60 protein-coding genes and 1 riboswitch (1 of these 61 cut by a window edge) are annotated in these 57671 nt (G+C 42.6%); of the genes, 43 read left to right on the forward strand and 17 right to left on the reverse strand.

Annotated elements, in window-relative coordinates; translation table 11 throughout:
• The first annotated feature begins 161 nt into the window (after positions 1-161).
• The 7 genes from ACWPWY_RS22685 (at position 162) to ACWPWY_RS22715 (ending at position 6930) form a co-directional block, all read left to right on the forward strand.
• Positions 162-1112: a metal ABC transporter solute-binding protein, Zn/Mn family gene (locus ACWPWY_RS22685; RefSeq protein WP_454193753.1), complete on the forward strand. Its 951-nt coding sequence runs from the start codon at positions 162-164 to the stop codon at positions 1110-1112.
• A gap of 29 nt (positions 1113-1141) precedes the next feature.
• Positions 1142-1948 (forward strand): metal ABC transporter ATP-binding protein, encoded by an 807-nt coding sequence (locus ACWPWY_RS22690; protein ID WP_454193754.1) that lies wholly within the window; start codon positions 1142-1144, stop codon positions 1946-1948.
• Between the two features lie 5 nt (positions 1949-1953).
• Positions 1954-2883, forward strand: a complete 930-nt coding sequence (locus ACWPWY_RS22695; protein WP_454193755.1) for a metal ABC transporter permease — start codon at positions 1954-1956, stop codon at positions 2881-2883.
• Positions 2884-2895: 12 nt separating this feature from the next.
• Positions 2896-3777 (forward strand): metal ABC transporter permease, encoded by an 882-nt coding sequence (locus ACWPWY_RS22700; RefSeq protein ID WP_454193756.1) that lies wholly within the window; start codon positions 2896-2898, stop codon positions 3775-3777.
• A gap of 221 nt (positions 3778-3998) precedes the next feature.
• Entirely contained in the window at positions 3999-4754 is a 756-nt protein-coding gene (locus tag ACWPWY_RS22705; protein WP_454193926.1) for an HAD family hydrolase, read from the forward strand.
• Positions 4755-4761: 7 nt separating this feature from the next.
• On the forward strand, positions 4762-5247 hold the full coding sequence (locus ACWPWY_RS22710; RefSeq protein WP_454193757.1) for a DUF456 domain-containing protein: 486 nt from the start codon (positions 4762-4764) through the stop codon (positions 5245-5247).
• Between the two features lie 51 nt (positions 5248-5298).
• Positions 5299-6930, forward strand: a complete 1632-nt coding sequence (locus tag ACWPWY_RS22715) for a putative polysaccharide biosynthesis protein (RefSeq protein ID WP_454193758.1) — start codon at positions 5299-5301, stop codon at positions 6928-6930.
• A gap of 51 nt (positions 6931-6981) precedes the next feature.
• Here ACWPWY_RS22715 and ACWPWY_RS22720 read toward each other — a convergent pair whose 3' ends face one another.
• Positions 6982-8292, reverse strand: a complete 1311-nt coding sequence (locus tag ACWPWY_RS22720) for a DUF2515 family protein (RefSeq protein WP_454193759.1) — start codon at positions 8290-8292, stop codon at positions 6982-6984.
• 139 nt (positions 8293-8431) lie between these two features.
• Here ACWPWY_RS22720 and ACWPWY_RS22725 point away from each other — a divergent pair, with 139 nt between their 5' ends.
• The 8 genes from ACWPWY_RS22725 (at position 8432) to ACWPWY_RS22760 (ending at position 16508) form a co-directional block, all read left to right on the forward strand.
• Entirely contained in the window at positions 8432-8776 is a 345-nt protein-coding gene (locus tag ACWPWY_RS22725) for a thioredoxin family protein (RefSeq protein WP_454193760.1), read from the forward strand.
• 256 nt (positions 8777-9032) lie between these two features.
• Complete coding sequence (locus tag ACWPWY_RS22730; protein WP_454193761.1) at positions 9033-9977, forward strand: COX15/CtaA family protein; 945 nt, start codon at positions 9033-9035, stop codon at positions 9975-9977.
• Between the two features lie 162 nt (positions 9978-10139).
• On the forward strand, positions 10140-11915 hold the full coding sequence (locus ACWPWY_RS22735) for a UbiD family decarboxylase (protein ID WP_454193762.1): 1776 nt from the start codon (positions 10140-10142) through the stop codon (positions 11913-11915).
• Between the two features lie 58 nt (positions 11916-11973).
• Positions 11974-12693 (forward strand): Cthe_2314 family HEPN domain-containing protein, encoded by a 720-nt coding sequence (locus ACWPWY_RS22740; RefSeq protein ID WP_454193763.1) that lies wholly within the window; start codon positions 11974-11976, stop codon positions 12691-12693.
• 111 nt (positions 12694-12804) lie between these two features.
• Positions 12805-12936: riboswitch (SAM riboswitch) on the forward strand.
• A 100-nt stretch (positions 12937-13036) separates the two neighbouring features.
• Positions 13037-14062 carry a methionine ABC transporter ATP-binding protein gene (locus ACWPWY_RS22745; protein WP_454193927.1) on the forward strand — a complete coding sequence of 342 codons (1026 nt, stop codon included), beginning with the start codon at positions 13037-13039 and terminating at the stop codon, positions 14060-14062.
• Entirely contained in the window at positions 14049-14717 is a 669-nt protein-coding gene (locus tag ACWPWY_RS22750; protein ID WP_454193928.1) for a methionine ABC transporter permease, read from the forward strand. The genes ACWPWY_RS22745 and ACWPWY_RS22750 overlap by 14 nt, the downstream gene beginning before the upstream one ends.
• Positions 14718-14766: 49 nt before the next feature.
• Entirely contained in the window at positions 14767-15606 is an 840-nt protein-coding gene (locus ACWPWY_RS22755) for a MetQ/NlpA family ABC transporter substrate-binding protein (RefSeq protein WP_454193764.1), read from the forward strand.
• 131 nt (positions 15607-15737) lie between these two features.
• On the forward strand, positions 15738-16508 hold the full coding sequence (locus ACWPWY_RS22760; RefSeq protein ID WP_454193929.1) for an SDR family oxidoreductase: 771 nt from the start codon (positions 15738-15740) through the stop codon (positions 16506-16508).
• Between the two features lie 47 nt (positions 16509-16555).
• Here ACWPWY_RS22760 and ACWPWY_RS22765 read toward each other — a convergent pair whose 3' ends face one another.
• A complete protein-coding gene (locus tag ACWPWY_RS22765; RefSeq protein WP_191801972.1) occupies positions 16556-16804 on the reverse strand; it encodes a NifU family protein in 249 nt (82 codons plus the stop codon).
• A gap of 81 nt (positions 16805-16885) precedes the next feature.
• Here ACWPWY_RS22765 and ACWPWY_RS22770 point away from each other — a divergent pair, with 81 nt between their 5' ends.
• Positions 16886-17137, forward strand: coding sequence for a YuzB family protein (locus ACWPWY_RS22770; RefSeq protein WP_454193765.1), 252 nt, complete (start codon positions 16886-16888; stop codon positions 17135-17137).
• 18 nt (positions 17138-17155) lie between these two features.
• Here ACWPWY_RS22770 and ACWPWY_RS22775 read toward each other — a convergent pair whose 3' ends face one another.
• On the reverse strand, positions 17156-18217 hold the full coding sequence (locus ACWPWY_RS22775) for an NAD(P)/FAD-dependent oxidoreductase (protein ID WP_454193766.1): 1062 nt from the start codon (positions 18215-18217) through the stop codon (positions 17156-17158).
• Between the two features lie 178 nt (positions 18218-18395).
• Entirely contained in the window at positions 18396-19502 is a 1107-nt protein-coding gene (gene mqnE / locus ACWPWY_RS22780; RefSeq protein WP_454193767.1) for an aminofutalosine synthase MqnE, read from the reverse strand.
• Positions 19503-19865: 363 nt separating this feature from the next.
• Here mqnE and ACWPWY_RS22785 point away from each other — a divergent pair, with 363 nt between their 5' ends.
• From ACWPWY_RS22785 to ACWPWY_RS22795, 3 genes are all read left to right on the forward strand, one after another.
• Positions 19866-20225, forward strand: coding sequence for a HesB/IscA family protein (locus tag ACWPWY_RS22785; protein WP_454193768.1), 360 nt, complete (start codon positions 19866-19868; stop codon positions 20223-20225).
• Between the two features lie 199 nt (positions 20226-20424).
• A complete protein-coding gene (locus ACWPWY_RS22790) occupies positions 20425-21210 on the forward strand; it encodes a hypothetical protein (RefSeq protein ID WP_454193769.1) in 786 nt (261 codons plus the stop codon).
• A 219-nt stretch (positions 21211-21429) separates the two neighbouring features.
• On the forward strand, positions 21430-21819 hold the full coding sequence (locus tag ACWPWY_RS22795) for a VOC family protein (protein WP_454193770.1): 390 nt from the start codon (positions 21430-21432) through the stop codon (positions 21817-21819).
• Positions 21820-21885: 66 nt separating this feature from the next.
• Here ACWPWY_RS22795 and ACWPWY_RS22800 read toward each other — a convergent pair whose 3' ends face one another.
• Complete coding sequence (locus tag ACWPWY_RS22800) at positions 21886-22113, reverse strand: hypothetical protein (protein ID WP_160034799.1); 228 nt, start codon at positions 22111-22113, stop codon at positions 21886-21888.
• A gap of 287 nt (positions 22114-22400) precedes the next feature.
• Here ACWPWY_RS22800 and ppk1 point away from each other — a divergent pair, with 287 nt between their 5' ends.
• The gene (gene ppk1, locus ACWPWY_RS22805; RefSeq protein ID WP_454193771.1) at positions 22401-24494 is read left to right on the forward strand and encodes a polyphosphate kinase 1; all 2094 of its coding nucleotides are present in this window, start codon (positions 22401-22403) and stop codon (positions 24492-24494) included.
• On the opposite strand, the gene ACWPWY_RS22810 is transcribed toward ppk1, so the two are convergent.
• Entirely contained in the window at positions 24469-25998 is a 1530-nt protein-coding gene (locus tag ACWPWY_RS22810) for a Ppx/GppA phosphatase family protein (RefSeq protein ID WP_454193772.1), read from the reverse strand. The two genes, ppk1 and ACWPWY_RS22810, sit on opposite strands and share 26 nt — an antisense overlap.
• Before the next feature lie 112 nt (positions 25999-26110).
• The gene (locus ACWPWY_RS22815) at positions 26111-26314 is read right to left on the reverse strand and encodes a hypothetical protein (RefSeq protein ID WP_454193773.1); all 204 of its coding nucleotides are present in this window, start codon (positions 26312-26314) and stop codon (positions 26111-26113) included.
• Between the two features lie 196 nt (positions 26315-26510).
• Between ACWPWY_RS22815 and ACWPWY_RS22820 the strand changes: the two genes are divergently transcribed.
• Complete coding sequence (locus tag ACWPWY_RS22820; protein WP_454193774.1) at positions 26511-27170, forward strand: YheC/YheD family protein; 660 nt, start codon at positions 26511-26513, stop codon at positions 27168-27170.
• A 315-nt stretch (positions 27171-27485) separates the two neighbouring features.
• Complete coding sequence (gene sda, locus ACWPWY_RS22825; RefSeq protein WP_191801994.1) at positions 27486-27629, forward strand: sporulation histidine kinase inhibitor Sda; 144 nt, start codon at positions 27486-27488, stop codon at positions 27627-27629.
• On the opposite strand, the gene ACWPWY_RS22830 is transcribed toward sda, so the two are convergent.
• Entirely contained in the window at positions 27626-27904 is a 279-nt protein-coding gene (locus tag ACWPWY_RS22830) for a hypothetical protein (RefSeq protein ID WP_454193775.1), read from the reverse strand. The genes sda and ACWPWY_RS22830 overlap by 4 nt on opposite strands.
• Positions 27905-27989: 85 nt before the next feature.
• A complete protein-coding gene (locus ACWPWY_RS22835) occupies positions 27990-28991 on the reverse strand; it encodes an NAD(P)/FAD-dependent oxidoreductase (RefSeq protein WP_454193776.1) in 1002 nt (333 codons plus the stop codon).
• A 497-nt stretch (positions 28992-29488) separates the two neighbouring features.
• Between ACWPWY_RS22835 and ACWPWY_RS22840 the strand changes: the two genes are divergently transcribed.
• Both ACWPWY_RS22840 and ACWPWY_RS22845 read left to right on the forward strand, forming a co-directional pair.
• On the forward strand, positions 29489-30679 hold the full coding sequence (locus tag ACWPWY_RS22840) for an NAD(P)/FAD-dependent oxidoreductase (protein ID WP_454193777.1): 1191 nt from the start codon (positions 29489-29491) through the stop codon (positions 30677-30679).
• A gap of 3 nt (positions 30680-30682) precedes the next feature.
• Positions 30683-30934 carry a hypothetical protein gene (locus ACWPWY_RS22845; protein ID WP_454193778.1) on the forward strand — a complete coding sequence of 84 codons (252 nt, stop codon included), beginning with the start codon at positions 30683-30685 and terminating at the stop codon, positions 30932-30934.
• Between the two features lie 194 nt (positions 30935-31128).
• Here ACWPWY_RS22845 and ACWPWY_RS22850 read toward each other — a convergent pair whose 3' ends face one another.
• From ACWPWY_RS22850 to hemQ, 3 genes are all read right to left on the reverse strand, one after another.
• Positions 31129-31842 (reverse strand): transposase, encoded by a 714-nt coding sequence (locus ACWPWY_RS22850; RefSeq protein WP_454193930.1) that lies wholly within the window; start codon positions 31840-31842, stop codon positions 31129-31131.
• Positions 31806-32447: a hypothetical protein gene (locus ACWPWY_RS22855; protein WP_454193779.1), complete on the reverse strand. Its 642-nt coding sequence runs from the start codon at positions 32445-32447 to the stop codon at positions 31806-31808. The genes ACWPWY_RS22850 and ACWPWY_RS22855 overlap by 37 nt, the downstream gene beginning before the upstream one ends.
• A 184-nt stretch (positions 32448-32631) precedes the next feature.
• Positions 32632-33378: a hydrogen peroxide-dependent heme synthase gene (gene hemQ / locus ACWPWY_RS22860; RefSeq protein ID WP_454193780.1), complete on the reverse strand. Its 747-nt coding sequence runs from the start codon at positions 33376-33378 to the stop codon at positions 32632-32634.
• Between the two features lie 241 nt (positions 33379-33619).
• Here hemQ and ACWPWY_RS22865 point away from each other — a divergent pair, with 241 nt between their 5' ends.
• The 3 genes from ACWPWY_RS22865 to dnaI all read left to right on the forward strand — a co-directional run bounded on the left by ACWPWY_RS22865 (position 33620) and on the right by dnaI (position 36751).
• Positions 33620-33913: a YuiB family protein gene (locus tag ACWPWY_RS22865; protein ID WP_454193781.1), complete on the forward strand. Its 294-nt coding sequence runs from the start codon at positions 33620-33622 to the stop codon at positions 33911-33913.
• A gap of 265 nt (positions 33914-34178) precedes the next feature.
• On the forward strand, positions 34179-35714 hold the full coding sequence (locus tag ACWPWY_RS22870; RefSeq protein ID WP_454193782.1) for a DnaD domain protein: 1536 nt from the start codon (positions 34179-34181) through the stop codon (positions 35712-35714).
• An 80-nt stretch (positions 35715-35794) separates the two neighbouring features.
• On the forward strand, positions 35795-36751 hold the full coding sequence (dnaI, locus tag ACWPWY_RS22875; protein ID WP_454193783.1) for a primosomal protein DnaI: 957 nt from the start codon (positions 35795-35797) through the stop codon (positions 36749-36751).
• A gap of 129 nt (positions 36752-36880) precedes the next feature.
• Here dnaI and ACWPWY_RS22880 read toward each other — a convergent pair whose 3' ends face one another.
• Positions 36881-37039, reverse strand: coding sequence for a YqzM family protein (locus ACWPWY_RS22880; protein ID WP_454193784.1), 159 nt, complete (start codon positions 37037-37039; stop codon positions 36881-36883).
• 233 nt (positions 37040-37272) lie between these two features.
• Here ACWPWY_RS22880 and trxA point away from each other — a divergent pair, with 233 nt between their 5' ends.
• Both trxA and uvrC read left to right on the forward strand, forming a co-directional pair.
• On the forward strand, positions 37273-37587 hold the full coding sequence (trxA, locus tag ACWPWY_RS22885) for a thioredoxin (RefSeq protein ID WP_191802012.1): 315 nt from the start codon (positions 37273-37275) through the stop codon (positions 37585-37587).
• Positions 37588-37777: 190 nt separating this feature from the next.
• A complete protein-coding gene (gene uvrC / locus ACWPWY_RS22890) occupies positions 37778-39691 on the forward strand; it encodes an excinuclease ABC subunit UvrC (protein ID WP_454193785.1) in 1914 nt (637 codons plus the stop codon).
• On the opposite strand, the gene ACWPWY_RS22895 is transcribed toward uvrC, so the two are convergent.
• Positions 39660-41369: a CPBP family intramembrane glutamic endopeptidase gene (locus ACWPWY_RS22895; protein WP_454193786.1), complete on the reverse strand. Its 1710-nt coding sequence runs from the start codon at positions 41367-41369 to the stop codon at positions 39660-39662. The genes uvrC and ACWPWY_RS22895 overlap by 32 nt on opposite strands.
• A gap of 386 nt (positions 41370-41755) precedes the next feature.
• On the opposite strand from ACWPWY_RS22895, the gene ACWPWY_RS22900 reads away from it, so the two are divergent.
• Together ACWPWY_RS22900 and ACWPWY_RS22905 are read left to right on the forward strand one after the other, a co-directional pair.
• Positions 41756-43087, forward strand: a complete 1332-nt coding sequence (locus ACWPWY_RS22900) for a TrkH family potassium uptake protein (RefSeq protein ID WP_454193931.1) — start codon at positions 41756-41758, stop codon at positions 43085-43087.
• A 19-nt stretch (positions 43088-43106) separates the two neighbouring features.
• Positions 43107-43772 carry a potassium channel family protein gene (locus ACWPWY_RS22905; RefSeq protein ID WP_454193787.1) on the forward strand — a complete coding sequence of 222 codons (666 nt, stop codon included), beginning with the start codon at positions 43107-43109 and terminating at the stop codon, positions 43770-43772.
• On the opposite strand, the gene ACWPWY_RS22910 is transcribed toward ACWPWY_RS22905, so the two are convergent.
• Positions 43762-44685: a LysR family transcriptional regulator gene (locus tag ACWPWY_RS22910; RefSeq protein WP_454193788.1), complete on the reverse strand. Its 924-nt coding sequence runs from the start codon at positions 44683-44685 to the stop codon at positions 43762-43764. The genes ACWPWY_RS22905 and ACWPWY_RS22910 overlap by 11 nt on opposite strands.
• A gap of 244 nt (positions 44686-44929) precedes the next feature.
• On the opposite strand from ACWPWY_RS22910, the gene ACWPWY_RS22915 reads away from it, so the two are divergent.
• The 8 genes from ACWPWY_RS22915 to ACWPWY_RS22950 all read left to right on the forward strand — a co-directional run bounded on the left by ACWPWY_RS22915 (position 44930) and on the right by ACWPWY_RS22950 (position 52510).
• Positions 44930-45592: a succinate dehydrogenase cytochrome b558 subunit gene (locus tag ACWPWY_RS22915; RefSeq protein ID WP_454193789.1), complete on the forward strand. Its 663-nt coding sequence runs from the start codon at positions 44930-44932 to the stop codon at positions 45590-45592.
• Positions 45593-45614: 22 nt separating this feature from the next.
• Complete coding sequence (gene sdhA / locus ACWPWY_RS22920) at positions 45615-47357, forward strand: succinate dehydrogenase flavoprotein subunit (protein ID WP_454193790.1); 1743 nt, start codon at positions 45615-45617, stop codon at positions 47355-47357.
• A 50-nt stretch (positions 47358-47407) separates the two neighbouring features.
• Positions 47408-48181 (forward strand): succinate dehydrogenase iron-sulfur subunit, encoded by a 774-nt coding sequence (sdhB, locus tag ACWPWY_RS22925; RefSeq protein ID WP_454193791.1) that lies wholly within the window; start codon positions 47408-47410, stop codon positions 48179-48181.
• 124 nt (positions 48182-48305) lie between these two features.
• Positions 48306-49130 (forward strand): aminoglycoside N(3)-acetyltransferase, encoded by an 825-nt coding sequence (locus tag ACWPWY_RS22930; RefSeq protein WP_454193792.1) that lies wholly within the window; start codon positions 48306-48308, stop codon positions 49128-49130.
• A gap of 32 nt (positions 49131-49162) precedes the next feature.
• Positions 49163-50113, forward strand: a complete 951-nt coding sequence (locus ACWPWY_RS22935) for a metallophosphoesterase (RefSeq protein WP_454193793.1) — start codon at positions 49163-49165, stop codon at positions 50111-50113.
• A 55-nt stretch (positions 50114-50168) separates the two neighbouring features.
• Positions 50169-50936, forward strand: coding sequence for a metallophosphoesterase family protein (locus ACWPWY_RS22940; protein WP_454193932.1), 768 nt, complete (start codon positions 50169-50171; stop codon positions 50934-50936).
• Between the two features lie 31 nt (positions 50937-50967).
• On the forward strand, positions 50968-51570 hold the full coding sequence (locus ACWPWY_RS22945; protein ID WP_454193794.1) for a GNAT family N-acetyltransferase: 603 nt from the start codon (positions 50968-50970) through the stop codon (positions 51568-51570).
• The gene (locus ACWPWY_RS22950; protein ID WP_454193795.1) at positions 51548-52510 is read left to right on the forward strand and encodes a DMT family transporter; all 963 of its coding nucleotides are present in this window, start codon (positions 51548-51550) and stop codon (positions 52508-52510) included. The genes ACWPWY_RS22945 and ACWPWY_RS22950 overlap by 23 nt, the downstream gene beginning before the upstream one ends.
• Before the next feature lie 161 nt (positions 52511-52671).
• On the opposite strand, the gene ACWPWY_RS22955 is transcribed toward ACWPWY_RS22950, so the two are convergent.
• Together ACWPWY_RS22955 and ACWPWY_RS22960 are read right to left on the reverse strand one after the other, a co-directional pair.
• On the reverse strand, positions 52672-53481 hold the full coding sequence (locus tag ACWPWY_RS22955; RefSeq protein ID WP_454193796.1) for a histidinol-phosphatase: 810 nt from the start codon (positions 53479-53481) through the stop codon (positions 52672-52674).
• An 18-nt stretch (positions 53482-53499) separates the two neighbouring features.
• Complete coding sequence (locus tag ACWPWY_RS22960; RefSeq protein WP_454193797.1) at positions 53500-54402, reverse strand: LysR family transcriptional regulator; 903 nt, start codon at positions 54400-54402, stop codon at positions 53500-53502.
• A gap of 179 nt (positions 54403-54581) precedes the next feature.
• On the opposite strand from ACWPWY_RS22960, the gene ACWPWY_RS22965 reads away from it, so the two are divergent.
• The 4 genes from ACWPWY_RS22965 to ACWPWY_RS22980 all read left to right on the forward strand — a co-directional run.
• Positions 54582-55919: an MFS transporter gene (locus ACWPWY_RS22965; RefSeq protein WP_454193798.1), complete on the forward strand. Its 1338-nt coding sequence runs from the start codon at positions 54582-54584 to the stop codon at positions 55917-55919.
• A 250-nt stretch (positions 55920-56169) separates the two neighbouring features.
• Positions 56170-56628 carry a chemotaxis protein CheX gene (locus ACWPWY_RS22970; protein ID WP_454193799.1) on the forward strand — a complete coding sequence of 153 codons (459 nt, stop codon included), beginning with the start codon at positions 56170-56172 and terminating at the stop codon, positions 56626-56628.
• Positions 56629-56732: 104 nt separating this feature from the next.
• Positions 56733-57509, forward strand: a complete 777-nt coding sequence (locus ACWPWY_RS22975) for an SDR family NAD(P)-dependent oxidoreductase (RefSeq protein WP_454193800.1) — start codon at positions 56733-56735, stop codon at positions 57507-57509.
• A 145-nt stretch (positions 57510-57654) separates the two neighbouring features.
• Positions 57655-57671: the 5' end (the start) of a DEAD/DEAH box helicase gene (locus tag ACWPWY_RS22980; RefSeq protein WP_454193801.1), read on the forward strand. It continues 1330 nt past the right edge of the window; the window shows 17 of its 1347 coding nt (coding positions 1-17); its start codon is at positions 57655-57657; the stop codon falls past the right edge of the window.

Here is a 57671-nt window from a genome sequence, read left to right on the forward strand (position 1 = left end):
GAAAATTTCTCTTGCTTTTTTATTTTGTCTCCAATAAAATTTGCCTTAGGGAAACTTAATTGGTTATATATAAATTAATTGTTATAGGTTAAACAACTTGTACATGGTAAAGACATGAGTTTTGGAAATCGCCTAATTAACTTAGAGAGGAAGAGTGGACTATGAAAAAGAGGAGTAAATGGAATCGAATCGTTATGGCTGTGGTGGTGAGTTCGATCATGGTTTTAACCGCTTGCGGTACATCAAGTGAAGCTGGAGAAAACGAGGGAACGGAAAAATTAAAGATTACAACCACAACGGGCATGATTGCAGATGCTGCTAAAGAAGTCGGCGGGGATCATGTAGAAGTAACCGGGCTTATGGGACCAGGAGTGGATCCCCATTTGTATAAAGCTTCTCAAGGAGATATTAGAAAATTGGAACAAGCGGATCTCATTTTATATAACGGTTTGCATCTTGAAGGGAAGATGTCTGATATTCTAATCAACCTAGGCAAATCTAAGACCGTGACTGAGGTAACCAAAGATATTCCAGAAAGCGAGCTGCTCATGGTTCCTTATGGGGATAAGGAAGAAGCAGATCCTCATGTATGGTTCGATGTGACAAAGTGGATACAGGTTACGGATACAATTCGGAATACCCTCATTGAGGCAGATCCTGAACATGCAAAAGACTACAATGATCAGGCTGATGCGTATATAGCGAAGCTGCAAGAATTGCACGAAGAAGTCAGCGAAAGCATTGCTTCCATTCCTAAAGCAGCTCGGGTACTCGTCACAGCACATGATGCTTTTGGATACTTTGGTCAGGCTTACGATATTGAAGTGCTTGGTTTACAAGGAATCAGTACATCTGCTGAATTTGGTGTAAACGATGTTAGTGAGCTGAGGGATTTTCTTGTAGACAACCAAATTAAAGCGGTTTTTGTAGAATCCAGTATTTCACCTAAAGCAATGGAAGCGATCGTAGCGGGGGCAAAAGAGAAAGGTCATACGGTTACGATTGGCGGGCAATTATACTCTGATGCGATGGGCCAAGAAGGAACCGAAGAGGGGACGTATATTGGTATGGTAAAAAGTAATACGAAGGTTATCGTTGAAGCTTTGAAATAGTATACACAAGGATAAGAGGAGTGGAGAAAATGGGCATAATTACGCAGGAAGACACCATAAACCTGTCAGAATCTAGTGAAGGACAATTTCCGTTTTCTGTTCAACATCTGGCCGTTGCCTATCATAAAAAACCGGTGCTCGAAGACATCACATTCTCCGTACCAGAAGGGAAATTAATAGGAATATTAGGACCCAATGGAGCCGGCAAATCAACACTGATTAAAGCAGCGCTGGGTCTAGTGCCCTCCCTCAGTGGGGATGTCAAGATATACGGAAAATCCTATAAAGAACAGCGCAAAAGAATTGGGTATGTACCGCAGCGAGAATCCGTGGATTGGGATTTTCCAACGAATGCCCTTGATGTAGTGATCATGGGTAGGTACGGAAGACTGGGTTGGTTTAAGAGACCTGGGAAAAAAGAAAAAGAAATCGCAATGGATTGTCTGAAAAAAGTAGGGATGGCCGATTTCTATAACCGTCAGATTAGTCAGCTGTCTGGTGGACAGCAGCAACGTGTATTCCTGGCAAGAGCCCTTGCTCAGGATGCGGATATCTACTTCATGGATGAACCATTTGCAGGTGTGGATGCGACTACAGAGAAGGCGATCATCGCCTTGCTGAGCGAACTGAAGGAACAAGGGAAGACAGTGCTTGTCGTTCATCATGACCTTGCCACAGTAGAGGAATATTTCGATCATGTCATATTGCTGAACGGAAAGTTAATAGCAGCGGGTCCAACACCTACCACTTTCACATCAGAGATGCTTCATAAAACATATGGCGGCCGTATTGCGATGATTGGTCAGTCAGCCGCTGCGGAGAAGTGGAAGGAGTAGTAGGTATGATGAACTGGATAATCTCCATTATGACAGATCCAAATGCAAGGTGGATCATGCTTGGTTCGATGCTGCTTGGGTTTAGCAGCGGAATGGTGGGATCATTTACTTATCTTCGTAAGCAAAGTCTGATTGGAGATACGTTAGCCCATGCCGCTCTCCCAGGGATCTGTATTGCTTTTATGTTAAGCGGGATAAAATCAACTTTCTTATTTATGCTGGGTGCTCTCGTTTCGGGAATTATTGCAACAGTGGGAATATCAGTTATAACAAAATATTCCCGTATAAAACAAGACACGGCACTCGGAGTCGTATTATCCGTATTTTTTGGTGTAGGAGTTATGTTGTTAACTCGCATTCAGCACGGGGATTATGGTAGTCAGAGCGGACTGGATAAATATATGTTTGGTCAAGCGGCTTCTATGGTTAGAAGCGATGTCTATACGATGCTTGGCGTTTCTATATTTCTGCTTGTTGTATGCTGTCTTTTATTTAAAGAATTCAAGTTAATTAGTTTTGATCCTGGATTTGCTAGGGGAATGGGGTATCCTTCTGGATTACTGGAGCAGCTACTACTGTTCCTCACGGTAATTGCAGTTGTAGCAGGTGTTCAGGTTGTTGGTGTAGTATTAGTTGCTGCACTTCTCGTTACCCCCGCTGCAGCGGCTAGATACTGGACACATCGGCTGGGTCTGATGGTTGCTTTGGCTGGATTATTCGGAGCCCTTAGTGGAGTGATCGGTACGTTGATTAGTGCGACCACACCAGATTTGCCTACAGGACCGGTAACCGTACTCGTTGCAACCGGATTATTTGTGATATCTGTTTTTTTTGCCCCGGACAGAGGACTGATTGCAAGAGCCATTCGTGGGCGGAGAGTGAAGACAGATTATAATCAGCAGTCAAGTAAGCAGCGGGCTGAAATTAGGAAGTAGAGGAGGATCATCATGTCAGGATTTTGGATTATACTCACCGCGATACTCGTTTCCTCCGCCTGTGCGCTTCTTGGGACCTTTCTTGTGCTTAGAAAGATGGCCATGGTCGGGGATGCCATTAGTCATGCTGTGCTGCCTGGGATTGCGATTGCCTTTCTAATCAGCGGGCGTGAGTCGCTGTGGATTTTGGTGGGGGCTACTGCTCTTGGACTCATTGCTGTTTTTCTCATTCAATCTTTACAGTCGAGCGGACTATCATCCGATGCATCGATTGGGATTGTCTTTACGTCTCTCTTTGCCGTAGGCGTTATCTTAATCAGCTTGAACGCACAAAATATTGATCTAGATCTCGATCATGTTCTTTTCGGAGAAATAGCCTATGTTCAGTGGGATCAGCTGACTGTAAGCGGTGTTGACGTAGGGCCAAGGGCGGTATGGATGCTTGGGATCACACTGGTTGTCATTTTGGTCTTACTAACTTTATTTTATAAGCAATTCAAACTTTGTTCGTTTGATCCAGCACTTGCCGCAGCAAGCGGTATTCCGGTGGCATTGTTTCATTATTTACTCATGGGGATGGTCTCCATGACTTCGGTTGCCTCTTTTGATAGCGTAGGCGCTATTCTCGTTGTCGGGATGCTCATTGTTCCTGCTGCAACAGCCTATCTATTGACCGACCGTCTTGGTGTCATGCTGATTCTTAGTGTTCTGATCGGAGCAGCAAGCTCCGTTGCTGGATATTATACAGCCTTCCTGCTTGATGCTTCGATTGCGGGATGCATGGTAGCTTCGGCAGGTGGATTTTTCGTACTTGCTTTTCTGTTCTCGCCGCTTCATGGTGTTCTCGTTCGGAGAATCATGCGAGGTAAGGGAAGCAGGGAAGTACAACTGTAATATGGAATAGATGTGAAATGCATAGGAATAAAATAAATGCATAGAAAAGAGCAGGTGAAAACCACCTGCTCTTTTCTATATATGTCTCACAAATGACTCTATAACATGTGAACCTCTTTTGTTGCATTTCCTTGTTTATGATAAAATGCGATATGTATTGTGATTCATAACAGACAATAAAGAGAAAGAATGGATGGATAAGAGAATAAAAGGAGGATACTATTTTGAATAATCAATATCGATATAAATTACTTGCTTTGGATATGGATGGCACGCTGCTTACGGATGAACATGAAATCTCTCATGAGACGTCTAGCTGGATTCATAAGGCGATGAAAGCGGGTATTCATGTATGTCTATCTACAGGACGTGCTGCTCATCATGCGCTCCCTTATGGCCAGGAACTCGGCCTTGATACACCGATGGTTACGGTGAACGGAAGCGAAGTATGGAAATCACCGAATGAACTGCAAGTAAGAACCCTGCTTGATCCGGAACTGGTATCTAAAATGCATGAGATTGCTATCAAGCACGATTGCTGGTTCTGGGCTTATTCCGTAGATAAGCTGTTTAACAGTGAGCGGTGGGTGGAATCCATCTACGATCATGAGTGGCTGAAATTCGGATATACAACCGACAATAATGAGGTCCGTCATCAGATTTTAATGGAGCTTCAGGATCTGGGCGGTCTTCAGGTTACGAATTCTTCAACAACGAACCTTGAAGTTAATCCGGCAGGTATTTCTAAAGCTAGCGGGATTGAGGAAGTATGTAAACTGCTCGGAATTACGATGGAAGAGGTGGTTGCGGTAGGCGACAGTCTGAATGATCTTGCTGTCATTCAAGCAGCAGGACTTGGAGTCGCTATGGGGAATGCACAGGAAACGGTAAAAGAAGCAGCAGATCTCGTAGTAGGCACGAATAATGAAGATGGAATTGTGGAAGTGATACGAGACTATATTTTGAAGGAGGCATAATCGCCTGATGACAATCCTTGGTTGGATTCTTGTTATTCTACTGTTTGCGATTGGACTTGCGGGAGCGATTTTTCCCATCTTACCTGGCGCTCTGGCCATTTATTTAGCCTTTTTCGTATATGGATGGTTCTTCGGATTCGAAGAATTTGGAGTCTGGTTCTGGATTATCCAAACACTGATCGTCGTGGTGCTTTTTGTGGCAGACTACGTAGTAAATGCCTGGGGTGTGAAGAAATACGGAGGTTCAAAGCTTTCGACCACACTCAGTACGATTGGTGTAATTATCGGACCTTTTGTGATCCCGGCTTTTGGACTTGTGATTGGACCATTCTTAGGCGCTTTTGTTGGTGAACTGATTGGTGGATCGACGGTTCAAAAATCAGCGAAAGTTGGATTTGGTTCTGTGTTAGGTTTATTTGCAAGTACCGTCATGAAGATCATTTTGCAAGTAGCAATGGTTATCATATTCTTTATATGGATTACAGTTAATTAAAATTAGGTTCCTAAACGTTTCGTTCGGGGGAAGGAAGAAGGGAATTACGTCTTGTCTAAAAAGGAATCATTCATCAAGGGTACCATTATCCTTGCTGTGGCAGCACTTGTTGCCCGGCTGCTTGGGCTTGTCCAGCGCGTTCCGCTTGAACACTTGCTCGGAGATGTGGGGGACGCCTCTTTTGGGGTTGCGAACAGCGTATATCTAATGCTGCTTACGGTGGCTACAGCTGGTATTCCAAGTACACTCAGCAAAATGGTTTCCGAGCGCTATGCGCTGGATAAACCTGAAGAAGCCAAACGAATTTATCAAGCTGCACTTATTTTTTCCGCATTTGCTGGGATTGTAATGACGATACTGCTATGGACATTAGCTCCACTCTACGCAACTTATGTTGCCCAAGTTCCAGAATCGGCTTTAGCCATTCGTGCACTGGCTCCGGCGTTATTGTTATTCCCGACTATTGCCATGATGCGCGGCTACTTCCAAGGTCGCAACAACATGACAGCAGGCGGAATCTCGCAGATTGTCGAACAATTTGCACGGGTCGGTACTGCAATCTTGCTTGCTTATATTTTATTAAGAGCGGGATATGGAGATAGTGAGGTTGCTGCAGGTGCAACTTTCGGAGGAGTACTCGGTAGTGTGGGTGCATTCGCAGTAATGCTGTATTTCACTAGGAAACAGATTCGGAAAGATCGAGAACTCGGTCTTCATGATCTGCAAACTGCGCAAATCCCATTATCTCGGATCTATCGTGATATTTTCACACTTTCTATTCCGATCGTACTATCCTCGTTAGCGGTACCAGCTGTTAACTTTATTGATTCATCCATTATTAAACCTTTGATCAGCGGTCAGGTCGGATCGGATATGTCGACGACGATGCTTGGTATTTTGACAAACCGAGCTCAGCCCGTTGCGGGGATTCCACCAATTCTGGCAATTGCACTTAGCACGTCTCTTATCCCGATTATCTCGGCAGCATTTGCAAGAAAAGATGAAGCGCATTTGCGTAATCAAGTGACGCTGGCTATGCGGATCGCTATCATGACAGGGATGCCAATGGTTATTGCTCTCTGTGTAGCTGCTTATTCGATTAATGGTCTCTTGTTTAGTAGTTTGGATGGCAGCGGAATTGTTGCTTTATTGACATTTGGGACGATCTTTCAAATTACAATGATGACTTCAAATTCCATTCTGCTGGGTATTGGCAAACCAAGAATTACCATGATAACCGTATTTATCGGGATTATGGTCAAGTTGGTGTCCAGTTTTATCCTTGCTCAATTTTTCGGAATTTACGGGATCATTATCTCAACGGGTCTTGCTTTCTTTATCATCACATTACTTAATATTCGTGTACTCAAAAAGACAGTTGCCTTCTCCATTCTCGGTAAGCGGTGGATTGGTTTTCTGATTACTGTGATGATATCCAGTGCGATTGGATATGGACTTCATCAGCTTGGACTGTCTATGGTAAACGTGATGCCAGCAAGAGTGGCGTTTCTACTGAACTGTATCATCGTGGGAATTGTTGTGGTAATCAGTTATTTCGTTCTGCTTATTGCACTGCGCGTACTTCGTCAGGACGAGCTTACCAATTATCCGCGGATGATTCAGAAGGTGCTTCGGCCTTTGATGAGATTACAGCGAGGTAGTAAGCAAGGTAGTAAAGAATAAAATAAAAAGAACGATCGCTTCTGTCTGTGAACTGAAGCTTCGTTCTTTTTTTTATGGGATCTTATGGTTATTTCTCATTTCGCTCAAATCATGAACAATGCCAAGTTTCCATAGCGCGAATCGGTGCCGGTAACTCACATCAAATATACGTGGTCTCCTTGGGAGGTTAAGGTGGCCTAGAGTATCTGTATGAGGAGTATGGGTAAGCCAGTCCTCTCGAGTTATTTTCTCATAGGGCATATCATACCAAGCTTTATATAGCGTAGGACTATATATTTTATTGTCTGCAGAGAGAACATTTTTATTACTTAACGCAGGGGTGAGCAGGGGTTCATCCCGTTTCTGACCATATAGGGAAGTGTAATATTTAGGCCAATATTCACTTCGGGAACCTTCGTGAGGGATTTCTTTAGAAAAGATGGTGGCTCTCTCTAGTACCTGCGAATATCCGAATAACAGGGCATACAATGCCTTACCAAATTCGATCCGTTCATGAAGTTTATTGAAGTGAGTAATCGTCAAACCAACCAATTCCTGATCCACACCAAGCGGAATAATAATATGATTAAGTCCAGCCAGTTCATGGGAACGAAAAGAGAGTGTAGCCGTAACATGTTGCTGATAATAGGGATTTCGAATAACCCGGTTCTCAATATAATTTTGCTCGTTAATAATGAGACCGACGGTCAAGATCTCACTGTTGCGTTCAAGCCAGAATTGTTCCCAAAAAGGATTCATAAAGGCAGAAACATGAAACTCGGATAGCAAATGAAAATAGCTTCGACCTTTTTCTCGGCTTTTCATATATAACATCAGCTGCGGATAGGCATCCTGAAAAATTAGTGCATTACACCGTTCTAGGAGAAGATAAACTTGTTGATTATCCTGACTTTTCAGTACATTCTTCAAAAGTTCGCTCTTTAGATCGGTCATATTGTAACCTCCGTTTCGAGATACAAAATGAGCAAGCAGAGCCCAGTGAAGCTCTGGGTAAGCCTCATAGCAAGCCAGATAAGCAGCAGTTCTTGTTATATTACTTTGATTATGCTGCTGAGTTTGCTCCATGATCTCGCGTACGAGTTCCAGCTCTTCCACACTATATGGATCGAGCTGACTGCTCCGCATAGAAGCAGGCTGGACTCCGCTGGCGCGTACACTAGCAAGTGTTTGTTCCAATTCATTCATAATCCAGGAAGCAGATGAAGTAGGCCAGGTGAGTGGACGAATCGGATGACGCAGCTGTTTCGATGACTGAATAGCGGCCTGTTTACCGCGAATCACTTCTGCTGCAGTCAGAGGCAAGGTCTTTAACATTTGCCAAATCGCGTCTAAAGAATGGACAGTAGATTGCTGACTTTTCATCTTTTTCTTGCCTCCTCTTTTGCTACAGACTTTGCCTGGTTATATAATAGTATGTACGAATGATTTGACTTCCACTCGTCAAGAATGATTCACTAAACCAGAAGATATATACGAGCTGTAACTAGAGAGGATGATAAAGATGAAAAAAATTACTTCTAAAGCGGAATTCGACGTTCTAACTCAATCTTCTAATTTGACGGTCGCTGTCTTTAAAGCAGACTGGTGCGTAGACTGCCGATTTATTGATCCCTTCATGCCTGAGGTAGAGCAGGAGTTTTCTCAGCTCCTTACCCTGATTGAAGTCGATGTAGAACAAACTGGCGAATTAAGCCAGGAACAGAACATTCTAGGAATCCCTAGTTTTGTGGCTTATGCAGATGGACGTGAGCTCATTCGTTTTGTGAATAAAAATCGCAAATCCCGCGAGGAAATTGTAGAATTCCTTCAACGTGCGGTTGAAGTGTATCAAACACTGCGCAGCTAATTATGATTACAAAAAACACCGTGCTCTTAGATAAAGAGAGTGCGGTGTTTTTTTTGTGATAGGTAGAAATAAATTTCTTGGGTTCTAGAGAGCAATGAAAAATGTTACGTTTGAACAGGCGTTAAGATATTGTCACAATCCCCTTATGTTTCGAATTCTTTTATCCGTTATAATAGTTAGAGTTGCTGAAAATGGCTATATAATCAGCATGCGGAGAGTTATTTCCGCCATATCATATAATTGCAGGTGAATAAGGTTGAAGCATATCAAACTTTTAAAATGGTTTAGTTTTGTGACTACGCTGTTCATGTTTTTTGCTACATTCGGCGGCGGTGTAGTTACACGTACGGATTCGGGCCTTGGTTGCGGGAATGAGTGGCCATTATGTCACGGGGAATTTGTGCCAGCCCATACACTCGCTTCGCTCATTGAATATTCACACCGAATTGTCAGTACGTCAGCAGGGCTGCTTTCAATTACTACATTTGTACTCTTTATGCTGTATGCTAAACAGCGCCGTGATCTACAAATTTTTTCACTTTTAACATTGTTCTTCGTTGTTATTCAAGGGATGATGGGAGCACTCGCAGTAGTATTCTCCCAAGTACCCGCTGTTATGGCATTACATCTTGGTTTTGCCATTATTTCGCTTGCAAGTTCCTTGATGACTACTCTTGGCGCAAGGCAAGAACAAAAATTTGGCGGACTCGCTAAGTTCGATAGCCTGCCGCGGGTAAGTAAACAATTTCGTAACTTGGTGTGGCTAACGATGATCTATTCATATATCGTTGTTTATACAGGAGCTTTTGTCAGCCATACCGAGTCAGCAGGCGGCTGCAGCGGATTCCCACTCTGTAATGGAGCCGTGATTCCTGAACTCTCAGGCGGTGTAGCTGTTGCATTCTTGCATCGTGTTGCCGCGTTTTTCCTTGTCGTCATTATTGCTGTCCTCAGTCATTATGCTTACCGGCATAATAAAGGGAACAGGGAGCTGCAAATTCTTGGGATTACAGCGATCACGCTTGTAATTATACAAGTGTTGTCCGGTGTAGGCCTCATGCTTACAATGGATCGTCCTGAGATTTACATGTTTGTTGTACTTGCTCATATGACCATTATTTCGGTATTGTTCGGGCTTCTTGCCTACATGAGTTATGTGGTATGGAAACTGGCTAAGCCGGCAGGTATCCATCGCTCATAAAAGACATCATAAATAACTGGATACAATAGATGTATCTTGGAAAAAAATAGCCGGACAGTGTACAATAAATGCTAGTGCCTGTCCATAAGGCTACATATGCAAATGACAAAGTCCACGAATTAGATTCGCAGGGCTTTGTTTTATAAAGGAGGATCTTCCACATTGATTTATTCAAATTTACGTGAGTTTGTAACCAAATTACAACAGGAAAAAGACCTTGTTATTATCGACGCGCCTGTTGATCCTTACTTAGAAATTGCAGAGATTCATCGACGTGTCATTGAGGAGCAGGGACCTGCTTTGTTATTTACAAACGTAAAAGGAACTCCTTTTCCGGTACTCACGAATATGTTTGGAACCAGCCGTAGAGTAGATATGGCATTTGGACCAAGACCTGAAGAACTCATGAAATCCATTGTTGGTGCAACGAAAACACTGATGCCTCCAACAGCTAAAGCGCTCTGGAATGAACGAGGCTTGATTAAAGAAGCCATAAAAGTGGGTTTAAAAACAGTGCAGCGAAGTGATGCACCCATTTTATCTGCTAATCAGACCGAATCCCCTCTGAAGATGCTTCCGAAGGTAACGAGCTGGCAGCTGGACGGAGGTCCATTTTTAACATTACCGCTTGTGTATACAGAACATCCTGATGATCATAAAGATCATAACCTCGGGATGTATCGTATTCAAATTTATGATGATCATACGACTGGCGTACACTGGCAGATTCAAAAAGGCGGCGGATTTCATTACCATGAAGCGGAAAAGCGCGGACAAGGTTTACCGGTGTCTGTCATCCTCGGAGGTCCACCAGCTCTTATTGCGTCTGCAATAGCTCCGATTCCGGAGAAACTTCCGGAACTGCTCATGGCTTCCCTGATCATGGGGGACAAGCTGAAAATGGTGGATGACCCTTTCGGAGGACACCGTATGCCGGCTGAAGCAGAATTTGTAATCAAAGGAATCGTGCCGCCTCACGAGCGTAGAATGGAAGGACCATTCGGTGATCATTTCGGTTATTATTCTTTGGCTCATGAGTTCCCAATCTTGAACGTGGAGCGGATGTGGCACCGTAAGGATGCGATTTACCCAATGACGATTGTGGGTAAACCTCGACAAGAAGATTATTACCTCGGAGAATTCGTACAGCGGTTATTATCTCCCGCCTATTCCATTGTCATGCCGACAGTGAAAGATTTATGGGCATATGCAGAAAGCGGAGTTCATGCGCTTGCTTCTGCTGTTGTACGGGAAAGCTATTCTCGCGAGGCATTAGTTTCCGGATTCAGCATACTTGGACAAGGACAATTGTCTTTGACTAAATTTTTGATTTTAACCGATCAGGCAATTGATTTATCTAACTTTACGGAATTGATTGAAACGGTACTGGAACGGTTTGATCCGCAGACGGATCTGTTTATTTTTGATCATACTTCACATGATACGCTCGATTATACCGGTCACAAGCTGAACCACGGAAGTAAGGCCATCTTAGTCGGTGTTGGAGAGAAAGTGCGTGATCTTCCTCGCACATATGAAGGTGGATTTGTGAATGAGATAACCGATATCAAACCTTATTGCGGCGGGGTACTGCTTGTGGAGGGAGCTTCTTATGAGGAAGAACCAGAACTTGCAGGCCGGCTCGTAGAACGTTTTGGGGCACTGGAACAGACTTGGCCGCTCGTGATTCTGGTCGATCATGCACAAGAAACAGCGAAGAACCAGATGTCCTTCCTATGGACTGTGTTTACTCGCTTTAATCCAGCAAGTGACATGTATGCAGATATTTCAGTGAAGCGGAATCACATCGGTTACTCCTTGCCAATCGTTATAGATGCACGGATGAAGCCAGGTTACCCTGAAGAAGTTATTCCGCGGGAAGATATTGTGGAACTCGTCGATTCGCGCTGGAAATCATATTTTGCAAAGGTCCAATAAGAAGTAGGGATTCTGTGTGCCTTGATGGGGGAAAATGAGGTGCAGGGAGGATGTTTATATGCTGCGTACTTTATTAGGTGAACCACCCCGGGTGAACTCGGGATACTTGAAAGAAGCCATGGATGCGATGGTGCGTATGTTGCAGTTGCTTATCAGTGAAATAAAAGAGAGTACCGATCCAACACATGATTATCGTGAATTGGAGATATGGACCCGTGGACTGATTACATCATTAGATGAACTAGAACAAAGTTCTTTTGCTGCTTCTTTTTATGCGGCGAAGATCCATGCAGCCTCAACGGATGATATGGGACCGGATGAAAAATCTGATTATGCCAGATACGTATACTTTTACAAGGACGGCTTCATTCGTATGTTTGCAACCTTAGACAAACTGGGTAATGTTTTAGATGACTGGTATCATTTAGAAACATCCAAAATTAAAGCGCACTTTTCCTATTTTACGGTTCTAAAACAGCTCGAAGGACAGCCAAAGCATAAAACCCTTCTCATCCGATTAAGCAGCCTGAAAGATAAGTATCATCAGCCCATGAATCGTCTTCGTAAAAGGCGCAACACCGAGATTCATCATATGAATGTGGAGATGCAAGATGATTTGTGGCAAAGGCATCAAGCACTGCATGGAAAAGTAAAACTAGAAGATCTAAAAGCATTTACTTCCGATTTGGAACTTGGTGTGGACTTGGTCTCAAGAAGTTTACATGAATCATTTGAGTACATGATTAGCACTTGGAAAAAACAAACGGTCCGCGCATAATATTTTCCTTTGACAAGTGTTATGAAATGTCATATACTTTCACTAAGTTTCTGAAACAATTAATTTGTTTAGCAAATGACAACATTCGACATTATTCATAATTGCATATCATTCTTATCGAGAGTGGCGGAGGGACAGGCCCTATGAAGCCCGGCAACCGATTCTTTATAGAGCTTTTTTCTATATAGGATGACATGGTGCTAAATCCTTCAAGATCATACATTTGGTCTTGGCAGATGAGAAGGAATCGTCTAACTATTGATGCCCTCTTTTTCTGTGAAAAAGGGGGATTTTTGTGTCTATGAGTCAAAATGAGAATGACCGCAAGCAAGGAGGTACCGTATTGATTGAATTAAAAAATATCCGCAAAGATTACGGACAAGGAAAGCAGGTAACTACTGCCTTGTCAGGTCTAGATTTGTCTATTAACAAAGGCGAAATCTTTGGTGTGATCGGTCATTCCGGAGCAGGAAAAAGCACCCTGATTCGGTTGATTAATTTGTTAGAGCGTCCGACATCGGGAGAGGTTTATGTAGACGGCATTAATATGACGAAATTGAATAAATCGCAACTTCAGGCGCAGCGGCGTAAAATAGGGATGATTTTCCAGCATTTTAATCTGCTGAGTTCTGCCACGGTTTACGAGAATATTGCATTTCCGCTGCGATTAGTGAAAACGGACCACAAGAAAGTGGATCAAAAGGTGAAGGAATTACTTAAACTGGTTGGACTTACAAACCACAGTAACAAATATCCTGCTCAACTGTCCGGAGGACAAAAACAGCGTGTGGGTATTGCAAGGGCGCTGGCAAGCGATCCTCAGGTTCTGCTGTGTGATGAAGCGACCTCAGCGCTTGATCCGCAGACAACGAACTCAATTCTCAAGTTGTTGCTTGATATTAACCAGAAGTACAATCTCACGATTGTACTCATTACCCATGAGATGCATGTAATTCAGACCATTTGTGACCGGGTGGCTGTCATTCATCAAGGTGGGATTGTGGAAGAAGGACCGGTGGCGGAAGTATTCCTGAAACCGCAACATCCCGTTACACAAGAATTTATTTTACGGGAAACGGAAGTTAGTGGTTTAATGGAGGAAGCCATTCAGGCTTCGCATTTAGATCATTCACAAACGGTAAAAATCACCTTCCTGGGAAGTAAAACCTATGATTCGATTCTATCGCAGACTGTGCGGCAAACTGGAGTAGATTTTGCCATCTTGCAAGGAACAATCTCTACAATCAAGCAGATGCCGTATGGTCAGTTGATGGTTCGTTTAGAGGGTCATCCTGAACAGATTTTAAGAACGGTTGAATCCTTGACTCTGCAAGGTCTTGAAGTGGAGGTGCTACATCATGGGTCTTGATTTTTCCGTAATTAATTGGGATGAGATTCAAACAGCTACCTTAGAAACACTAAGTATGCTGGTTGTATCCGGTATCTTTACTTTTATTATCGGACTGCCGGTTGGAATTATTCTATTTTTAACTTCACGATCTGCTTCAACACCAAATCGTGTCATATACACTGTACTTTCTTTTATCGTAAATATTTTGCGTTCGGTTCCCTTTATCATTCTGATTGTGGCCATGCTTCCCATTACAAAAGCGATTGTCAGCACGACAATAGGGGTTGTGGGAACAATCCCGCCGCTGGTAGTTGGTGCAGCACCTTTCTTTGCAAGGCTCGTCGAGACTTCTCTGCGTGAAGTGGACAAAGGGGTTATAGAAGCATCGCAAGCGATGGGCGCTTCTACGGGGCAGATCATAATGAAGGTGCTCATGCCGGAAGCTCTTCCTGGTTTACTTGCGGGAATTACGATCACGGTGGTTACACTAATATCCTACACCGCAATGGCGGGGATGGTTGGCGGCGGGGGACTTGGTGCTCTAGCCATTAACTATGGATATTACAGGTATGAACGAGAAGTGATGATCGTAGCGGTTGTCGTTATGATTATTCTTGTACAAGTTCTGCAGATGGCAGGAGACAGATTAGTTAAACATTTTACACGTAAATAGCAATTCGCTTTAGGAGATAGGGATTTACTATACTTAGGAGGGTTTAACGATGAAAAAATGGTTTTTATCTAGTCTTACGCTCGCATTGGTACTGGTTTTAGCTGCATGTGGAAATGATTCTGCTGGTAATGATACAACAGGAAGTGGAGACAGTGGTCAGACAGAAAAAAGAGTCACCCTTCGAGTAGGAGCATCACCTGTACCGCACGCTGAAATCTTGGAACAAGTAAAACCAATTCTCGCAGAAGAAGGTATTGATCTGGAGATCACCATCTTCAATGACTATGTACAACCTAATGTACAGTTGTCACAAAACCAACTGGATGCAAACTTCTTCCAGCACAAACCTTATCTTGAGAACGAGAATGAAACACGCGGTTTGAATTTGGTTGCTCTTAACAATGTTCATGTAGAACCTATTGGAGCTTATTCCAACACCATTAAATCAGTAGATGAATTAAAAGAGGGAGCGAAGATTGCAATCCCTAATGATGCTACGAACGGTGGTCGTGCACTGATGCTGCTTGATAAAAACGGAGTTATTAAGCTGAAAGACAACACGAATGTAGAGTCTAAAATCAGTGACATTGCGGAAAATCCGAAAAATGTAAAAATCGTTGAACTGGACGCAGCTATGCTTCCAAGACAACTGGGTGAAGTAGATCTCGCTGTAATCAATGTAAACTACGCTCTTGAAGCTGATTTAAATCCACTTGAGGATGCCTTGTTCATTGAAGATGAAGAATCTCCTTATGCGAACTTGCTTGTCGCTCGTGAGAACAATCAGAATGATGAAGCTGTACAAAAGCTGAATGCTGCTCTGAATTCCGATGCAATCAAAACGTTCATTGAAGATAATTATGCGGGAGCGATCGTTCCTGCATTCTAAAATTACGAAGAACCTGTACTCTGTTCACAGAGGCAGGTTCTTTTTTTTTAGAAATGCCTCCTTTCTTTTCTTATTACTCCAGCTATATTATACTGAGTAGGAACCGCTCTTTTTAGGAGGAGGAAGGGATGTTGGACAACAAAGTCGCTCTGATCACAGGAAGCGCAAAGGGACTTGGTAAGATGACAGCACTTCGGCTTGCAATGGAAGGGTATGATATTGCCCTGAATTATGTGCATAGTCAGAAGGAAGCTGAGGATTTATGTGCAGCCATCAAAAAGCTGGGTGTGCGTTGCATCGTAGTACAGGCGGACATATGCAAGCCAGAAGATATAGAACGGCTAATTACAACGGTTGAGCATCAGCTTGGTGTAGTGGATATACTTATAAACAACGCTGGTCCTTTTATTAGGGAGCGGAAGCTGTTTTCGAAATATACGCAAGAAGACATTATCATGTTAACACAAGGAAACCTGGTGGGGACGATGTTGTTAGATCACCGGGTACTTCCAGGCATGCGGAAGAAGAAATGGGGGCGGATTATCCATTTTGGTTTCAGTCATGCGGGTGAAGCGAGATCTTGGCCTCAGCGGGCGGTTTATGCCTCTGCAAAGGTAGGACTTGTTTCTTTTACAAAGACACTTGCTGTCGAAGAAGCACCTTATGGTATTACCGTCAATATGATTTGCCCTGGGGATATTCGGGGAGCGCATAAAGAGATGACCATTGATGAGGTAAGTGGGTTGATTGATAAGGAGACACCTAGAGGAAGACCCGGAAGCGGAGAAGATGTGGCAAGAGTTATTCATTTTCTATGTCAGGATCAATCGGACTTTATAACAGGTAATATTATGGATATCTCAGGAGGACTTGATCCGATTCGTCCTACGATTACAGAATAAAAAAGAGAGTCCCATATTCGGGACTCTCTTGTATGCTTAGGGGATGATTAGAATACTTGAACTACTTCATGTACGCCCTCTACTTCTTCAACGAGTGCGCGTTCAATCCCTGCTTTTAATGTAATGGTGGAGCTTGGGCAACTACCGCAAGCACCCATTAATTTCAGCTTAACGATGCCGTCTTCAACATCAACCAATTCCACGTCACCGCCATCGCGCTGCAGGAATGGGCGAAGTTTATCAAGAACTTCTAGAACTTCATCATACATGGTGCTGCTTTGTACGTTTTCGCTCATATTGTCAACTCCTTTCCTTCCCTTTATTATAGTACAATTGAAGTCAAAATAAAATGGTCAAAACTGAAGCAGGTGAATAATTTGAGACCCATTATTGAATTTTGTACCAACAACATGCATTTTGGAACGGATGAGGTCCTCGAGGCACTTGAAGAAAACCTCGATTACGACGTGATCGAATACGGATGCCTCACCAATTGCGGACAATGCAGCAACACTCCATTTGCACTTGTGAATGGTGAAGTTGTCACAGCAACAAGTGCAAAAGAACTGCATGAAGCCATTTTGTCCAAAATTGCAGAAGCCCACGCATGGGATGACCTGGATCTTTAAAGGAAGAGATTTCCTTAATTAACCTAGATGACGTTTCGACATCCAGAGGACACCGCTTTTTAGTATCCGCGGAACACGTCCCATCATCGATGTCTTACCCATAAGCCCAAAACCAGCTTTCTTGCCGAGTGCTCCTAGAGTACCGCGCAGTTTGAGAGCTTCGGTTTTGGGTTTTTCATTCTTCCAGAGTGCATGAATAATATGTGCAATGTGCTCTCCTTGAACTTCTGCAGCCTGTGCGCTTGGTGCAAAAGGAAGGCTTGCACAGTCACCCACGACATAGACTTCAGGATATTCTGGGATTTGATAATATTCATTCAGAGTAACCCGGCCTTGGGGATCTTTCTGAACATTCAGATCACGGACCATTTTTACAGGCTGAATTCCTGCTGTCCATATGACCGCATCCGTTACGATTTCTTCCTCCCGATTATAGATGGCATAGGGTTCTACCCTCGATACCGAAATATGATTCTTAATCTCTACCTGATGTTCTGCGAACCATTCTCCTACATAAGCAGATAAGCGTTGCGGAAAAGCGGATAAAACACGATCACCTCGGTCCAAAATGGTTACATTTAGATCGGATCGGCTTTCTCTGATTTCAGCAGCGATTTCAACTCCGCTGAGTCCTCCTCCTACAATGTGAACTTGACCATAAGGTTTGATTTCACTAACGCGAAGATAGGTCTCACGTGTACTTCGGAAGCTTTGAATGGTGTTACTATATTCTTCTGCACCCGGGGTTCCATGAAAACGGTCTGTGCACCCAAGACCAATAACTAATTGATCATAAGGGAGGGGGTCCTCATTTTGAATTTGAATCAATTTTCCTTCTAAATCAATAGATTCAACTTCACCATATTTATAGGTTAGACGTTCATGAACAGGGTACTGCACACGCAGATCATAATCAGATACAGTCCCTGCAGCAAGTGCGTAATATTCAGTTTTGAGCCCTTGAAAAGGCATACGGTCCACAAGGACAATCTGGGTATCATTTGGGATAGAGCCTTCAAGAAGATGTTTAATTACGGTAAGACCGCCGTAGCCGCCTCCGAGGATAACGATGTTTTTCATGACGATATAACTTCCTTTCTTATGCGATCTTGCAAAGATGTTAGTTTACGCTCGGTCATGATATTAAGGCCGATGGGGATGATGGGATAATGAATGTAATCTGCGGAAAACAATAAAGTGGATTCAGCCCTAGGGTACAGAGCTGAATCCAATGGAAATTCTTTCGAAGGTCAAATGATTATTCGAAAACTTCAATCTCATTGTAGAAGGTATCACGTTCAACGGGAATACGGCCCGCACCTTTTACAAGCCAGATGAGTTCTTTACGAGTCAGCCCTGCAGGTGTAAGCGCACCAGCAGCGTGACTGATCTGTTCACGTACAATTGTACCGTGCACATCAGATGCACCAAAACTGAGAGCTACTTGTGTTAATTGAGCACCTATATTAATGAAGTATGCTTTCACATGGTCAATGTTATCGAGCATCAGTCTAGAGATCGCGATGGTTTTAAGATCTTCATATGCTGAGTTACGACGCATTATACCGGCATTTTTACTTTTCGGCTGCATGGAGAGCGGAATAAAGACCATAAATCCACCCGTTTCATCTTGAAGCTCACGAATCTGAAGCATATGTTGAATTCGATCCTCGTAGGATTCGACAGAACCGTAAAGCATTGTTGTGTGTGTCTTCATACCAAGCTGATGAGCTGTCCGATGAACTTCGAGGTAGCGATCGACATTGGCTTTTGTTACTTTCATTTTCTGACGATATTCATCAGATAGAATTTCCGCACCGCCACCTGTGAGAGATTGGAGTCCTGCTTTTTGCAGTTCTTGCAAAACTTCTTTGACACTGAGACCGCTGATCCGTGTGAAGAAGTCAATTTCAGCTGCCGTGTACGCTTTAAGTGTAACATTCGGATATTTTTCGTTCAAAGCACGCAGGGAATCAACATAATATTCGAATGGCACATGAGGGTTATGTCCACCAACAATATGGAACTCCCTAACACCAGGATGGATGTGCTGTTCTACATAGTCAATCATCTCTTGTCCGGAAAGGGTGTAAGATCCATCTTCCCCCTGATCTTTTCTGAAGTTACAGAAAGCACAGCGAGCTTCACATACATTCGTAAAATACAAACTCATATTTTCTATGAAATATACTTTTTTACCGTTTTTGCGCAGATTTGCTTCATTGGCAAGTTGTCCGATCGTAAGAAGATCATCGCTCTCATAAAGATAAACACCGTCTTCCAGTGTCAAACGCTGTCCATTCTGTACTTTTTCGATGATGGCAGCCATTTTGGTATCTGTAAATGGTGTAATTAATGTAGACATGCTAATTCCTCCTGAGTCATGACTTTATGTTTTCCATAATAAAATGATTCAAAGACCAAACGGTAGTCATGTTAAGAATGTGAAAAAAGTTACAACTAAAATCACGGCTACAAAAGCAGATTTCTGTGACAATTCTTCGACACTTCCATGTACAATTCCCTACTATTATAAACCTCACATCCGAGCGGTTCAATACATAGGTGTAAAAAGCTTGTTCACTTAGGGGTTTTATTCCATCTTCATCCCTTGAGGTAGGAGAACAGGTGGAGTATAATTCTACATAAGATATAGGAAACATATCATTCTTACGTTACATTGGACGTGAGATGATTGATTCTTATTAGATAGAAGGAGGTATGACCGATGATTACCATTAGTGATACAGCAGCAGAGCGATTGAAAGAAATGTTAGAGCAACAAGAAACACCAAATATGTTTTTGCGTCTTGGCGTAGCACCCGGTGGTTGCACCGGATTTTCATATGCAATGGGATTCGACGATAACGAAACAGATCAAGATGTATTTATGACGATTCAGGATATGAAGATCGTTGTAGAGAAAGACAGCCTTCGTCTACTAGAAGGTTTGGAAATCGATTTTGAAGAATCCGGCATGACCGGAGGATTCACCATTCATAACCCGAACGCGATTGCCACTTGCGGATGCGGTTCTTCTTTCCGTACAGCGACAGACGCAGGGAAACCAAACGAAGAGCCTTGCTAAGATCTATTTTAATAGCATGAAAATTTCGTAATGATTAAATGGGTAGGATGATACCTCCTGAACCTGAGTATGACGAAAGTGATACTTAGTTCAGGAGGTTTTTTGTTTTTTTAGGAATGATGTAGACTCATCATAATGATCGTATTCACCGATATCTTTTATATAAGCAGGTCTTTGTACATAGAAAAAGGGGACTAATATGATGGCGAATAACATAAATAGGGTCATTAGAACTATACTTGTCGTGCTGATTATTTGCGCAGTTCTGTTAATTTTGGTGAAAAAGGTGGTTGAACCTGTACTTTCGGATTACATCGCACAGCCCATTTCTGAACATATAGCGAAAAAAGCTTCAGATTACTTAGAGTTACCGCCCTCACCTGAGACGCTTAGGGAGTTTAAACAGGAAGCACTAGGCTATGATTGGTATGATTCAGAAGGTCAGTTAATCGTGGAGTATAAGCAGCTTCCCAATGCTACAGAAGGAACGATTACTGTATCGTACTCTGAGACATTTTTGTTATTTATGCGACTAAGCTCTTCATCCAATAAAGTGGTTCATTATCAGGAGCCCTATGAGACGGAATTTTTTGTTTCGACAGAAGATGGGGATATAGAGCAGATGACGACTGAATATGCAGATGGCATAGAAACGGAACAGCCTGAAGAGACCGATGAGTTAACGTCAGAAAGCGAGAACGTAGAAAGCGAAGCCGTAATAGCAATAGAAGAAACTGCACCGCTACAGGACGAATTCTCGCAGGAAACAGAACAACGCAGCAAGGACAGCGGTGAGGCAATTTTAACAAACGCAGAAGCTTCTACCGAAGTTACTTCCGAAGAGCATGGTGTTGCTTTATATGTAAATGGTTCTTATTTTGATGCCTTTTTAAATAAACAGGATGCGTTAGAGCTTGCTGCTTATGTCGAAAATGCAAAGATTATAGATTTGGTCACGAGTCGTGTCGTATGGGAGAGTAAATAAAAAGTGATGTACATAGATGGGTGTCATTCATATGTTAATGATAAAAGAGGGTTGGGTATCACACTAAGTGATGCTGACAGCTCTCTTTTTAGTGTATTTCGCAGATTTCGTAATTTATATCAACAAGGAGCGCAGGATATGTTAGCATATCATTACAGACTTTTTTGTAATATATTTCCTGTGCAGATATACAAAAGAAATAGAAGAGGTGCAACCATCATGATTGAAATGGAACGAATCCATCATGTGAGTTTGGCTGTTCGAGACTTAACGAGGGCTCATCAGTTCTATTCTGAGAAATTAAAATTAAAACAGATAACGCGGCCTCCTTTTGATTCCTCGGGAGTTTGGTACGCGATTGGGGAAGGGCAGCAATTGCATCTATTGCAGCACCCAGCAGGAGAGACACTTCGGATCAGCGGTGTGGATACAACAGATGGGCACTTCGCTGTGTGGGTGAAAAGTTATGAAAAAACGAAGCAATGGCTTGAATCTGTAGGAATCCCTTATGAAGCAAGACCCAACAGTGTGGCTGGATTTGCTCAAATTTTCATTCTCGATCCAGATCATAACATCATCGAATTCGATGCACCGTATTCATCATCATAGCAAGAAATAAAAAACGACTACATCAGAGCGGATAACTGCTCCGTGTCATGTAGTCGTATCTATATATTAAACCTCGGTTTGAAATATAACGGTATCTCTGGAGTAATGGTGTTCCATCCCATCCTCACTTCTAACTCGAACCTGATCATTAGAAAACATCTCTACATATCCGCGAGCGATTTCGCAATACACGCCTGCGGAATCTTCCTGCCAGACGGAAACGACGGTTTGAGATAAGGCGGCGGTAAAAAACTCTATGTTTTTTTGCAACGTTCTAGATTTGTTAGAATTCATCGTATCCTCCTTCTATTAGGTGTCAATTTACGTTCTAATGCCCTAAAGAGAGCTGACGTAAACACTTTACCTTCTCTCTACTCTATTGTAAAGCATTCGATAGAATTTGGCAGACTAGTGCTCTAAACTTTATGATCTCTTCATCCTATCTACGATATATATATGCAGCGAAATGGAAGATTTTACATGAAATTTACGTAAATTTAACATAGGGATGATGATTGACTCTTTTAGGAAGGTTTACAATATAATGAGCTACTATAATGATTCTTACTGTGAGGGGTCTTATGAAAAAAGAGAACGTGATTCTAGAAAACCGGACGGAACGTGAAGTATATTCCTATTTAAATCGAGATTTGAGCTGGCTCGAGTTCAACCGAAGAGTACTTCAGGAAGCACAAAATGTGGATACACCTCTATTAGAACGTGTTCGTTTCTTATCCATTGTTACCTCGAATCTAGATGAATTTATGAGTGTGCGGGTTGCTGAAACGCGAGAGAAGATGAAGGCAGAGCTGATGAAAAAAGATTTTACCGGTTACACACCAACAGGTCTCTACAAACGATTAATGAAGCGAATTTCGAAAATGATTCAAGAACAGTACCGTTCATATCGGGACCTCCTGCGACAACTCTCCAAAAAAGGCATCGTATTTATGGAGTACACCGATTTGAATGCAACACAGCAGAAGGCGATGGAGCAATATTATCATGATATTGTGTTCCCTGTGCTTACACCTATGGCTGTGGATCAAAGCAGACCTTTTCCACTGGTACATCATAAATTTGTTTATCTCGCTGTCGTTTTGAGGAAGGAAGGAGACGAAAACGAGCTTTATTTTGCTATTGTCCAAGTCCCTTCCAATATCCCAAGAGTGATTCAAGTTCCACTCCGTTCGAACAGTAAGAAAAAATCATTTATCCTTACCGAAGAGTTAATAAAGCATCATATTCATACACTGTTCAGCGGGTACATACCGGAGTCGGTTCATGGCTTTCGGTTAACTAGAAATTCGGATCTTTATATTAATGAAGAAGAAGTAGAAGATTTACTGGAAGAAATAGAAAAAGAGCTAAGACGACGCCGTCGGGGAGCACCGGTATGCCTTGAAGTGGAGGAGGGTATTCATCCAAATGCACTTGCTTACTTGAAGCATGAGTTCGGTATTAAAGACGACCAGATGTTTGAAATTCAGGGTCCGCTGGATCTGGGGTTTCTAGGCAGTTTTGTTGACCAACTCGAAGGTTACAATCATTTGAAATATCCGAATTTGAAACCAGTATATCCAGAAGTCTTTCATACGGACGAAAGCTATTTTAAAATTTTAGGCAGACAAGATGTTCTCTTATATCATCCCTATGAATCTTTTGATGCGGTGACTGATTTTCTGGAAGAAGCAGCAGAAGATCCAGATGTTATGGCCATCAAAATGACATTATACCGGGTAAATGGAGATTCTCGGTTGATTCCTGCGTTGGCACATGCTGCTGAGATGGGGAAACAGGTTACCGTCGTCGTAGAACTTAAGGCAAGATTTGATGAAGAACGAAATATAGCTTGGGCTCGAGAGCTTGAAAAAGCGGGCTGCCACGTTGTTTATGGTTTATTAGGTCTCAAAACGCATGCGAAAATCATTCTGATTGTACGCAGAGAACAAGATACGCTGCGCAGATATGTTCATGTAGGAACTGGTAATTATAATGCGAGCACAGCTCGGGTATATACGGATATCGGTTTATTAACCTCTAATCCTCAGATTGGAGAAGATGCTTCAGAGATATTTAATGATATTACCGGTTATTCAGAAGCTCAGGGGCTAAGGGAAATTCACCTCGCACCCGATGGACTGAAAAATAAATTGTTTGAAATGATTCAGCGAGAAGCAGCAAATGCCAAGAGTGGTAAACCGGCTAGAATTATTGCCAAGGTGAATTCTCTTTCTAATCAAGAAATCATAGACGAACTATATGCAGCTTCACAAGCGGGAGTAAAGATTCAGCTCATCGTTAGAGGAGTTTGCTGCCTGCGTCCGGGTCTTGAAGGGATCAGTGAAAATATACGAGTTATAAGTATTGTCGATCGTTTCTTAGAGCATTCACGTATCTTCTACTTTGAAAATGGAGGAGACTTCGAAGTTTATTTATCGAGTGCAGACTGGATGACAAGAAATCTGGATCGCCGGATCGAGCTCATGTGTCCAGTAAATGACCGCAACCTAAAAGAAATACTGGTGGGTACGCTGGAACTTTCACTTAAAGATAACGTAAAGGCCCGCTTATTATTATCCAACGGAACCTATGTCCTGGTTAATAACAAGGAGCCTCTACTTCGGAGTCAATTTGAAGCGATTCAGATTAAGACTTGGAAGAAATCGAAATAGTCCAATACAAGTGTATTTTCCAAGCTTTTTCTACTTCTTTTTTTATGTCTTCCAGTTCTTTTTGTTCCATAGACGGCATTCTGCGGCAAGTTAAATTTAGCTGCAGGAAGTCGTCTTTTTTGTCTAGTGTCATCGATTCTACGGCAGATCCGCCGCTATCATACAACGCAGAAGCAAGTCTTAGCAGTGAACCGAGACGATTGATTCGTTTATAGTCCTCTGAATATAAGATATCTTGATGAAAATCGATCTCAGCAGGCGTTCGGCCTTTGGGATGATAGTCGGCTATTATGGCAGTGATGATTGTTTCACGGTGGCTCAGGCCCCATACTCCATGGTTCTTAATCCAGTAGAGCGAGTGCTGGCTTGCCCTATGATGCTGAATTTGTTCCCCGATGCGATGCAGCATGGAGGAGGCATACATAATTCGGCTGTCGGATAGCGAGGCTTCCCCTTCAAGCACCTGATACAGCTGCTGCATACAGGAATGGACTTGATTCATAAGCCCTGCCGGGGCTGATGAATGGAAATGCAGTAGATTCCAAATACTCTTTGTTAGTACTTCCTGTTTCATGTAGTCAGGATAGTCTTTTTGCATGAGTTCATAGAAAAGCCCATCCCGAAGCCCGGCACCGCTGACAATGTAGTGTGTAGATTCCAGCCAGTCGAAGATCGTTTGTAACAAAATCACACCAGGAATGATCAGGTCTGCCCGGTCTTTTGATAAGCCGGGTGTTTTTTTACGTTGATCTGAAGGGATATAAGGAAGGGTATCATAAAATACGCGAATATCTTCCGGTTCCATTCGGTAATTGTGCATGACGGGAAGTGAATATTCTTGTTTTTTTTGTACCATCTTAGCTAGAGAACGAACCGTGCCTCCAAGACCAACCAGTGTAAGACCCGGATGCTGCTGTGTCCAAGCATGTTCTTTGAGAAAGGTATGTATGGAACTACGAAAATCGTCTACCATCTCACGACTCCAGTGAGTTGAAGTTCCATAGCGGGCGTGTGCATTTACCGCACCGTATGGAATAGAAAGACTTTCATGATATTGACCGTCTAGAAAAAGAGTAATCTCCGTACTTCCTCCGCCAATGTCAATAATAAATCCGTCAGATAAGGAAATCGATTCAATGACACCTAAAAAGCCCAAACGACCTTCATCTTCCCCAGATATGAGCTGAATTTCCAGGCCGATTTCTTCCTTAATCCACTGGGTTATGTCGTTGCTATTCTGTGCATTACGTATCGCAGCTGTAGCGGCAGCTCTGATGTGAGTTACTTGGTAGCTGGCACATATATCTTGATAACTGCGCAGTACCGGTAGAATAGAGCTGACCGCTTCATAACTGATCGTACCGTCAGTGTTTACCTTTTGACTTAATCTTGCTGCATACTTTTTTTCGTATAAAACTCGATAGGCCCCCATACTCAGCACTTCATAGATTACAAGTCTGATGGAGTTCGATCCGATATCAATGATTCCAATACGTTCAGACATGGGGTAGCACAGCTCCTTCTTTCTTCGTTTTTGTTATTGTAACCGAAAAAGAGATATACGAAAAAACCATCTCTCTTTTCTTTGGAGAAGATGGTTCCCTGTGATCCAATGCTTAAGCGCTAATTAACTTAATGGCTTCTATAATAATTACGGTAAAGACAATGGAAAAGCCAATACAGCCGATTCCAAATCCGATATGTTTTTTATCACGAATAAATTTGATGCCGGTGATAAAGGTAAGAACGGTGACCGCCACAAGTACAGCAGCCATGGCGAAATAGGCAACCCCATAAAAACTTTCGATAAATTGAGCCACGAAGTGAAAAGCTCCTTTCCTAATCGTAATCTATCTCTTAATATAGCCTATCTTAGGTAAAAATCCCAACTCTCATTTCCCTCATAAAGAGGCGTTTCTATAAGGACAGACATACAAGAGAAGAAAGAGTTACAGAAATATATATATATTAGGACTCTATCTGACTTCATTTTTATGTTCTGAAGGAGGGAAACGCATGAATCGGATCATTGGAAGTAAATTGATTAAAACAGAAGTTCTTCAGACAAATCCTTATATCGCAAATCATATCCCAGAAACCGCAGTATTTACCGAGCAACAATTGAAAGATATGTTACAGAAATATGGAATGGTATTTGTTAAGCCCGTACATGGCGGAGGAGGAAACGGAGTTATCCGTGTAAGCAAAGAGGGAGAAAAATATTCTTTTACGAAAATGTCGCATACGTATAGCTTCTCTAGCTATAAAGGAATGTATCGTTCACTTGCGAAAAATAAATTAAAAAGAAGTTATCTGATCCAGCAAGGAATTGCTCTGGCTCGTATTAAGGGACGCCCTATTGACTACCGAGTGAAATTCGTAAAAAAAGAGACAGAGTGGAAGATTACTGCCATGCTTGGAAGACATGCGCGCCCAGGCCTTGTCATAACCAATGTATGTAAAGGAGGAACGCTGCTGAAATGTCGGGAGGCACTACGTCATTCCTTACCTCATATTAATGCTAGAGTGAAGCAGCAAGAGATGCGCAAACTTACCCGGACCTGCACCGTACTTCTAGAAGAAAAGTTCCCAGGCATTGGTGAACTTGGTTTTGATTATGGACTTGATCATTCGGGGAAAATATGGATTTTGGAAGTGAACACTAGACCGCAATAATTTGTATAGAAAGTGATTAGTGAAGATGTAAACTGGGTAATATGATCTGGTATTTCTTCTTTTCTATTCATTTAACTTTAAATCTAGCTAATTTCTTTGATAAAAAATTAAATATATTTTTTTTGAATATTGTTTTATTGTCCTGTGTATAAATATTGTCCACATATCCTTCCTTTTAAAACCTAGTCTTTTTCTATTTATTAACATATTATACACAGGATTTCCACATTTAGGTGTGGATAACAGAACGCTTGTTCTACTTTTTGTTCTTTGATAGAATAGAGACGAGGAAAAAAAAGAAAGGTTGTGTCGGAGATGGCTATGCTTTCAGATGAGATGTTGCTCGATTCTTATCACATGGCAATCGAGCTTCAGCTTGAACGCGATTTCATTGAGTTATTATTAGGTGAGATCCTCAGGCGCGAACTGAACACCGACGTCCCTGCCGTTTTTCATTAGAGATCCTCGTGGTTTGACGGTCCAATATGGCCTGGCACTTCCCATGTTTCTACAGCATATGAAGTTTGCGTCAGACAGTGAGGACAGAACATGAGGTGAATGCAGTAGCCTTTAGCTTCTGGTATCGTAAGATAATCGGAAGATGACACATACGGGCTGTAAGGCCCGGCGTAGTCTTCCGTTAATCCGTAATCCACGATAGGCTCGCCGCAGGTGAGGCAAGGTTGTGCAGCAGGTATATGAAGACCGTTACATAGTGGGCACAAATAAGACAAAGGGTATCCCTCCTGAATGGTTGTCAGGAGTAAGATACCCTTTTTTATTGGTGTATTATTCTTCTAATCACAATTTACCAAAAGATTACATCTTCATATTACTGCTGTGCCCAGGAGATAATTTGGCACTCGGGTCCACATACACTTTGGCATTATTGACCGCTGTAGGTGCTTCACCGAAGCCGACCGCAATCAATTTTAGTTTACCTTCGTAAGTGGTAATATCCCCTGCAGCAAATATTCCAGGTATGCTTGTCTCCATTCGAGTGTCGACAACGATGGAGTTACCCTGAATCTCGATTCCCCACTCAGCAATAGGACCAAGAGAAGAGATGAAACCAAAGTTTACGATGACATCATCGACTTCGATCTCTTGTGTTTCTTTCGTTTTCACATGAGATAGAGTGACTTTTGTAATGCGATCTTCTCCGTGCAACTCTGCAATTTCTGTAGGAGTAATGACATTTACTTTGGAAGCCATCAGATTCTCAACACTATGTTCGTGTGCACGGAATTTGTCGCGACGGTGGATCAGTGTAACTTGTTCAGCAATGGGTTCAAGCATGAGCGCCCAGTCAACAGCAGAATCGCCGCCGCCGCTGATCAGTACTTTTTTACCTGCGAAACGACTTAGATCACTTACAAAATAATGAAGGTTTGTTTTTTCAAAACGTGCAGCGCCCTCAAGATCGAGTCTGCGTGGTTCAAATGCACCAACGCCTGCTGTAATAATTACGGATTTAGCATGATGAACATCTTTGTCTGTCGTAACAACGAAGTGCCGTTCTTCTTTTTTCTCTACAGAAATGACTTTTTCCTCAAGTCTGATGTCTGTATCAAAACGATCCATTTGCGTAAGGAGATTATTCACCAGTTCTCCTGCTGTAATTTTAGGGAAGCCAGCTACATCATAAATGAATTTCTCCGGGTATAATGCGGCAAGCTGGCCGCCCAGTTGAGGCATGCTTTCCACAATTTTTACGGATGCCTGACGCATACCGCCATAAAAAGCAGCAAACATACCAGCAGGACCGCCGCCGATAATGAGCAAATCGGTCATTTCATTCGTAGTTTCAGGGGTCGTCATTTTATAGAACACACCTTTCTCTATATGTTATTGTGAATCAATAACGTCACGGATATCCACGAGATTGTCGATTCTTATGTTTAAAGTCATTTTCATTATAGACACTACCGCAATTTGTTGCAAAGGTCATTTCCACTCTGTTCCTCTGGTATTTCAAGCGGTTGCCTTTCATTTTACCCCACTGACAAGATATATTTTCGCTTGCTATTTTGAGGTTGTATCGCTATCATTTTTGTTGCATGATTTTTTTCTTGATTTTTACGAATTTTCCGTTTATTTTATAAAGTTTTGAAACCTCATGACATAACATGTCGTTTTAATGAATAGGGATAGAACTATATTTGTCTTTAGGTGGAGCCATCAATTTTAGAATAGAAGTTGGAATTATAGGATTGTCTAAGGGCTTTTTTTTGGAATTTATCGCTTTCGCGCGTTAATTTCATGATACATTCTTAGACCTTCTATAATGAGTTGAATGATTTTGGAGGGGTAGGCGCATGAGTAACATTCCTAAGATCGTCATCCTTGGCGCAGGCTATGGCGGTATATTGACCGCACAGCGACTTCAAAAGGAACTGAACTACAATGAAGCAGATGTCACGCTTGTAAACAGGCATGACTACCACTACATAACAACGCATCTGCACATGCCAGCTGCTGGAACGGATACTATTGATCATGCAAGGGTACCCATTTCTAAGCTGATTGACGAGTTCAAGATCGATCTTGTGAAATCTGCTGTTAAAGATATTAGGCCGCACGAGAAAAAAGTAATTCTGGAAGACGGTACCTTGTCGTATGATATTTTGGTCGTCAGTCTAGGGGGAGAACCGGAGACATTTGGGATTCCCGGGATGAAAGAACATGCAATGACGATTCGGAGTATTAACTCCGTAAGGCTAATTCGAGAACATATAGAGTACCAGTTCGCTTGTTATAAAAATGATAATATAGCGAGTCGCCTTCGATTTGTGGTTGGAGGAGCTGGGTTTAGCGGAGTGGAATTTGTATCTGAACTGGCAGACCGCTTACCCCGACTATGCAAAGAGTATGATGTAGATCCAGAAAAAGTTGAACTTTATAATGTCGAGGCAGCTCCCACCGCGCTTCCTGGCTTTGATAAAGAACTAGTAGAGTATGCGATGGATGTACTTAAGAATAAAGGGATTATTCTTCGAATCGGTGTACCGATAAAAGAGTGTTTTGCCGGTGGTGTCCTCATTGGAGATGGTGAACGAATTGAAGCTTCTACCGTCGTGTGGACGGGGGGAATTCGAGGGAACAAGCTGATCGAGAATGCAGGATTTGAGGTGACACGGGGACGTGTCAAAGTAGATGAGTATTTAAGAGCGCCAGGTTACGATCATATTTACATTATAGGAGATAGCTCACTCGTACTAAACAAGGATGGCCACCCTTATCCACCAACGGCTCAAATTGCTATGCAGCAGGGGGTTAATTGTGCGAAGAATATAGCACTTTCCATTCGCGGGAAACATCTGAGCAAGTTCACATTCAGCCATAAAGGAACGGTGGCTTCACTCGGTAAAGGGGAAGCGATAGCTATTGTGAACGGGAAGAAGTGGAAGGGATGGAAAGCAGCACAGCTGAAAAAAGTAGTGGATATTCGCTATCTATATGTTATCGGCGGTATACCGCTCGTACTCCAAAAAGGAAGGTTCTTTTAAACGATGAGACATTGCAGTGTACAAGTAAGGGGATTACTCAAAAGAGATGAACTGGATCGATATCATGCCTTAATGGAAGTGGGTAGTTACCTCGAAGAGCAGGATAAGTATGATCTGTCCTATATCGTACAAAAAGAAATCGACATTCTAATATTACCCGCTATTGAAAGGTTAAAAGAAAAAGGTCGTGACCGAGATCGGGCCACAGCTGAATTTCTGGAGTCTTTAAAGAAGATGGAAGAAGAGAATGACTAAACGAATAAACATGCAAAAAAAGGATGCCGTATGAGGGCAATGTCATTTAGTTAAGCTTTAAAGACAAAACCTGAATTAAATTTAAAACGGCACGGGGAAAAGTCCTGTGCTGTTTTTTTTGGTGTAAGTAAAAAAAGCGCACAGCAAACAAAGCGGATGAAATATCCGCTAAAAAAAGTTTGTGTTGAAATGGATTATGCTACTCTATAGACGAAGCTAACAACGGATCTATACCGGATTTTTCGTGTATTCTTCTGCCCTTGACGAAGGGATCGAATCGGCAACATGTTTTTACGAATCAGTGCTTCCAAATCGGGTGGGGGTTCATCGTCTCGTAAGCGCAGAAAATGTCTACAAACGTAAACAGCGACTGTAAAGTTGACTTGGTAGGGGTACCGTTTATCCATTTGGGAAATGACTACATGCGAGGTAATCATTTCAGCAAAATTGTACATGATCATTTTTGCGAAAATCTCTTGGGTGATGGATTCTTGTCTCTTGGCGTGAAAATTTGTCAGACCAACCGTGTATTTTAATGCTCTGAAAGAGGTTTCAATGCCCCAGCGCATGTTATAAATCGATTTGATTTCATCAGGTGGGAAATCAGTAGCAGAAAGATTGGTAATGATCGTTTCATAAGTACCACTCGGCAGGATAAAACGAACAACCCGAAAGGAAATTGGATAAAACATGCGCTCATGCAAATCCAAAAAATCAAATGTAGAAGTGGAAGGGATGAACTTGTAAATCTCGGGTTGAGCCTTGACCTTTTTGGTTTGTTTTTTGGTGAGTGTCCGATGAACATCAATATCAAACTCTCTACTAGATGGCAGACGTAACCCCGAAAGAATACCATTGGAGTTTACATCTTTTACTCGTATGGCGTAGTTCCAGCCTTTGCGTTCAATATGTGCGAAGTTATTGTAACTTTCATAGCTCGATCGGCAATAACAATGGCTTTGCCTTGGATAGGAGAACGGTCAACCATATCTGCCATTGCCCTTCCCTCGTTGCACAATCTTCGTGGCTGAACAAGGGCATCCACGTAAAGTCTGTTACAAAGGTCATAGGTCATGTTCAAATGCGACAGGTTGTAACCTTTCGTGTTCGGTCCACTTTGAAAATAGGTATCTGTGTCCGCAGAGTTCGTTGCGATATGCAAATCCGAACCGTCAACGGCAAGTAATCGATACCCACGATAGTGCTTGATATCCGTAAACAAACGCGTAAATTCATGAAATAAAAATTCTACAGCAGACGGTAGTATTTTATTTCTCTGTTGGACAAAAGCGGACGTGGTTGCAGTGTTTACATCATAGCCCTCTGATTCCAAGAGCTCCTTATAAATACTATTGCCACCCATTGAGATTAGAAGTTGCATGACTGTTTCAAAGGGTAGTTTTTTCTTTCTGGTAAAATCTGTTTCAGGGTTTTTGACAAGGTGCAGGTGCACTGACATTTCTTGTATAAGGGATGTCAGTGATTGTTTTAGTGAATTTGCGTACTCGTTCATTGGCGTAACCTCCTTGTCTCAAGGGGCTTCGCCACACATTTCCACATGCTTGTCAAGTCTCATTTCTCGTTTGTTCACAAAAAAGAGCAGGTTATCTTTTCGATAACCTGCTCTTTTAGCAGGCGCCTTAACTAAATGACATTGCGTATGAGGGCATCCTTTTTATTATATGAGTTTATTTACATTATACTTTCAACATACTTTCGAAAGATTCCAGATTCAGCAGACTACCCACGTAGAAAGATCCGAATTCACCGTAACGTGCACTAACCTCGTCAAAACGCATCTCGTAAACCAGTTTTTTAAACTGAAGAGCATCGTCGGCGAAGAGAGTAACGCCCCATTCCCAATCATCGAAACCAACAGAACCCGTAATAATTTGTTTTACCTTGCCTGCATAGCTTCGTCCAATCAAACCATGACTTCTCATCATCGCTTTACGCTCGTCCATAGAGAGCATGTACCAGTTATCGCTCAGATCACGCTTTTTATTCATTGGATAGAAACAAATATATTGTCTTTTTGGAAGAATCGGCTTCAGACGTGCTACAATCTCGGGGTTTTGCATCGGATCAGCGTCTTTACCAGCGAGGTAGTTACTCAGTTCTACTACACTGACATAAGAGTAAGCTTTGGTTGTGAAACGAGCAAAAGTCGTTTTGTTAAATGCATTTTCCAGTGCATTCAAGTCTTCCAAAGATTCACGTAAATGCATCATTACAAAATCAGCTTTTTGACCAATGATCGTATATACGGCAGAACTGCCTTTGCCAGCTTCTTCAACAGAAGTCCACTCTTGTAAAAATTCTTGGAGATCGTCTAAAGCAACAGCGCGTGCTTCCTCATCAGCAGAACGCCAAGCGGACCAGTTAATCGATCGGAAATCATGAAGAGCATACCAGCCTTCCAAAGTCGATGCAGCTTCGTTCATTTGTTTCACTCCTATATGATATTAAATTTTGTATATCAGATTATTTCATATATTAAATCAATGATTCTATTGTATCAAAGGCAGAAGGAGCAGGGCAAATGAAGATCTGATTTAAAGTCGGTAAATACGCGGGAGGTACCTAGAAAGTTCATTGCGGGGACACATTTTTTCGGTTACACTATTTATTATCTGTTATGGATGGTAGTTCATGATTTGGTAGAAAGAAGGAGGATGTAAGCGAATGCAGTTTTTACCTGTGCTCGTGCTTATGATCTTGTTTTTTGTTATGATGTTTGGCATCGGTTTTATTTTGAACATGCTGATGAAAACGACTTGGTTTCCTGCTTATCTATTTATTATTGTCCTTATACCTATTGTCATCTTCTCCATGTGGGATCGAAGCAGCAGCTTTGGTACACATATGAGTTCTTATGGACCTGTTGATTATTTAATTGGACTCAGCGGTGTGGCGGGTGCCATTCTTAGTGGATGGACGATCCAAAAACTACGTGTAGGCGGCTACAAAATGTTTTGATTTTACCCTATTTTTTGTGAGTATACTTGCCCTCTTTTCATATGATGAGAAGAGGGTTTTGTCATGAATGTCTTCCCTTTTCATAGAATAGTAGAGTACAATGAAACACCCTATTTCAAAAACAGAGGGAATGTGAACATTTGTCAGATAAGAGGGAATAGCGGAAAGATTAAGCAGGGATTTTGGCTATATTTGAAGATTTAAGCCGGCCCTTTTTATGATAGAATAGAGTTCACTACAAATCGGAGAGAAGGAGTAATGAGCAATGCGCGTGAAGAATATGCTTCACTTTACAGAAAATCATCGTTACTGCGTTTTCCGTGAGTTTGGCCTTAGCAGCCTGGACGAACGGATGCTCAGCTCTGCCTATCAGCCGATGGTAGGCGCTTTTGCCATCAGTTTGTACCATTTGCTGTTTCAGCATGTAAGAGCTGATCAGATTGGTTACTCAGGGATGGAACAGCAACGTAAATTATTTCTGACTTTGGGAATTGACCCAAGTGAGAAGGGACGATCGTTCCTGATGGAACAGACTTCGAAGCTAGAAGCGGTCGGCCTTTTACAAACATCACGGGTTTATGTACCAGAGACAGATGAATATACCTATGAATACGAGCTTAGTCCACCGCTTTCTCCTGGAGAGTTTTTTAGGACACAGCATTTGACTTTGCTTCTCAGAGATCGAATTGGCAAGTTTGCCGTGCTGGCTTTGCGGTCCCAGTTATGGACAGAAGATGCACCGGATGTTGGTATGCCTGCTATGAATAAAGAAAATATTTCGGTCCCTTTTTATGAGATTTTCGAGCTAAATACGCATGTAATTGATTATGAGCTTGAACAAGCTTTGTCCGAAGTATCCAGTGGGAGAGCCGACCAAGCGATCGTATCTGTACCGGAAGAAAGCAAACTGAACTATTCCGATATTATTCTTCGGTTTCCGAAGGAATCGGTGAATCGTCGTCATGTGGAACATCTTAGATTTGATACAGAACAGCTGGGGATTATTAATTATGTAGTTCATAAATACAGCTTAGGAGTTCAAGATGTATGCCGATTGCTTGATGAAGATGGTGTATTTAATCAGCAAGGCGAGGTAATCTTGGACCGGCTTCAGCAACTGGCGAGTCAGACATTCCGGCAAGGAAAGAAACGGAAAGAAGAACAGAGTATCCATGCAGCCAAAGTGGTTAATCTTCGTCAGGTAGCTCAGAGTGAACAAAACGATGAACTGCCTGTTGAACATGTCGTTGAAATGGAGTACTATCTGGAGGTTCCACCTCAGTTTGCGACCAAATGTGACATTCATCAATATAATATGATGCTTAGGAACGAGCCTTATTTACGTCTGTTACAAACTTTCTTCCCAGGTTCTGTTCCGGATAATCTGATCGATATTTTTGAAAAGGTTGATCTGAGCTATAAGCTGCCAGCAGAAGTGATCAATGTGCTTATCCATTATCTGATGACCATGCTTGTAACGGGCAGCGATCAACGAATTAATCGTAATTTCGTGGAAGCCATAGCTTCAAATATGCTGCTAAAACAAGTTTATACTTATGAAAAAGCAGTTCAATATATTCGGGATCAAGCAAAAATAAAGGGGAACAAAGAAAAAGCGGGAGCTGGAGAACGGACTTCTAAAACGAGTCGTCCTCGTTCATATCAACAGCAGGCAAGATCAAAACCCGAGATTCCTATTGTTCAAGATACAGGCAGTAGTGATGTTGTAAGTGAGGAAGAACTGGAGGAAATGATTCGTTTTGCTGAGGAAATGCAGGCGAAACGAACTACTTTTTCTTGAGTATTGGTCATTTATGCTTGACTGAGCCGAGCGAATTTAATTAACAATCTAAGAAAGAAAGGTGGGCGCAAACTATACCTATGGAATCATTAGGCCCCATTTTGCAACAGTTGAATCCATCCTTTCGTCAGCAATCGAAGCGCATTGAAGACCAGGTTAAAGCAGATCCATATGTGCAAAAGTTTAGGGAAGAACATCCTGAAGTGGATGATATGAAGTTTAAGCTCTCATTAAGCAAATTTTATCAATACGCCAAAGACTGTAATCATTGTGCCAATTGTCCGGGACTTGCGAATTGCCCCAATGATTTTCAGGGTCATTATTCCAAACTTTCGGTTGAATATTTTAATGGACAACCTGAAATTATAGATAAGAAGACTCCTTGCTCTCTGCAGCTGAAAAGCGAACATGACAAGCAGGTAAGAGAGCGAATCCGCAGTTTCTATGTGGATGAGCGTACTTTAAGTGAAGGGTATAATGTCGCAGAGATTTTACGTAAAGATCTCCAGCGTGCTCCTGCTGTGAATAAAGTATTCCGTTATATCAATGATACGAAGCAAAATGGATTATCTCCAGAAGGACTCTACCTGGAAGGAAGTTTCGGAACAGGGAAGACATTTTTAATGGGGTACTTGCTTCATGAGCTTGCTCTTCTTGGTTATACAGGTGTGATTGTCTATATGCCTGATTTCGTGGAAGATTTGAAATCCATGATCCAAGAAGGACAGAAGCTAAAGGAAACAACGGAAATTTTAAAAAATTGTGATTTGCTCATTTTCGATGATATCGGGGCAGAGAACTTAAGTCCATGGGTACGGGATCATGTTCTTGGCTCCATTTTGAACTACCGAATGAACCGTAAACCTACGTTCTATACTTCCAATTACAGTTTGGAAAGTTTGGAACAACACTTGAGTTTCACAAGCAAGGATGGGGAAGAAAGATACAAAGGACAACGACTCATGGACCGTATTCGGCCTTTTGTTGAAGTTGTTCCTGTGCGCGGAGAAAATCAGCGGGGGAAAAACAAAGAATAAGGCAGATTGTACGTTAATTTGTTGAAAAGTGAATAATAAATCGCTCTGAGCAGCAAAATAAACAAAGTCTGATCCTATCTCTTAATAGAGAAAAGAATCAGACTTTGGTGTCTCCTGGATCTTCGGTTCTTAACTGATCAGGAATTTAATAATGACCATTCCAAAAAAGATGACCGTCATGAACAGGAACATGCCAATGAACCCGCCCAAAAGATCGAATAAATCATTACGAGGTTCTTCATTCTTGTGGGAACGTGGATCGTAAGGACGAAGCACTTTTGGTTCCATGATGGACCCTCCTTCATAAGACTGTATACGCTGCAGTTATTTCCTATAACAGCGTGTACGAATTTCTTCAAGTATAACGGTTATAGGAAGATTTTGTAAAGAATTTGTAGGGATAGGAAATAATCAAACGTTTCGCATTACACATCGTTATATGCTATAATAAAGTAATCGTTTATGATAACGATAAGGTGTTTAAATAATACTTGTGCATTATATAGAAGGAGGACTTTCTCATGGCTATTGTAAATGTATCCGATCAATCCTTTAACACTGAAGTTGAAGGTACAGGTACGGTTCTTGTAGATTTCTGGGCGCCTTGGTGCGGTCCTTGTAAAATGCTTGCTCCGATCTTAGAAGAGCTAGCTGCTGACGTTGGAGATGACGTTAAAATTGCTAAGGTGAACGTAGATGAGAACCCTGAATCTGCTTCCCGTTTTGGCGTTATGAGTATCCCAACTTTGATTCTGTTCAAAGATGGCCAACCTGTGGATAAAGTCGTTGGACTGAACTCCAAAGAAAACCTGAAAAACCTGATTTCCAAGCATTAATACTGCTTGTGATGAGGGGAACGCCTCTGGCATTTGCCAGGGGCGTTTTTTATGTAAACCATAGGCTTCCACTTGAATAGAAGAAACAGAAGTTATACTATTATATAGGAACATGTATTCGACAAATGAATAAGGTGAGATCCTTTATTTTATATATATAAGCAATTCATGGTTAGGAGGGGAAACCGCGATGGATTCGCATTTGGAGAGCATAGAAGAACAAGAAAAGGCGCTTGAGAATATCAGGCATAAGCTCGCTTTACTTCCGGATCTTCCCGGCTGCTATCTCATGAAGAATGCACAAGGAACGATTATTTATGTAGGTAAAGCTAAAGTTTTGAAGAATCGCGTACGGTCTTATTTTACAGGCAGTCATAATGGAAAAACACAAAGACTTGTTGCAGATATTCGCAACTTTGAATATATTGTCACCAATAGTGACAAAGAAGCGTTGTTACTTGAGCTTAATCTCATTAAGAAATATCAACCGAAATATAATGTGCTTTTAAAAGATGACAAAACCTTTCCTTATCTAAAAATAACAAATGAACGTCATCCTAAGTTAGAGGTGACTCGGAGAGTTCTCAAAGATAAAGCAAAGTATTTTGGTCCCTATCCGAACTCCTATGCTGCTCATCAGACGAAAAAGCTGCTCGACCGGATGTATCCACTTCGTAAATGTGGTGTTATGCCTAAGGACGTTTGTCTTTATTATCACATGGGTCAGTGTATGGCTCCTTGTGTGAAAGAAATCCCGAAAGAAACGTACGAGGGCATTAGTCAGGAGATTGGGTCTTTTCTTAGCGGTGGTCATGAAGAAATAAAAAAAGATTTAGAGAGAAAAATGCATGAAGCCGCAGAAGATCTTTATTTTGAACGGGCAAAAGAATTGCGTGATCAGATTATGAGCATTGATGCCCTTATGGAGAAACAAAAAATTACGACCGCGGATAATAAAGACCGGGACGTATTTGGTTTTGCTGTGGATAAAGGTTGGATGTGTGTTCAAATTTTATATGTCCGCCAAGGGAAAATGATTGAACGACATGTCACGACTTTTCCGTTCTATGGGGATGCGTACGGTGATTTTATATCCTTCGTAACGCAGTATTATAGTGACAATCCTGCATTACCTAAAGAGATTCTGCTACCAGTAGCAGAGGAAATGGACCATAAGGAAGATCAAGAAAAGGATGAAGCCGCAGAATTATTGAGATCCGAAAATGCGGAATCAGTTGGAACGCATGACCCTATTTCTGCAGCTGCGCTTTTGCAAGACTGGCTTGGTATTAAAGTCCTTCTGCCAAAACGGGGACTCAAACGTCAAATGGTAACTATGGCGATTCAGAATGCGAAAGTTTCTCTTGATGAGAAATTCCGTTTAATTGAACGGACTGAAGAACGAACATCCAAAGCAGCAGAACGCTTGGCTGATGCACTTGGACTACCGTCTTTAAGACGGATTGAAGCGTTTGATAACTCGAATATTCAAGGTTCAAATCCAGTATCCGGTATGGTTGTATTTATTGATGGAAAACCAGAGAAGAAAGAATATCGGAAATATAAGATTCGGTCCGTACAAGGGCCTGATGATTATGAGACCATGCGTGAAGTTATACGGCGCCGATACGAAAGGGTGCTGAAGGAAGGTTTGAAGCAACCTGACTTAATTATCGTCGATGGTGGAAAAGGTCAAATATCAGCGGCTCAGGAGATTTTGCATGATGAGTTAGGGTTATTTATTCCGGTTTGCGGACTTGTAAAGGATGCAAAGCATAAGACTTCGCAGCTGATGAAGGGCGATACCTACGAAACGGTGCAGCTTGCCCGCGATAGTCAGGAATTTTATCTTCTTCACCGGATCCAAGAAGAAGTTCACCGCTATGCCATTACGTTTCACCGTGAGCAGCGCGGCAAGTCCATGGTTGTCTCTAAGCTGGATTCCATTCCAGGAATCGGGGAGAAGAGACGCAAGATGTTACTCAAACATTTTGGTTCTTTACGCAAAATGAAAGAGGCCAGCATTGAAGACTTCCGGCCTCTTTCCATTGGTGATAAACTAGCCAAACAAATTATTGATTCTCTTCAAGATGAGGAGCCGTGAATAACGGCTTCTTTTTTTTAGGTGCGGGATTAAATCGATAAATAATGTAACCCACAATAGCAGGAAGAATGATCCAGAAAACGCCGGCGAATACATTTACTGCATCCATCATTATAATCAGGCTGACTCCCATGAGAATGCTGTTAAATATGACGTGACTAAACATGGAAGTAATAAATCCGTACCGTATCATAATAAAACTGAATACCAGTCCGATAATGGTAAGTTCAATCGGTCTTGTGATGACAGGATAGATTGGGTACAGCGTATGTCCCATTGCCCAGATCACAGAAGTGATCAGACTTGCGAGAATGGTGCTGCGCACCATTTTTTTGAACATACGGATACCGAATAGACGATATACAGCTTCTTCCCCAATGCCAGCCATCCAAGCAAGCAGAGGCATAAGCCATGGGTAGAGCATATTATACGGTGACTGGCTTGCATCAGTTGTAGACCAGGAACCGAGGCCCTTTTCCAAAAAGATAAAAATAATGGATTGGAGTCCTAAGAGAGCGAATGCCCAGAGATAACCGGAGAACATACTGTTCAGTACATAACGTCCATATCCTTTTTCATTGGCCTGCGGCCATAAGTTAATTCCATCTTTACGCCAGAGTCCATTACCAGCCACAAGGGAAAAGTACACGAGGCAGGTCATCGACAACGTAAACAATGCTTGTATGCTGAGCAGAATGATAAACATTGCGGTTGAATATCCCTCTGCCTGAAACGTGGGAAGCAGGTTAATGGTACCGATCATGGTGAACAGGAAATACAAAATGGATAACCAGATTCCTCTTTTAAAAGAGGTGTATGCTCGGGTACGGACACTGTAGATAATGGCGAGTACACCAAGCAATAAGGTAAATAAACCGTATCCGGCAAGCGTCATGATTGTGGCTTGAGACGTTTGTTTTTCTACATAGGCTGTATGAGTTGCTGGAACAGAGAACTGAGGCTCGTACGAACGTATTTCTCCATTTTCAAAAGTGAATCGAAGTTCAAGAACAGAGTCGCCAATTTTCATGGAAGGATCGGTATAGATAAGGCCTGTATCCGACTCATCCGTATTTTTCAGGTTCAGCTTGCTGGGTGTATAGCCTGCAACGGCCAAGATCGGAGCAGCCAGTTGCTGTTTTTCCGATAAGGTAATCCCGCCTTCTGCCATTCGGTTAATTAGCAGTGCTTCTTCTACTTGAGATGCGGGAAGCACTTCGGGATCCACATAAGAAGAAGCAGGGAATTCATGAGTGTAGCTAACGGGCATTCCCGTATTCATATGTACATCGACAGTCACCTGTCCACCTTCTGTATCTGGTATCCTTACACTGTACACATCATAAGGATACTGCTGCTTAAACTTTTCGTTATAAGAAACAAGCAGTTCATTATCTACAAGATAGCCGTAGAGATCGGAATGAGACTTATAGGTGACAAGAACATCTTCATAAGAGACATTTTCTGTTGTTATGCCTACTTGCTGCTGTGCATAAGGTAGAGCTGCTTCATAAGCTTCTTGTTTCGTTATTACCTTCTGCGTTTGCTGTTCAGTAGACTGCATGGCAGTCCCTGGTAAAATCTGTAAGACAACAAACAAAATAAGGCCGATAGCTCCCAGTACTCCAAGCCGTTTAAAATGGGGCGTAAGCACAAGGGGTTGCCCTGTTCGATTCATGTTATTCCTCCTTGTAATTTGCAGGTAAATCGCCATAATTCATTTACTGTAAAGATAGCATAGCCACTTAGTGAAAGCGAGTGGGTTGAGCAAATCCATGATAAAGCGTTTATAAGCTTGTAAATATTCAATAATGTCTTATAATCTAATCTTTCTGAATGAATTTATGCTAATATGAATGAATTTCTTCCAAATTATCGGTTCTTTCATTTTGTGTTCATGATTGGGGAAGACTTATAATCGGGGTTGAACTTCATATGGTCATGGGCAGACTGAATCTTAAAAAGTGAAAACAGGGAGAACCATTACCTAGAGCTATACAAAATTGCTCGGAAAAGGTTCTTTTTTTAATTGAAGAAAATGAATGAGGTGAACATGTGTTTAACATGACCTCCCGTATTTTTAAATTGAATCCGCCGCAAACATTGGTGCTCGGTTTTGCAGCTATTATTTTGGTTGGCACATTGCTGCTTATGCTTCCAATGGCTAATACGACGGGGGAAAGTCTAGCATTTATTGATGCTCTTTTTACGGCAACCTCGGCAACGTGTGTAACGGGACTCGTCGTACTGGACACGGGTAATTATTTTTCTACATTTGGTCAAGTGGTGATCGCTGTATTAATTCAGCTTGGCGGTTTGGGGTTTATGACGATGACCACCCTGATTGCTATTGTCTTTCGTAGAAGGATATCTCTGCGGGAGCGACTTATTTTGCAGCAAGCTTTAAATCAGAATTCCATTGAAGGTATTGTGAAACTGGTTAGAAAAGTGTTGGTTTATTCCATTAGTATAGAGCTGATTGGAGCACTAATTCTAACAATACGCTGGTCTTTTGATATGCCGTTTGGCAGAGCCCTTTATTTTGGAGTATTTCACTCGATCTCTTTGTTTAATAATGCAGGGTTTGATTTGTTTGGTGAATTCCGCAGTTTAACCTTGTATGATGATGATCTGGTCATCAATATCGTAAGCATGGCTATTATCATTCTTGGCGGTCTTGGATTTGTTGTTTTGTCTGATTTAGTCGGGATTCGTCAGATTAGAAAATTATCATTACACTCTAAAGTAGTCATCTCGGTGACTTCGTTTCTTGTTGTTTTTGGAGCGGTCGTATTTTTTATTCTGGAGGTTACCAATCCTAGGACACTGGGACAACTGGATGCGGGGGGCAAAATACTCGCTTCTTTCTTTCAGTCAGTAACGACTCGGACAACGGGGATGAATACGGTTGATATAGCAGGTCTCCGGCAGGCAACTCAGTTTTTTATTATTATATTGATGTTTATCGGGGCTTCCCCAGGATCTACCGGCGGCGGAATAAAAACGACCACCTTTGCGCTTCTCATCGGTGCGGTCATCTCCATGGTTAAAGGACGCGATGACGTGGTGATGTTCCGTTATCGAATTCCACAGGAACGAATATTTAAAGCATTAACGATCACGATGTTATCTTTGGTTGTCGTTATTGGAGTGACGATGATTCTATCAACAACAGAGGACAGTCAGTTTCTAGCTATATTATTCGAAACCACCTCTGCATTTGGTACAGTCGGTCTCTCCATGGGTCTTACTCCTGAATTGTCGATGATTGGGAAATTACTGATCAGTTTAACGATGTTTGTGGGACGTCTTGGTCCGATCACCCTAGGATATGCACTTAGTAAAAAGAATAAAGAACTATACAGGCACCCTGAAGGCAAGATCATTATAGGGTAAGGGAGTTATTAATATAAAGATGAAGAAACAACAATTTGTAGTGGTTGGGCTTGGTCGGTTTGGATCGAGCCTTGCAATGGAACTCGTTGAAAAAGGATATGAAGTCCTCGGTATTGATCGTAACGAAGAGATCGTAAATGACATGAGTGATGTCCTCACCCATACCGTGGTAGCGGATGCCTCAGATGAAGATATGCTGCGGTCGCTTGGAGTCCGGAACTTTGACTGCGGGATTGTCGCTATCGGCGATGACGTGCAGATGAGCATCTTAAGTACGATTTTGTTAAAGGAACTTGGTGTAAAAAAAGTCATTGCCAAAGCGATTTCCTTATTGCACGGCAGGGCGCTTGAAAAACTCGGAGTCGATCGTGTAGTTTATCCCGAAAGAGATATGGGTAAGCGGGTCGCTCATCAGCTGGTCACCCCTAATCTGCTCGATTATATTGATCTGTCGGATAACTATACGATTGTTGAAATCACAGCTCCGTTACATTTGGACGGAAAAACATTAAGTGAAGTAAATACCAGAGCGCGTTTCAATTGCAGCGTTGTTGCTCTGCAAAAGAAAGAGGGCGTAATTATCGCCCCTACTGCACTTGATGCCATCAGCAGTGGAGATATCATGGTCATCATTGGTACCCATACTAACATTGATCGTTTTGAAGAAGAAGTAATTAACGAGTAAAAGGCAGACGCATCATGGTAAGCGGCGGGCATGCGAAAAATTCAGTCGTTTCCTGAATCCACTGCTTAGCGGTTGCGCTAAGCTCTTCTTTTTTTCCGTAAATCATACAGGTTGTTCGGAGCGTCTGCTTCAGTTCGGCGATCTGAACCGTAACAAGATCATTGTCTAACAGCAGCTGCGGTCTTACATAGGATTTGGGAAGTAAAGCAGCTGCTTTACAAGTAGGAAGCAGACGGATAATAGCCTCAAAGGAATCAATCTCCATACGAATGTCAGGCATAATCCCTGTTCGGTGAAACAGATCATCGGTTAATTTACGGTACCACGTCCCCTTGGAAAAAGTGATCATCGGCAACTTCTGTAAGTCTTCCATGAAGGACTCTCTACCGCTTAGTGGATGAGTATTGGGGACGACAAGTTCAAGATGATCCTCAAATAATGGAATACAATTCAGCCCTGGCTCACTGATGGAGGAGGCAACGATACCTACATCTGCCTGCCTGTCACGTACGGCCGATACAATCTCATGTGTTTTCCCTGTAACGAGTTTAATCTCTGCATGCGGGTGTTTATCCATAAAAGCAGAGATCAGGGGAGGCAGAGTGGTTTGAAGGGTTGTAAGACTGGCTCCTAGGGTGATGATACTATCGGTGTCGTCTTTAAACTGAGCCAGGGACTGCAGAAATTTTAACTGATGCTGACGCTGCTCTAGTGCAAAGTCATAAGTAAGTCGACCAATGGAGGTCAGTTCAAGCCTTTTTCCTTTTCGATTAAAAAGTGTCACGCCAAGTTCACCCTCGAGCTTGGCTATTTTTCGTGATAAGGCCGGCTGAGATAGATTTAATAATTTGGATGCCTGATTAAGACTGGATTGTTCGACAACGGTGGCAAAGGCTTGCATTTCCTCAAACATATACGTGCACCTCCAATGGATCCTTTGGAACAGGAATGTATGCTTATACCTTTTAGTTATAACATGTAATAATTATATTGCAATTCCATCATACGAGAAAAAGAGGTAACATAAAACATGACACAAGTTGTTCACAAGTAGGAATAGGGAGCAATTTGTCGATCCCTTTGTAGCAAAGGGTAATGCGGTGATCATTCAATTCAAATATGAAAACGCTGTACATGGGAAAGGGGAACGTCAATTTATGAAAGGGTTTTATTCGAGAAAGCTCCACTCGCTTCTTGGTGTCATCCCGCTGAGCTTGTTTTTCCTCGAGCATTTGATTACGAATTTTTCAGCCGTTGAGGGCGGCCCGCAAGCGTTTAAGGATTCGGTTGCTTTTCTGAACAGTCTTCCGCTCGTAATTGTCCTGGAGATGTTCTTCATTTGGCTGCCGCTTCTGTTCCATGGTGTTTACGGGTTGTATATTGCTTATCAGGCGAAACCGAATGTGGGACGCTTTGGTAACGAACGTAACTGGAGGTACACTCTGCAGCGGATTTCTGGTGTCATTACGTTTGTATTCGTAATCTGGCATTTATACGAGACACGAGTTCAGGTAGCTCTTGGGAACGTGACACATGAACAGCTCGGCAGTGTTATGCACGATATCGTGATGAATCCAATCTTCTTTGTCATCTATTTGATCAGTGTAGTAGCAGCATCATACCACTTTGCAAATGGAATTTGGTCTTTCTTGGTAAGCTGGGGAATCACACGCGGACCTCGTTCGCAGCGCGTATCTTCTTATATTTGTATGAGTATGTTTGCACTCATTTCCGTTATGTTTATCGCATCACTATTCGCATTCCGCGGCGTAGAGTTCGATGAAGCGTCCGCTTTAATTGAAATATGGAAGACAGTCTAAGGTTTAAGGAGAGTGAACTGAAGTGGCTACAACTAACGTTATCGTAGTGGGCGGTGGTTTGGCAGGCCTCATGGCTACCATTAAGGCGGCTGAAGCCGGCGTCCATGTTCATTTATTTTCGATCGTACCCGTAAAAAGATCACACTCCGTGTGTGCTCAGGGCGGGATCAACGGAGCCGTTAATACGAAAGGTGAAGGGGATTCTCCTTGGGTTCATTTTGATGACACCGTTTATGGCGGTGACTTCCTGGCAAATCAGCCTCCCGTTAAAGCCATGTGTGAAGCTGCCCCGGGTATTATCCATTTGATGGACCGGATGGGTGTTATGTTTAACCGTACACCAGAAGGACTTCTTGATTTCCGCCGTTTTGGTGGAACGAAGCATCACCGTACAGCGTTCGCGGGTGCAACGACAGGACAACAGCTCCTATATGCACTTGATGAGCAGGTACGCCGCTGGGAGACAGCAGGACTCGTAACTAAGCATGAACATTGGGAGTTCCTGCAAGCGGTTGTGGATGATGAGGGAGTATGCCGCGGAATCGTAGCTCAAGATCTGCGTAACATGGAAGTTGTTACTTTTGCAGCAGATGCAACCATTCTTGCAACAGGCGGCCCTGGTATTATTTTCGGTAAAACAACAAACTCCGTAATTAACACAGGAACAGCTGCAAGTGCTGTCTATCAACAAGGTGTAAACTACGCGAATGGTGAATTCATTCAGATTCACCCGACTGCGATTCCTGGTGATGACAAACTGAGACTGATGTCTGAGTCTGCGCGTGGTGAAGGCGGCCGAATTTGGACTTATAAAGACGGCAAGCCATGGTATTTCCTTGAAGAGAAATATCCTTCTTACGGTAACCTTGTACCACGGGATATTGCGACTCGTGAGATTTTTGATGTCTGCGTGAGTCAAAAACTCGGAATCAATGGCGAGAACATGGTATATCTAGACCTGTCTCATAAAGATCCGAAGGAACTGGATGTAAAGCTCGGCGGTATTATTGAAATTTACGAGAAATTCATGGGTGATGATCCGCGTAAAATACCAATGAAAATTTTCCCTGCAGTTCATTATTCCATGGGCGGCATGTGGGTAGATTATAACCAAATGACCAATATCCCTGGATTGTTTGCAGCCGGCGAATGCGAATATCAATATCATGGTGCAAACCGTTTGGGTGCGAATTCCCTGGTGTCAGCTATCTATGGCGGTATGGTTGCCGGACCGAAAGCAGTGGAGTACATCAAAGGAATGAAGAAATCTACACAAGATGTTTCTTCTTCTGTTTTTGATGGGTACAGAAAACAACAATCAGAGAAGTATGACCAAATTACTAAAATGCAAGGCAGCGAGAATGCCTACGTAATTCATAAAGAGCTGGGCGAATGGATGACAGACAACATGACGGTTGTTCGTCACAACAACAAGCTTGAGCAAACGATTGGTAAGATTAAAGAACTGAAAGAACGTTATAAGAACATTAATGTGAACGATACATCTAGTTGGAACAATGCGGGGGCTTCGTTTACAAGACAACTCTGGAACATGCTGGAGTTATCGGAAGCCATGACACTGGGCGCTTTATTACGTGACGAAAGCCGCGGGGCTCATTATAAACCGGACTTCCCGGAACGTGATGATGAGAACTTCCTAAAAACAAGTATCGCAACATGGAGTAAAGAAGGACCTAAGATTTCTTATGAGGATGTTGACGTATCGCTGATTCCGCCGCGTATTCGTGACTACTCCAAAGATTAAGTTAGGATATCAGCAGTAATCCTGCAGTAATAAGTGAGGAGGGAAACATCATGGCAGAAACTACGGTGACAAAACAATCATCTAAAACTGTGAAGTTTATTATTACCCGTCAAGATAAACCGGAATCCGCTTCGTACAACGAAGAGTTCGAGCTTCCGTACCGACCGGGAATGAACGTAATTAGTGCTTTGATGGAGATCCAACGGAACCCAGTGAATACCGAGGGCAAACAGATTGCCCCTGTCTGCTGGGACTCCAACTGTCTAGAAGAAGTGTGCGGTGCTTGTTCTATGGTTATCAACGGGAAGCCCCGCCAAGCTTGTGCAGCACTGGTGGATCAGCTCGAACAACCCATTAGACTTGAGCCAATGAAGACCTTCCCGGTTGTGCGTGACCTTGTTATCGATCGTGACCGGATGTTTAAGGCGCTCAAGCGCGTTAAGGCATGGATTCCAATCGATGGTACCTATGACCTGGGACCAGGTCCTCGAATGCCTGAGAAGAAGCGTCAGTGGGCTTACGAACTGTCGAAGTGCATGACATGCGGCGTATGTCTCGAAGCTTGCCCGAACGTAAATGAAAAAACAGACTTTATCGGTCCAGCAGCCATTTCACAAGTTCGTCTGTTTAATTCACATCCAACGGGTGAGATGAACAAGGAAGAGCGTCTGGAAGCACTTATGGATGACGGCGGGATCGAGGGCTGTGGTAACTCACAGAACTGTGTACGTGCTTGTCCAAAAGGAATTCCACTGACGACTTCCATTGCGGAAATGAATAAAGACACGACAAAGCATATGTTTAAACGTTGGCTTGGTGCGTAACGTACGAGTAGTAACGATATAACATGAACCCCGTTCTTTATGCACGGGGTTCTTTTGTTTGGAATGACAAAGATAAAATATAGAATATGATATAATTTGATCACTAGAAGGGAAGTGCATCTTTATGGCAGACGCCATTATAGAAAGACCCGTGACCCGTTCTGAAATAGCGGAAGGGCTTGCGAACCTCGGGCTGAAGTCCGGAATGACGATTCTTGTCCATTCTTCAATGAAGAGTTTTGGAGGTTGGGTCCCAGGTGGACCTCCGGCAGTTGTTTTAGCGCTTCAGGATGTGATTGGACCGGAAGGAACCATAGTTATGCCTACCCAATCGATGGATCTGACAGATCCTTCTACATGGATGAATCCACCGGCTGATTCTAAATGGTGGGATTTGATTCGTGATGAGATGCCTGCATATGATCCCGATATCACGGAAACCGCAGGAATGGGCGTCATTGTAGATGCATTCCGGCAGGCTAAAAATACCTGCCGCAGCAGACATCCGCATGTGTCTTTTGCTGCATCAGGACCGCTGGCTTCCTATATATTAGAAGACCACAGTTATGACTACAGTCTCGGGGAGCAGTCTCCATTAGGACGTCTATATGAACTGGATGCGCATGTTATCTTACTTGGCTGCGGGCATGAGCGGAATACTTCATTTCATCTAGCTGAATATCGAGTAAGTTATGCAGGTAAGGAAGAAGTCCAGCACCCTGCGCCTGTTCTATCGAATGGAGTAAAGCAGTGGATTACATACCGAGACTACAATATTAGCTCTGATGATTTTCAAAAACTGGGCACGGATTATGAGCAATCCGCAGTTTCGCCTTATAATAAAGTTCAGATTCGATGGGCTCCATGCTTTATGGCGCCACAGCGGGCCTTGGTTGATTATGCAAAAACATGGTTGAGTACAAATAGAAAGATAGATAAGGAAAACTAAGTGATGGTTAGGTGAAGAAAGGGGGCCTCCTAATGAAGGAAACACGAGTACATTCAGGGCAGAATGACCGTAAACCGGAGCGACCAAAAGATGGACGCGAAACGGTCCCAGCGATTTTCCCAGGAAAAGAAAAAGTGCATGATCCCTCCCGCCGGCGTTTTCTTAAAAAAGCGAGCAAACTTGCTCTTACAGCAAGTGCCGGTATTTTTACAGGAGGATATGCGTGGTTATGGGAGCCGAGGCGACTTGAAGTAGAGCATGTAGAGCTGTCATTGCCGCGGCTCCCCAAAGCTTTTCATGGTATGAAAATCGCCCATTTCAGTGATATGCATCTGGGATTTCATATGGATCTATCGGATATGGAGCGTCTTGCTTCAGCTCTAGCCAGTCAAAATCCGGATATCATCTGTTTTACAGGTGATATGTTAGAAGGCCGAGCCGAGCCAATGGAAGAATGTATTCCCTTGTTACAATCCATGAAAGCCCCACTCGGAAAGTATGCCGTTCTCGGGAATCATGATTATCGTGGACGTGAATATGAACGACTCGCTCAAATGTACAGGGAAGCAGGGTTCACATTACTCGTGAATGATCATATCACTGTGGAGCGCGAGGGAGAAAAAATAGCCATCGTAGGATTAGATGATGCATTAAACGGAGTACCTGATCCCGAAGCAGCCCGCAGAGGGCTGAAAAAAGGAACATTTGCTTTACTTCTCATGCATGAGCCTGATTATGCGGATATCGCAAAGGATTATGATTATGATTTACAATTATCAGGACATAGCCATGGGGGGCAGGTTAGAGCACCTTTTGTAGGAGCGCTTACCACTCCAAGAGGATCTGAGAAGTACATTCAAGGACTGTATTACACAGGTGAAAAAGGAAAATCCATGCCTGTTTATGTGAATCGTGGAGTCGGAATGACTCAGCTGCCTATCCGTTTTCTATGCAGACCGGAGCTGACCATTGTTCATGTGTAACATTCATGGCATCGTAGAAGTAAAGCTGGCAAAGAAGGCAGAAAGGAATGATAACATGGAACAAATCGCAATTGTTTCCGATATTCATGGCAACATGACAGCATGGAATGCGGTGCTAGAAGATATTCGTAAAAGAGGAATTACCCGTATCTTTTGCTTGGGTGATCTAGTTGGTAAAGGTCCTGACTCGATCTCAGCTGTGGATAGTGTTCGTGAGAACTGCGAAGTTATTGTGCGTGGTAATTGGGATGAACTTGTTGCTAAGAGACAGCCCGGTCCACATTTTGAATGGCATGCAGAAAGTCTTGGGGAGGAGCGGTTATCCTACTTGGCAGCACTTCCTTTCAGTTATCACTTTCGGCTAAGCGGTAGACTGATTCGGCTTGTTCATGCCTCGTCTACAAGTGTATATCACCGGGTACAGCCTTGGGATGAGCTTGAAGAAAGAATGGGGATGTTTGGTGTCATTTCAGAGTCTGTCTCGAAGGAGAGGTGTGCTGGAGAGCCCGATGTTGTTGCTTATGGGGATGTACACAATGCCTACTTACAATATTTGAACGGTAAACTGCTATTCAATGTAGGCAGTGTCGGTAATCCCCTTGATCTGCCGGAGGCTTCCTATTGTATTATAGAGGGAACTGCGGAAGAACAAGCTGAGCTTGAAACAAACACTCCAAGCCAACCTTTCAATGTGCAGTTTGTTCGTGTACCTTATGATATTGAAGCAGAAGTATCTAAGGCGTTACAATCGAATGCACCTAATATTGATCTGTACATCAAAGAAATCCGAACGGGAGTTTATCGCGGATTACAAGGAAAGTAACTTTTTTCGAAGAAGGAGTACACTCACTTTCATGTTTACAAAACTTGCGCTGAGACAGGGTTTGCCGATACTAACTTCAGACCGCTTGCGTATGAGAGCTTTAGCGCCTGAAGATGACGAGGTAATCTTTCAATTTTTAAACGATAGTGAAGTGATTCAATATTTAAATCGAGTAAATTTACCGACCAAGATACGTGCAAGACGCATTATGAAAGAAATACGGATATCTGGAGCAAAACTCGAATCCATACATTACGGAATTTGTTTGCAGGAATCAGGGCATCTCATTGGGGTTATCTCGTTTCAGCAGTGGAAAGAGTCGCAGAAGCAAGCGCAGATTGGTTATATGTTTGATCAGGCATATTGGGGTCAAGGTTATGCTGCAGAAGCTTTAGAGCGGCTGATCCGGTTTGGTTTTGAGGAGCTTGATTTTACTCGGCTGGAAGCAAGATGTCACGAGCAGAATGATCGCTCTCAGAAATTGCTATGTAGAAGCGGTTTTACTCATAAAAAGACACAACAGCACTTTTCCTTACTTCAAATGCAGAAGCAAGACATTCTTGTCTATGAGACAGACAAAGAACAATACAGACACAATAGAAGAGGTTATCATGAAAGCGGAAAATTGGTTTAGACATCCGGCAGGCATTGTCGTAAGTTCAGCAGTGGCCACATTACTGTGGGGCAGTGCCATGCCTGTTATTAAAAAAGGATATGCAGCACTTGATATCGAGGCGGGCAATATTAGTGAACAATGGCTGTTCGCGGGATATCGCTTTACGCTGGCAGGTATGCTGCTAGTCTTATTTCACTATCTGTTCCAGAGAAAGAAGAGCGGATCTGAGCAAAGAATAAGAAAAGGACGGCTTGGCCGACTCGCACTCATTCAGACATTTCTTCAGTACCTACTGCTCTATGTAGGACTTAGTTATAGTACAGGAATACAAGGGTCTATTATCGTAGGCTCCACTTCCCTGTTTCAAATGTTATCGGTGCGGTTGTTTGACGCATCAGAAAGACTTACTTTGATGAAAATATCAGGTTTGTTCCTTGGGTTTGCAGGCATTGCGGCTGCGGGGATAGGAAATGGAAATATGGAGATTTCCTTTGGATGGGGAGAATTATTACTGCTCGGTTCTGCGATGTTTGGCGGAGTAGGGAATGTGCTCGCTAGACAGGAGAGTAAAAACGAACCGGTCTTATCTTTGACAGGAAGACAGATGATGCTGGGCGGGATTATGCTGCTTGTCATTAGTGTCCCTGTTACTGGTTTTGTCCCATTTCCCATGGACGGAACAACTTTCTTATATTTATTTTATCTTGCCTTGCTATCAGCTGCTGGTTTTGGATTATGGAATACCATTATGAAATATAATGAAGTGGGCCGGGTCTCGATGTATTTATTTTTCATTCCGGTATTCGGAGTAATTCTATCCTCTCTGATCCTTGGAGAAGAGCTGTCAGGTTGGATAGCGGTATCTCTATCGCTTGTAGTTAGCGGTATTATCATCGTGAATCGGTCGGTTTCGGACAAGCGTCTAAAACGGTTGAAAACAACGAACAACACCCGATGATATCGCATTAACATATCTTGTTACACAAATGAAATATTGCTGACACTAAACTCTAACAGAGACAGGGTAAACTGATCTCATGACCCCCTTTTTGATAATATAAAATGCAGTTAGGACCCGTGAGCGAGCTCAACGGGTCCCTTTTTTTATTTGGAGTTAAGCTAGAGCGGAACAACCTGCATTTCTTTTTGTTTGAAATAGACCCAGCTCTCAAATCCAATTTCTTTCAGCTTGCTACGCACCTCTTCCCATTCATCACCAACACGCTCTGGTTTATGCGCATCAGAACCAAATGTAACATACACACCATAATGATGGGCGCGCTCTAAGATCTCGTCAGAAGGGTACCAGCCGCCGCTAAGTTTGGTTTTGCCGGATGTATTAATCTCAATAGCAATCCGTTCTTCCGCAATCGTTTGGAGCGTATCGTCAATCGCTTTTTCCGCCGGTATTTTAGAAAAGTCAGGATAATTCCCTTTCATCGCATCAATATGACCGAGTATTTGGAACATCCCGCTTTTGGCAGATTGCCGTATCAAATCATAATAGGTTTCTTTAACTTCAATTCTTTCTTTCTCATTATGTTTTTTCCAACGATTTTTGTTAAAAATACTAACTCCTCCCGTACTATGTACGGAACCGATAATGTAGTCGAACGGATACTTGTTTAGCGTTTCGCGATACACTTCAGCAAACTCGGGAAAAAAGTCTGACTCAATGCCAAGCAGAACATCAATTTTTCCTGCATATTCTTTCTTGAGAGAGAGTACTTCCTCCACATAGTTAACAAGCTCGCTTTTTGCCATCGCAATTTTGGGAAAAGCCTGTTCTTCTTCCCTTCCAAAGTAAGGGGTATGATCAGAAATACCAATCACTTGGAGGCCAGCAGATATCCCAGCTTCAACGTAATCTCTTATGGTTCCGTTTGCATGACCACAGCGAACGTGGTGCGTGTGCAGATCAAATTTCAAGGGTAGAGTCCTCCTATTCTATTCGGAACTGACAAACTGAGTTTCTGGCATGCCTTTCAGGTCACTTAAAAACTGCTGCATCGCGGAGTTTAAATATCGGGTGGATTTGTAGATGACACCAACAGGATGAGCAACTCCAAGTTCGCTGAGCGGGATCATAACTAGTGAGCCTGAGCGGAGTTCACTTGCAGTTGACTGTTTTGAAATGACTGCCGCGCCCAGGTTAAGCTCCACCATTCTTTTGATTTCTTCACTACTGGACAATTCCATTACGACATTTGGTTCAATCTGATGTTTCTGCAGAATGTCATCAACAAACTTTCTTCCTACCGTATCAGGAGAAAGCATAATTAAGGGGGTTGTACCTAATACCTCAATAGTTGCATGTTTTTTCTGAGCCAATGGATGATGCGGTGAGACCACGAGCTCAAACGTATCATAGTAAAGTACAGACGTATTTAAATTAGGGTTACGTTCAATAAGATAACCGATTCCCACATCGATCATGCTATTTTCTACTTGCTGATAAATTTGGGAGGAGGGCATGGACTGAATACTCGTTTTTATTAAAGGAAATTGATCCTGAAAATAGGACAGAATTCGCGGCAGAATCTGAATCGCGATCGAAGTCGTCGTTCCAAGCACAATATGTCCTTGTGGATTTTGATCGAGGTCGGAGAGCTTAAGTTTGAGTTCATCCACAATATCAAGAATCCGTTCCGCATGATTTAAAAATACCATGCCGCGATCGGTTAGTGTTACGGGCTGCGTACGGTCAACCAGCACCGTCCGAAACTCGTCTTCCAGACTTTTAATTTGAGCCGACACAGCAGGTTGCGTTAGATTGAGAAGTTCTCCGGCTTTGCGGAAGCTCATCGTTTTAGAAATCGTGATCAGTGTCTCCAGTTGACTGATGTTCATGACGTGCCTCCTGACGTTGAAGAGTGCATAGATATCGTTCTTTTTTAAATTATAGGGGATTGATAGGTGGAGGGCAACGCTGGTATGTTTTCATTTTTAATAGAAAGCTTGAATATATTTCATACATCTCCTGTAAAGTGGCCTATATCAAAGATTCGTATAAAGATGGAGGGGTTTAGGTGGACCAAAAACGTGCAAGGGCCTGGGCAATGTATGATTGGGCTAATTCTGCGTTTGCAACGACAATGATCGCAGCGGTACTTCCTGTGTTCTATCAAACAGTGGCTGCCGCTGATCTTGAGGGAGCGGTAGCTACGAGTTACTGGGCTTTCTCTCAAACGATAGCCATGATTCTTGTTGCTGTGGCCGCACCGCTGCTTGGTGCAGCTGCAGACCAAGGGGGGAGGAAAGGGCTTTTTCTACTGATCGCTGCTATTGTAGGAGCTGTTGCAAGTGCACTCATTGGCTTTACAGGCAAAGGAGATTATGTAGCTGTCTCTGTCCTCTTTATTATTGCAACGCTCGGTTTCTCCGGTGGAAATACATTCTATGACTCTATGCTGCGTGATATTGCGCCGCCAGATCAGCGACATGCTTTGTCTGCACGTGGTTATACCTACGGTTATCTTGGGGGAGGCCTCTTACTTCTTGTGCATATTGTGCTCATTCAAGGATGGGAAAGCATTGGCTTCACCTCTCAAATCCAAGCGATGCAAATCGTTTTTATGACCGCTGGTTTATGGTGGCTGCTGTTTTCGATTCCCTTGTTTCGAAATGTTCCACTGATTGAGCCTAAACACACCGATCCTTCACAATTCTCTCCTAAGATAGGGGTACTTCGCACCGCGAAACAAAGTATAAAAAGCGTTCTTCGTACCTTGTTACATATTAAAAAATATCCTGAACTATTTAAATATTTAGTAGCCTTTTGGCTTTTTAACGATGGAATCAGCACGATTATTAGTATGGCTGCTATTTATGGTGCTGAGATTGGCATTGGCGCTACACATCTAATAGCGGCGTTACTGATTACTCAGTTTGTTGGTGTTCCATTTACTTTTCTATTTGAGAAACTACCGGCCAAAATGGGTGCTAAAAATGCCCTTTATTTATCCCTAGGGTTTTATGTGGTGATTGTTATGGTTGGTTATTTTATGAATAGTCCGCTTCACTTCTATATTCTGGCGGCGATGGTTGGTATGGTGCAGGGAGGAAGTCAGTCCCTCGCAAGGTCAATTTACAGTCAGCTTGTTCCTGCAAGCAAAGCCACTGAATTTTTTGGTTTTATGAGTTTGTCCGGCAAAGTATCTGCCGCGCTCGGCCCAGCTGTATTTGGCCTTACGGCAGCACTGACAGGCACAAGCCGGCTTGCAATCTTGTCCGTTTTGTTCTTTTTCTTAGCAGGGATGTGGTTCTTAACGAAGGTTGATTTATCAAAAGGGGAGAGAGAAGCAATAGAGGATGATGATAAGTCTTTACCGCCGGATCATAATACACCTAGTGGTTTTACAGTGTAAGAGAAGTTCCGGGGTCTTTTGAACTAGGAAAATAAGATTGTGAATCTTCAGACTTACCTAATTGCATGCATGTGATTTAGCAGGACTTCTTATTCATGTATAAACAATCCCTTCTTATCTGTCGATAACAGTTATTATGGGCCTTTGGATTTAATTCGTAATGAATTAACATGTGGCTTCAAGTATAATAATGTTAATTATAATGGGACTTTTGGTTCGAGACCATTAACCCAGTAAGGGGGCAAAATCGTTGAAAGCCGAAGTGATTAATCCGTTTTTGGAGTCCGCACGGCTCGTATTTGAACAATTGATTCAAATATCACCTTCCACCGGTCAACTGGGTATCAAAAAAGTGGAGTACTTAGAGGACCATATATGGATCATGATCGGAATGACAGGACAACTGAACGGCAAAGTTGTTTTTGGAATTGAGGAACAGGTCGCACTGCGTATCGTATCCGCTATGATGGGCGGATTTATCATTTCTGAGATGGATGAGATGGGGCAGAGCGCTATTTCAGAACTCGGTAATATGATTAGTGGGAATGCAAGTACCATTCTATATAACCAGGGCTACTCCGTTGATATTACTCCGCCGCAAGTGATGAAATCTTCTCATCCCGGTATGGATCTCGTCAGTCAGGCACTTTGTATTCCTATATCAATGGACGGCATCGGAGAGTTAGATATTCAAGTTATGATCTCTTAAACCGTTCTCTAAGCGGCAGCTCGCTATTCTAGTTTTGTTTTTTACATACGAGTGCATTATCATAATAAGAATATAGCGAACTGCAGGCTGGAGGATAGATGGCGATGAGGTTACAAGACAAAGTTGTACTGATTACCGGAGCATCAAGCGGTATCGGCGCTTTATGTGCACAGAAGCTGAGTGCGGAGGGTGCAATTCCGATCTTGACGGCAAGATCAGAGGAAAAGCTAACCCATATCAGTCAGTCCATAGGCGGTACTCATGAATGGCTGAAGATGGATGTAACAGATACAAGGGAAGTACAGTCCAGCGTAGAGAAAATCATAGAAAAGTACGGGAAAATTGATATCGTACTTAATAATGCGGGTTATGGACAATTTGAATCGTTTGTTGATATGCCTGTGTCTTCTTTCGAAGATATGATGGATGTGAATTATATGGGAACGGTACGGGTAACAAAGGCCGTATTGCCTTATATGCTGAAAGCAGGGCAGGGTCAAATCGTGAATGTTGCCTCGATGGCAGGAAAGATCGGAACTGCAAAATCCGCTTCCTACACAGCGACGAAACATGCGGTTCTCGGCTTTAGCAATGCGCTGAGACAGGAATATAGAAAGTCGGGCGTTCACGTAACAACGATTAATCCGGGACCTATTGATACCCCTTTTTTCGAACTGGCAGATCCGGACGGCGGTTATATGAAAAATCTGGGTAGCTTCATCATGAAACCCGAATACGTAGCTGATAAGATTGTGCAGGCGATCATCCGCCGCAAGGAAGAGGTAAATCTCCCACGATCAGCGGCTTTTGGTATGCGGCTTTATCAGTTGTTTCCAAGATTTGCAGATAGGTTAACCTATGGAATCATGAACCGAAAATAAAGGGAAAGCTCCTGGCTAATTACAAGCTTAGGGGCTTTATTTTTCGTTTTTTTATGACGAAAAAAAAGATCGTATTTGGTACAGCGCCTGTTTTCGCATATAATGAAATATAATCGATTTTCAAACAAAGGATGGACTAATAAAAATGACAACAAGTTTTGA

It is taken from the genome of Paenibacillus sp. Marseille-Q7038, from assembly GCF_965111595.1.

Coding starts and splice junctions, on each gene's coding strand:
- ACWPWY_RS22935 (WP_454193793.1), top strand. CDS start 49,163: ATGAAGGAAACACGAGTACATTCAGGGCAGAATGACCGTAAACCGGAG.
- ACWPWY_RS22870 (WP_454193782.1), top strand. CDS start 34,179: ATGCGCGTGAAGAATATGCTTCACTTTACAGAAAATCATCGTTACTGC.
- ACWPWY_RS22795 (WP_454193770.1), top strand. CDS start 21,430: ATGATTGAAATGGAACGAATCCATCATGTGAGTTTGGCTGTTCGAGAC.
- ACWPWY_RS22950 (WP_454193795.1), top strand. CDS start 51,548: ATGAAAGCGGAAAATTGGTTTAGACATCCGGCAGGCATTGTCGTAAGT.
- ACWPWY_RS22835 (WP_454193776.1), bottom strand. CDS start 28,991: ATGACGACCCCTGAAACTACGAATGAAATGACCGATTTGCTCATTATC.
- ACWPWY_RS22910 (WP_454193788.1), bottom strand. CDS start 44,685: ATGTTTGAGGAAATGCAAGCCTTTGCCACCGTTGTCGAACAATCCAGT.
- ACWPWY_RS22740 (WP_454193763.1), top strand. CDS start 11,974: ATGCTGCGTACTTTATTAGGTGAACCACCCCGGGTGAACTCGGGATAC.
- ACWPWY_RS22840 (WP_454193777.1), top strand. CDS start 29,489: ATGAGTAACATTCCTAAGATCGTCATCCTTGGCGCAGGCTATGGCGGT.
- ACWPWY_RS22695 (WP_454193755.1), top strand. CDS start 1,954: ATGATGAACTGGATAATCTCCATTATGACAGATCCAAATGCAAGGTGG.
- ACWPWY_RS22800 (WP_160034799.1), bottom strand. CDS start 22,113: ATGAATTCTAACAAATCTAGAACGTTGCAAAAAAACATAGAGTTTTTT.
- ACWPWY_RS22930 (WP_454193792.1), top strand. CDS start 48,306: ATGGCAGACGCCATTATAGAAAGACCCGTGACCCGTTCTGAAATAGCG.
- ACWPWY_RS22960 (WP_454193797.1), bottom strand. CDS start 54,402: ATGAACATCAGTCAACTGGAGACACTGATCACGATTTCTAAAACGATG.
- ACWPWY_RS22845 (WP_454193778.1), top strand. CDS start 30,683: ATGAGACATTGCAGTGTACAAGTAAGGGGATTACTCAAAAGAGATGAA.
- ACWPWY_RS22945 (WP_454193794.1), top strand. CDS start 50,968: ATGTTTACAAAACTTGCGCTGAGACAGGGTTTGCCGATACTAACTTCA.
- ACWPWY_RS22690 (WP_454193754.1), top strand. CDS start 1,142: ATGGGCATAATTACGCAGGAAGACACCATAAACCTGTCAGAATCTAGT.
- ACWPWY_RS22710 (WP_454193757.1), top strand. CDS start 4,762: ATGACAATCCTTGGTTGGATTCTTGTTATTCTACTGTTTGCGATTGGA.
- ACWPWY_RS22725 (WP_454193760.1), top strand. CDS start 8,432: ATGAAAAAAATTACTTCTAAAGCGGAATTCGACGTTCTAACTCAATCT.
- ACWPWY_RS22775 (WP_454193766.1), bottom strand. CDS start 18,217: ATGAAAAACATCGTTATCCTCGGAGGCGGCTACGGCGGTCTTACCGTA.
- ACWPWY_RS22785 (WP_454193768.1), top strand. CDS start 19,866: ATGATTACCATTAGTGATACAGCAGCAGAGCGATTGAAAGAAATGTTA.
- dnaI (WP_454193783.1), top strand. CDS start 35,795: ATGGAATCATTAGGCCCCATTTTGCAACAGTTGAATCCATCCTTTCGT.
- uvrC (WP_454193785.1), top strand. CDS start 37,778: ATGGATTCGCATTTGGAGAGCATAGAAGAACAAGAAAAGGCGCTTGAG.
- ACWPWY_RS22905 (WP_454193787.1), top strand. CDS start 43,107: ATGAAGAAACAACAATTTGTAGTGGTTGGGCTTGGTCGGTTTGGATCG.
- ppk1 (WP_454193771.1), top strand. CDS start 22,401: ATGAAAAAAGAGAACGTGATTCTAGAAAACCGGACGGAACGTGAAGTA.
- ACWPWY_RS22700 (WP_454193756.1), top strand. CDS start 2,896: ATGTCAGGATTTTGGATTATACTCACCGCGATACTCGTTTCCTCCGCC.
- ACWPWY_RS22880 (WP_454193784.1), bottom strand. CDS start 37,039: ATGGAACCAAAAGTGCTTCGTCCTTACGATCCACGTTCCCACAAGAAT.
- hemQ (WP_454193780.1), bottom strand. CDS start 33,378: ATGAACGAAGCTGCATCGACTTTGGAAGGCTGGTATGCTCTTCATGAT.
- sdhB (WP_454193791.1), top strand. CDS start 47,408: ATGGCAGAAACTACGGTGACAAAACAATCATCTAAAACTGTGAAGTTT.
- ACWPWY_RS22975 (WP_454193800.1), top strand. CDS start 56,733: ATGAGGTTACAAGACAAAGTTGTACTGATTACCGGAGCATCAAGCGGT.
- ACWPWY_RS22895 (WP_454193786.1), bottom strand. CDS start 41,369: ATGAATCGAACAGGGCAACCCCTTGTGCTTACGCCCCATTTTAAACGG.
- ACWPWY_RS22765 (WP_191801972.1), bottom strand. CDS start 16,804: ATGAGCGAAAACGTACAAAGCAGCACCATGTATGATGAAGTTCTAGAA.
- mqnE (WP_454193767.1), bottom strand. CDS start 19,502: ATGTCTACATTAATTACACCATTTACAGATACCAAAATGGCTGCCATC.
- ACWPWY_RS22790 (WP_454193769.1), top strand. CDS start 20,425: ATGATGGCGAATAACATAAATAGGGTCATTAGAACTATACTTGTCGTG.
- ACWPWY_RS22865 (WP_454193781.1), top strand. CDS start 33,620: ATGCAGTTTTTACCTGTGCTCGTGCTTATGATCTTGTTTTTTGTTATG.
- ACWPWY_RS22810 (WP_454193772.1), bottom strand. CDS start 25,998: ATGTCTGAACGTATTGGAATCATTGATATCGGATCGAACTCCATCAGA.
- ACWPWY_RS22855 (WP_454193779.1), bottom strand. CDS start 32,447: ATGAACGAGTACGCAAATTCACTAAAACAATCACTGACATCCCTTATA.
- ACWPWY_RS22720 (WP_454193759.1), bottom strand. CDS start 8,292: ATGAAAAGTCAGCAATCTACTGTCCATTCTTTAGACGCGATTTGGCAA.
- ACWPWY_RS22940 (WP_454193932.1), top strand. CDS start 50,169: ATGGAACAAATCGCAATTGTTTCCGATATTCATGGCAACATGACAGCA.
- ACWPWY_RS22915 (WP_454193789.1), top strand. CDS start 44,930: ATGAAAGGGTTTTATTCGAGAAAGCTCCACTCGCTTCTTGGTGTCATC.
- ACWPWY_RS22685 (WP_454193753.1), top strand. CDS start 162: ATGAAAAAGAGGAGTAAATGGAATCGAATCGTTATGGCTGTGGTGGTG.
- ACWPWY_RS22755 (WP_454193764.1), top strand. CDS start 14,767: ATGAAAAAATGGTTTTTATCTAGTCTTACGCTCGCATTGGTACTGGTT.
- ACWPWY_RS22900 (WP_454193931.1), top strand. CDS start 41,756: ATGACCTCCCGTATTTTTAAATTGAATCCGCCGCAAACATTGGTGCTC.
- ACWPWY_RS22820 (WP_454193774.1), top strand. CDS start 26,511: ATGAATCGGATCATTGGAAGTAAATTGATTAAAACAGAAGTTCTTCAG.
- sda (WP_191801994.1), top strand. CDS start 27,486: ATGGCTATGCTTTCAGATGAGATGTTGCTCGATTCTTATCACATGGCA.
- trxA (WP_191802012.1), top strand. CDS start 37,273: ATGGCTATTGTAAATGTATCCGATCAATCCTTTAACACTGAAGTTGAA.